Origin of the sequence: Brevibacterium atlanticum (assembly GCF_011617245.1) — a bacterium.
GTDB classification, from domain to species: domain Bacteria; phylum Actinomycetota; class Actinomycetes; order Actinomycetales; family Brevibacteriaceae; genus Brevibacterium; species Brevibacterium atlanticum.
The window spans coordinates 4,026,187-4,083,857 of sequence record NZ_CP050152.1 but is presented as its reverse complement, the minus strand read 5'-3'; the positions used below and the strand labels follow the sequence as shown (position 1 = coordinate 4,083,857).

The 57,671-nt window shown below is 66.4% G+C and carries 43 protein-coding genes and 1 tRNA gene (2 of these 44 only partly in view); 20 read left to right on the top strand and 24 right to left on the bottom strand.

Going from position 1 to position 57,671, the window contains the following annotated elements; all coding sequences use genetic code 11:
* Positions 1-143 carry the 3' end of a maleylpyruvate isomerase family mycothiol-dependent enzyme gene (locus tag GUY23_RS18130; RefSeq protein WP_166975205.1) on the top strand. It extends 589 nt beyond the left edge of the window, so the window shows 143 of its 732 coding nt (coding positions 590-732); its start codon lies beyond the left edge, outside the window; its stop codon occupies positions 141-143.
* 63 nt (positions 144-206) lie between these two features.
* On the opposite strand, the gene GUY23_RS18125 is transcribed toward GUY23_RS18130, so the two are convergent.
* Positions 207-1,007 (bottom strand): alpha/beta fold hydrolase, encoded by an 801-nt coding sequence (locus GUY23_RS18125; protein WP_166975202.1) that lies wholly within the window; start codon positions 1,005-1,007, stop codon positions 207-209.
* Between the two features lie 614 nt (positions 1,008-1,621).
* On the opposite strand from GUY23_RS18125, the gene GUY23_RS18120 reads away from it, so the two are divergent.
* Positions 1,622-2,698, top strand: coding sequence for an IS110 family RNA-guided transposase (locus tag GUY23_RS18120; protein WP_166975200.1), 1,077 nt, complete (start codon positions 1,622-1,624; stop codon positions 2,696-2,698).
* A gap of 64 nt (positions 2,699-2,762) precedes the next feature.
* On the opposite strand, the gene selD is transcribed toward GUY23_RS18120, so the two are convergent.
* From selD to GUY23_RS18100, 4 genes are all read right to left on the bottom strand, one after another.
* Positions 2,763-3,749, bottom strand: coding sequence for a selenide, water dikinase SelD (gene selD / locus GUY23_RS18115; RefSeq protein WP_166975197.1), 987 nt, complete (start codon positions 3,747-3,749; stop codon positions 2,763-2,765).
* A gap of 122 nt (positions 3,750-3,871) precedes the next feature.
* Entirely contained in the window at positions 3,872-7,756 is a 3,885-nt protein-coding gene (locus GUY23_RS18110) for a phosphodiester glycosidase family protein (protein ID WP_166975194.1), read from the bottom strand.
* A gap of 201 nt (positions 7,757-7,957) precedes the next feature.
* A complete protein-coding gene (locus GUY23_RS18105) occupies positions 7,958-8,851 on the bottom strand; it encodes a siderophore-interacting protein (protein WP_166975191.1) in 894 nt (297 codons plus the stop codon).
* A 31-nt stretch (positions 8,852-8,882) separates the two neighbouring features.
* The gene (locus tag GUY23_RS18100; protein ID WP_166975188.1) at positions 8,883-10,076 is read right to left on the bottom strand and encodes a GDSL-type esterase/lipase family protein; all 1,194 of its coding nucleotides are present in this window, start codon (positions 10,074-10,076) and stop codon (positions 8,883-8,885) included.
* Between the two features lie 125 nt (positions 10,077-10,201).
* Here GUY23_RS18100 and GUY23_RS18095 point away from each other — a divergent pair.
* The 4 genes from GUY23_RS18095 (at position 10,202) to GUY23_RS18080 (ending at position 15,253) form a co-directional block, all read left to right on the top strand.
* Positions 10,202-10,296 (top strand) — tRNA-Sec (locus tag GUY23_RS18095).
* Positions 10,297-10,373: 77 nt separating this feature from the next.
* The gene (gene selA, locus GUY23_RS18090) at positions 10,374-11,762 is read left to right on the top strand and encodes an L-seryl-tRNA(Sec) selenium transferase (protein ID WP_166975185.1); all 1,389 of its coding nucleotides are present in this window, start codon (positions 10,374-10,376) and stop codon (positions 11,760-11,762) included.
* Positions 11,755-13,653, top strand: coding sequence for a selenocysteine-specific translation elongation factor (selB, locus tag GUY23_RS18085; protein ID WP_166975182.1), 1,899 nt, complete (start codon positions 11,755-11,757; stop codon positions 13,651-13,653). The genes selA and selB overlap by 8 nt, the downstream gene beginning before the upstream one ends.
* Before the next feature lie 223 nt (positions 13,654-13,876).
* Positions 13,877-15,253, top strand: a complete 1,377-nt coding sequence (locus GUY23_RS18080; protein WP_166975180.1) for an NAD-dependent succinate-semialdehyde dehydrogenase — start codon at positions 13,877-13,879, stop codon at positions 15,251-15,253.
* Between the two features lie 9 nt (positions 15,254-15,262).
* Here GUY23_RS18080 and GUY23_RS18075 read toward each other — a convergent pair whose 3' ends face one another.
* The gene (locus GUY23_RS18075) at positions 15,263-16,171 is read right to left on the bottom strand and encodes a nucleotidyltransferase domain-containing protein (protein ID WP_166975177.1); all 909 of its coding nucleotides are present in this window, start codon (positions 16,169-16,171) and stop codon (positions 15,263-15,265) included.
* A gap of 277 nt (positions 16,172-16,448) precedes the next feature.
* Between GUY23_RS18075 and GUY23_RS18070 the strand changes: the two genes are divergently transcribed.
* The 3 genes from GUY23_RS18070 to GUY23_RS18060 all read left to right on the top strand — a co-directional run bounded on the left by GUY23_RS18070 (position 16,449) and on the right by GUY23_RS18060 (position 18,732).
* Positions 16,449-17,039, top strand: a complete 591-nt coding sequence (locus GUY23_RS18070; protein ID WP_166975174.1) for a hypothetical protein — start codon at positions 16,449-16,451, stop codon at positions 17,037-17,039.
* Between the two features lie 61 nt (positions 17,040-17,100).
* Positions 17,101-17,694, top strand: a complete 594-nt coding sequence (locus GUY23_RS18065) for a C40 family peptidase (protein WP_228282559.1) — start codon at positions 17,101-17,103, stop codon at positions 17,692-17,694.
* A gap of 426 nt (positions 17,695-18,120) precedes the next feature.
* Positions 18,121-18,732 (top strand): hypothetical protein, encoded by a 612-nt coding sequence (locus GUY23_RS18060; RefSeq protein WP_166975171.1) that lies wholly within the window; start codon positions 18,121-18,123, stop codon positions 18,730-18,732.
* A 57-nt stretch (positions 18,733-18,789) separates the two neighbouring features.
* Here the strand turns inward: GUY23_RS18060 and GUY23_RS18055 are convergent, their stop codons facing one another.
* The 4 genes from GUY23_RS18055 to GUY23_RS18035 form a co-directional block, all read right to left on the bottom strand.
* Positions 18,790-19,419, bottom strand: coding sequence for a GyrI-like domain-containing protein (locus tag GUY23_RS18055; protein WP_166975168.1), 630 nt, complete (start codon positions 19,417-19,419; stop codon positions 18,790-18,792).
* 81 nt (positions 19,420-19,500) lie between these two features.
* The gene (locus GUY23_RS18045) at positions 19,501-20,766 is read right to left on the bottom strand and encodes a M20 family metallo-hydrolase (RefSeq protein WP_166975165.1); all 1,266 of its coding nucleotides are present in this window, start codon (positions 20,764-20,766) and stop codon (positions 19,501-19,503) included.
* A 113-nt stretch (positions 20,767-20,879) separates the two neighbouring features.
* Positions 20,880-22,655: a thiamine pyrophosphate-dependent enzyme gene (locus GUY23_RS18040; RefSeq protein WP_166975162.1), complete on the bottom strand. Its 1,776-nt coding sequence runs from the start codon at positions 22,653-22,655 to the stop codon at positions 20,880-20,882.
* Between the two features lie 121 nt (positions 22,656-22,776).
* On the bottom strand, positions 22,777-24,108 hold the full coding sequence (locus GUY23_RS18035) for an MFS transporter (protein WP_166975159.1): 1,332 nt from the start codon (positions 24,106-24,108) through the stop codon (positions 22,777-22,779).
* 225 nt (positions 24,109-24,333) lie between these two features.
* Here GUY23_RS18035 and GUY23_RS18030 point away from each other — a divergent pair, with 225 nt between their 5' ends.
* Entirely contained in the window at positions 24,334-25,536 is a 1,203-nt protein-coding gene (locus tag GUY23_RS18030) for a PucR family transcriptional regulator (protein WP_228282551.1), read from the top strand.
* A 107-nt stretch (positions 25,537-25,643) separates the two neighbouring features.
* The gene (locus GUY23_RS18025; RefSeq protein ID WP_166975153.1) at positions 25,644-26,672 is read left to right on the top strand and encodes an LLM class flavin-dependent oxidoreductase; all 1,029 of its coding nucleotides are present in this window, start codon (positions 25,644-25,646) and stop codon (positions 26,670-26,672) included.
* Between the two features lie 132 nt (positions 26,673-26,804).
* Here GUY23_RS18025 and GUY23_RS18020 read toward each other — a convergent pair whose 3' ends face one another.
* Complete coding sequence (locus GUY23_RS18020; protein WP_228282544.1) at positions 26,805-27,860, bottom strand: DUF2332 domain-containing protein; 1,056 nt, start codon at positions 27,858-27,860, stop codon at positions 26,805-26,807.
* Positions 27,861-28,207: 347 nt separating this feature from the next.
* Between GUY23_RS18020 and GUY23_RS18015 the strand changes: the two genes are divergently transcribed.
* Entirely contained in the window at positions 28,208-29,575 is a 1,368-nt protein-coding gene (locus tag GUY23_RS18015; RefSeq protein WP_166975147.1) for an MFS transporter, read from the top strand.
* Between the two features lie 32 nt (positions 29,576-29,607).
* Positions 29,608-31,059, top strand: coding sequence for an FAD-binding oxidoreductase (locus GUY23_RS18010; protein WP_228282542.1), 1,452 nt, complete (start codon positions 29,608-29,610; stop codon positions 31,057-31,059).
* Positions 31,060-31,071: 12 nt separating this feature from the next.
* On the opposite strand, the gene GUY23_RS18005 is transcribed toward GUY23_RS18010, so the two are convergent.
* Positions 31,072-31,974 carry a LysR family transcriptional regulator gene (locus tag GUY23_RS18005; RefSeq protein WP_166975144.1) on the bottom strand — a complete coding sequence of 301 codons (903 nt, stop codon included), beginning with the start codon at positions 31,972-31,974 and terminating at the stop codon, positions 31,072-31,074.
* 82 nt (positions 31,975-32,056) lie between these two features.
* On the opposite strand from GUY23_RS18005, the gene GUY23_RS18000 reads away from it, so the two are divergent.
* Complete coding sequence (locus tag GUY23_RS18000; protein WP_228282541.1) at positions 32,057-33,001, top strand: DMT family transporter; 945 nt, start codon at positions 32,057-32,059, stop codon at positions 32,999-33,001.
* 22 nt (positions 33,002-33,023) lie between these two features.
* On the opposite strand, the gene GUY23_RS17995 is transcribed toward GUY23_RS18000, so the two are convergent.
* Positions 33,024-34,052, bottom strand: a complete 1,029-nt coding sequence (locus GUY23_RS17995; RefSeq protein WP_166975141.1) for a siderophore-interacting protein — start codon at positions 34,050-34,052, stop codon at positions 33,024-33,026.
* 239 nt (positions 34,053-34,291) lie between these two features.
* On the opposite strand from GUY23_RS17995, the gene GUY23_RS17990 reads away from it, so the two are divergent.
* A complete protein-coding gene (locus GUY23_RS17990; protein WP_166975138.1) occupies positions 34,292-35,257 on the top strand; it encodes an ABC transporter substrate-binding protein in 966 nt (321 codons plus the stop codon).
* Positions 35,258-35,285: 28 nt separating this feature from the next.
* Positions 35,286-36,647: a D-serine ammonia-lyase gene (locus tag GUY23_RS17985; RefSeq protein WP_166975135.1), complete on the top strand. Its 1,362-nt coding sequence runs from the start codon at positions 35,286-35,288 to the stop codon at positions 36,645-36,647.
* Between the two features lie 53 nt (positions 36,648-36,700).
* Here GUY23_RS17985 and GUY23_RS17980 read toward each other — a convergent pair whose 3' ends face one another.
* A complete protein-coding gene (locus tag GUY23_RS17980) occupies positions 36,701-40,036 on the bottom strand; it encodes a hypothetical protein (protein WP_228282533.1) in 3,336 nt (1,111 codons plus the stop codon).
* 180 nt (positions 40,037-40,216) lie between these two features.
* Here GUY23_RS17980 and GUY23_RS18715 point away from each other — a divergent pair, with 180 nt between their 5' ends.
* Entirely contained in the window at positions 40,217-41,101 is an 885-nt protein-coding gene (locus GUY23_RS18715; RefSeq protein WP_228282531.1) for a flagellar basal body-associated FliL family protein, read from the top strand.
* A gap of 21 nt (positions 41,102-41,122) precedes the next feature.
* Here GUY23_RS18715 and GUY23_RS17970 read toward each other — a convergent pair whose 3' ends face one another.
* Together GUY23_RS17970 and GUY23_RS17965 are read right to left on the bottom strand one after the other, a co-directional pair.
* Positions 41,123-42,457 (bottom strand): APC family permease, encoded by a 1,335-nt coding sequence (locus GUY23_RS17970; RefSeq protein ID WP_166975132.1) that lies wholly within the window; start codon positions 42,455-42,457, stop codon positions 41,123-41,125.
* A 35-nt stretch (positions 42,458-42,492) separates the two neighbouring features.
* A complete protein-coding gene (locus GUY23_RS17965) occupies positions 42,493-43,416 on the bottom strand; it encodes a LysR family transcriptional regulator (protein ID WP_166975129.1) in 924 nt (307 codons plus the stop codon).
* A gap of 168 nt (positions 43,417-43,584) precedes the next feature.
* Between GUY23_RS17965 and GUY23_RS17960 the strand changes: the two genes are divergently transcribed.
* Together GUY23_RS17960 and GUY23_RS17955 are read left to right on the top strand one after the other, a co-directional pair.
* Positions 43,585-44,925 (top strand): aromatic ring-hydroxylating oxygenase subunit alpha, encoded by a 1,341-nt coding sequence (locus GUY23_RS17960; RefSeq protein WP_323127140.1) that lies wholly within the window; start codon positions 43,585-43,587, stop codon positions 44,923-44,925.
* Complete coding sequence (locus tag GUY23_RS17955; protein ID WP_166975126.1) at positions 44,922-46,199, top strand: hybrid-cluster NAD(P)-dependent oxidoreductase; 1,278 nt, start codon at positions 44,922-44,924, stop codon at positions 46,197-46,199. The genes GUY23_RS17960 and GUY23_RS17955 overlap by 4 nt, the downstream gene beginning before the upstream one ends.
* Before the next feature lie 13 nt (positions 46,200-46,212).
* Here GUY23_RS17955 and GUY23_RS17950 read toward each other — a convergent pair whose 3' ends face one another.
* The 6 genes from GUY23_RS17950 to GUY23_RS17925 are packed head-to-tail and all read right to left on the bottom strand — an operon-like array spanning position 46,213 to position 53,690.
* Positions 46,213-47,757: an ABC transporter substrate-binding protein gene (locus GUY23_RS17950; RefSeq protein WP_166975124.1), complete on the bottom strand. Its 1,545-nt coding sequence runs from the start codon at positions 47,755-47,757 to the stop codon at positions 46,213-46,215.
* Complete coding sequence (locus GUY23_RS17945; RefSeq protein ID WP_166975121.1) at positions 47,757-48,752, bottom strand: ABC transporter ATP-binding protein; 996 nt, start codon at positions 48,750-48,752, stop codon at positions 47,757-47,759. The genes GUY23_RS17950 and GUY23_RS17945 overlap by 1 nt, the downstream gene beginning before the upstream one ends.
* The gene (locus GUY23_RS17940; protein ID WP_166975118.1) at positions 48,749-49,591 is read right to left on the bottom strand and encodes an ABC transporter ATP-binding protein; all 843 of its coding nucleotides are present in this window, start codon (positions 49,589-49,591) and stop codon (positions 48,749-48,751) included. Before GUY23_RS17940 ends, GUY23_RS17945 begins: the two co-directional genes overlap by 4 nt.
* A gap of 2 nt (positions 49,592-49,593) precedes the next feature.
* A complete protein-coding gene (locus tag GUY23_RS17935; RefSeq protein ID WP_166975115.1) occupies positions 49,594-50,526 on the bottom strand; it encodes an ABC transporter permease in 933 nt (310 codons plus the stop codon).
* 11 nt (positions 50,527-50,537) lie between these two features.
* Positions 50,538-51,476 (bottom strand): ABC transporter permease, encoded by a 939-nt coding sequence (locus tag GUY23_RS17930; protein WP_166975112.1) that lies wholly within the window; start codon positions 51,474-51,476, stop codon positions 50,538-50,540.
* A 36-nt stretch (positions 51,477-51,512) separates the two neighbouring features.
* Positions 51,513-53,690 carry an oxidoreductase gene (locus GUY23_RS17925; protein ID WP_166975110.1) on the bottom strand — a complete coding sequence of 726 codons (2,178 nt, stop codon included), beginning with the start codon at positions 53,688-53,690 and terminating at the stop codon, positions 51,513-51,515.
* A gap of 213 nt (positions 53,691-53,903) precedes the next feature.
* Here GUY23_RS17925 and GUY23_RS17920 point away from each other — a divergent pair, with 213 nt between their 5' ends.
* Complete coding sequence (locus GUY23_RS17920; RefSeq protein WP_228282529.1) at positions 53,904-54,578, top strand: GntR family transcriptional regulator; 675 nt, start codon at positions 53,904-53,906, stop codon at positions 54,576-54,578.
* Between the two features lie 173 nt (positions 54,579-54,751).
* On the opposite strand, the gene GUY23_RS17915 is transcribed toward GUY23_RS17920, so the two are convergent.
* Complete coding sequence (locus tag GUY23_RS17915) at positions 54,752-56,278, bottom strand: MFS transporter (protein WP_208085407.1); 1,527 nt, start codon at positions 56,276-56,278, stop codon at positions 54,752-54,754.
* A 302-nt stretch (positions 56,279-56,580) separates the two neighbouring features.
* On the bottom strand, positions 56,581-57,671 hold the 3' portion of the coding sequence (locus tag GUY23_RS17910; protein WP_166975107.1) for an aminotransferase class I/II-fold pyridoxal phosphate-dependent enzyme. The gene runs 475 nt beyond the window's last position; only the last 1,091 of its 1,566 coding nucleotides appear in the window; the start codon falls outside the window, past its right edge; the stop codon is at positions 56,581-56,583.

Genomic DNA, 57,671 nt, shown 5'->3' with positions numbered 1-57,671 from the left:
CGCCCGAGGTTTCTTCCGGACCGTGGAGGGCCGACGTTCCCGAGGTGCGGGGTGATCTCGCGTCTGTCCTCGGGTGGGCGTCTGGTCGGAGTCCCTCTGGTCTGGATGTCGGCGCTGATGTGCTGGCTCCACGATGGCTGTGACGTGAATGCAAAGAGTGGGGGTGCCGACCGGCACCCCCACTCTTCTGTGCTGAACGCCCTACCTCAGCCCTTGTGACCCTGACGCACAGCTTGGGCGAAGGCTTGTGGATCGACGATATGTGCGAAGTGGTCGAGGCCGGGTAGCTCGGTGATGGTCGAATCAACGATCACGCGGTTGAGCAGGTGGGCAGATTCCAGGAGAAATCCGGTTGTGCTGGTTCCGGCGATGACGTGAGTCGGCCGGCCGGAGAGAGCGGAGAATCGATCGGTATTCGCGCCGAGCGCGTCGATCTGCTCGAGCTCACGCGTCCAGGTCGGAGCCAAGGGGACGATTGACTCCCACAACGGAGTCGAACGAACATGAGGGATCGCCTCTGCAGGCAACTCGACGAAGTTGACGAGTGCGATTTCGATGGCTTTTTCGTTGTCACCAGCAGCGATGGCATCGCGGTAGTCCTCGAGACGCGGACCAGCCACTGGTCCGTGCATGGGCAATGGGGGCTCGAAGAGGAAAAGCGTGCCCGGAATCGTATGGCGCTGAGCGTATTCGAGCACGCAGAGCCCGCCGTAGGAATGCCCGAGGAGACTGGCTCCAGGCCCGGCGATGTTCATCAGTGCGGCGATATCGGCGATTTCCGACTCCATCGAATAGCTGTTTCCGTCTCCACTGTGAGCCCGGCCGCGCCGATCGTAGACGTAGCAGGTGAAATCATTCTCCAGTGCAGCGGTCGTACCTCTCCAGTCTTCGGCCGTGCCGACCGATCCATGAGTGATGACCAGAGCTGGACCTTGTCCTTGCACGTAATAGCCGATCTCTGTTCCATCGGCGGACTGGGTCGTCAGATACTGCGATTCTGTGGGCATGCTCAACTCCTTTGTCGTGGGTGATCGCGGCTGGCGAGTCATTTAAACGGGAAGCACTCGCTGGCCGTGATTTTAATGTAACAGAAACAATACTACCGGCACAGATCTGTTACTTGAATAGTTTCCGGCATGCTTGTTTGACCGCAATCGCGGATGGGTACGAAACGATTTGCCGGTCTTCCGGAAGGACAGCGGGTGAATCAGCGTTCGTCGGGACACAGGAGTTCTCAGAGCGGCGAAAGCTCAACGGTCAGGCTCGCCCCACAATTGCTACCTGACGGCGGCCCAGCAACCTCGCGCTGTGAGTATTGACAGTGGCTGGTCTGGGACTGGCTGGCAGAGTAGGTGTTGGCCTCTCCATCCAGTGATCGTGACTCCACCTCGCGCTGACCCACACAGTGGTGTCTTGACGTCGATTTGTCCGATCACATGGATGGTGCGGCCGGCACCAGCTCGGCCCACATCGGTAACTTGATCAGAAGGCTGTCCACCCCCTAGTAACCAAGGAGGTGTGACTCATCACAGTGTTGTTCCGAAGTGACCTTCAACCCGGACCGGTACCGGCCGCAAGCGGCCGCACAACCTATCGGTCAAACAGGGAGCTTCGAACCGCTATGTCCATTGTCGCGCACTTATACAGTTTCTTCATCGGCGTCGATACACACGCCAGAAACCACGTCTACACGATCATCGCCAACACCGGTGCCCTCATCGACACCGGCACCTTCCCGACCACGCAGGCGGGCATCAAACGAGCACTGAGCTGGGTCGGTCGACGCACCGACGGTGACCTCGACACACTCTTCGTCGTCGAAGGTGCCGCCTCCTACGGGGCAGTACTCACCGGGCACATCACCATGGCCGGATACCCCGTCGTCGAAGCCGGGCGCATGGACGCCAAAGCCCGCCACGGAGTGGGCAAGAGCGACGAACTCGATTCCCACCGAATCGCTGAATCCGTACTGCGGTTGGAAGCCGATCAACTGCGGTGGCCGCGCCAGGGCGAAGGCGTGCGTCAGGCACTTCGCGTGCTGTTGGCAGCCCGGGACGCGATGTCCAAGGAACGTACCCGTGAGATCAATGCTCTGACCGCGCTGGTGCGCACCAACGACCTGGGCATTGATGCCCGCACGTCACTGACAGCTGACCAGGTTGCTGAGATCTCGAGGTGGCGAGACAGGAAGGAAGACATCGGGTTAGCCACTGCCCGGGAGGAAGCGATTCGCCTGGCTAAACGTGTTCTCGCCCTTGATGAGGAGCTGGCAGGCAACCTCGCGAAACTCGCCGAACTCGTCAAGGCCAGCCCGGCGGCTGCCTTGCTGGATGAGCCCGGGTTCGGGCCCTTCAGTGCCGCGGTGTGCTTCACCGCGTGGTCCCATCCCGGCCGGGTCCGCAACGCAGCAGCATTCGCCGCTCTGGCGGGAGTGAATCCGATTCCTGCCTCGTCGGGCAACACGCATCGTCACCGGTTGAATCGGGGCGGGGACCGGCAATTAAACCGGGCCCTGCACACGGTGATCATGAACCGGATGATCCATGATGAACGGACCCGAGACTATGTCGCCAAGCACTACGGTGAGGACCCGACGAAGAAGTCGAAGAAGGAAATCCGACGCAAACTCAAATGGTATCTAGCGCGTCGGGTCTACAAGATCCTCAACGCGCTAGATACCGTTCCTCAACCCGCTTGACAAGACATAGAAGGATCGAGGTTGCTGGGCCGCCGTCAGGTAGTACGCCGAACTGGTCTGCGGGTCACCGCACGTGCACGCCGGATCCGACGACGATCTCGCCGATGACTGGGTGACCGGGCAGTTCGCCGACGACGAGCAGCCCGCCTGAGGTCTGCGCATCGGCCAGGAGCAGCAGATCGTCTTCGGTCACCGAGTCGTCCGCGGTCAGGTGCGGACGTACCCAATCAAGATTGCGCCGCGTTCCACCGGAGACATAACCGGCGGCGATCGACTCATCCACGCCGCCGAGGCGGGGCACTGCAGCCGCGTCGATGACAGCTCCGACCCCGGAGGCGCGTGCCATCTTGAACAGGTGTCCGAGCAGACCGAACCCGGTGACGTCCGTGGCCGCGCGGATTCCGGCTGCCACGGCCGCGCGGGAGGCCTCGGCGTTGAGCGCGGTCATCGTGGCGACAGCCTCTTCGGACACTTCGCCGGTCTGTTTGTGCCGGTTGTTGAGGATCCCCACGCCGATCGGCTTGGTCAATGTCAGGGGAAGCCCCGCCTCGGCGGCGTCATTGCGCATGAGCTCATCGGGGTGGGCCACACCGGTCACGGCCATGCCGTACTTCGGTTCGGGATCGTCGATCGAATGCCCGCCGGCGACGGGGCAGTTCGCCTGCGCCGCGACGTCGAGTCCGCCGCGCAGCACCTCGGACAGCAGCTCCATCGGCAGGACCTCGCGAGGCCAACCGACGAGGTTGATCGCCGTGACCGGTGTCCCGCCCATCGCGTAGATGTCCGAAAGCGCATTGGCTGCGGCGATTTGCCCCCAGTCGTAGGCATCGTCGACGACGGGGGTGAAGAAATCTGCAGTCGAGAGCACCGCAAGGTCGTCACGGACCCGCACCGCCGAGGCGTCATCGCCGTCATCGAGTCCGACGAGGACATCGGGGCCCGGCTGACCGACCAGTCCGCGCACCGCATCTTCGAGCTCACCCGGCGGGATCTTGCAGGCGCATCCTCCGCCGTGGGCGAACGAGGTCAGACGTTCCTGTGTGGCAGTCATACGGCGAGACTAACACCGGTGGTGAAGGCCGTCACTCGGTGCCGAAAGGCGGGCGATGGAATCTCGCCGAGGTGGCACTGCTGCTGAGGCGGCAGCGGCCATCGGATGTGCGCTCGCCTGGGTCAGTGCCGCCCTGATAGGCGGCCGGTTCGACGTGCGCGCGTCCCCCTGACGGCGATGATTCCGCCGACGAGGAGGAGTGCACCGAGCAGCGCGGTGAACAGAACCGGTCCGCCGGTGCGCGGCAGATCCCCGCCGCCGTCAGGCGACTTGCCGGCGTTCGCGCTGCTGCCGGCTGCTGCCGTCGATGCGCCGTCCTCTGACCCAGCGGTGGAGGACCCTGAAGCACTCGTGCTCGCGTCGCGGTTGGGCGAGCTGTTCGAGGATCCTCCACCCGACGATCCGGAGCCGGATCCGTCGGAATCGCCGTCGGTCCCATCCGCGACATCATCGGCCCTAGCGGCCTCCGACCCGCCGTCCTGGCCCGGCCCGCCGTCCTCGTCGCCACCGGTGTCCTCCGATCCGTCGTCGTCACCGGGACCCGGGGGAGGCTCCTCACCGGCGACCTCGATGGTGGCCTCTGCAGTCTTGCCGTTGACGGTGACCTCGAGCGTCGCTGTGCCCGGGTTCTCCGCAGTGATCTGACCCGTCGCCGGGTTGACGCGGACGACGTCGGACGCCGCCTCGGGGGCACTGGATGCCAATGCCTGGGCACTGACCTCCGCGCCCATCGCCTTCTGCATGGCAGCCTCGGCGCCGGTATCGACGATGACGCCCTGACCACCCCACTGAGCCGTGGCCGGCCACCCGACGGGAACGGTGCGCTCGCCCTGCGTGAACGCGGCCGACACGTCGGCGGACTGACCCGGTGCCAGCGAACCGGGCGCCTGAAGAGAGATCGAATCCACGCGCGGCTTCGTCTCTGCGGCCAACCAGCTCATCCGATCGGACGTGGTGGGATTCTCCCCGACATCACCGACCCCGGGATCGATGCCGAGCATCGTCCACCCGGTGAATCCGCCGGTCGCCGGAGTTCCCGCCGGATCCTTCCCGGAGTTGCCGTTGATCAGGTAGCTCACGCCCTCGACCGCAGACCCGTGGAACGCCCCCACATGCCCGTTGATCACGGCCGCGGACTTGCCGCTGTCCTTGCGGAACTCACCGAGCTCCCTCTCCAACTCCTCGGCCTCCCGACGGTCGGTCAGCTGACTCGTCTTCGACGGCAGCGGGTCCTGCGGGGGATGATGGAAGAACACGGTGATGCCGGTGAGCTCGTGACTGTCGGCCACCTCGTCGAGGGCATCTTCGAGCGTGTTCAGCTGTGAGTCATCGCTGCCACCGAGCGTCCCGTCCGAGGAATTCATGGTCACCACCTTCGTGCGACCGATGGTGCGCTCGCCGGAGGACGTGCCGAATGCGGCTTCGAAGTTCTCGATCTTCCCGCCCATGACCTCGTGGTTGCCGGGAACGTAGACGTACGGGATCGACGGGTCCCACTCTTCATCGAGGATCGTCTTCGCCAGCTCGAAATCGGCCGGGGACGCCTCGTCGACGAGGTCGCCGTTGATGACGAGCAGGTCCGGTTTCGCCGCCCGGATCTCCTGCAGGCTCCGTCTGGCACCGTCGACGGCCTGAGAATCGGGATCCGTGGCGACGAACTGGGCGTCGCTCATCACTGCGATGTGCTGCGGGCGGTCGTCGACGGATCCGTTCGTCAGCAGTGCGGGATCATGCCGTGCCGAAGGCGCTGGATCGTCGGTCTCGGGCGTGGAGATCGCCTGCAGATCGGAGATCGAGATGTCGCCCTTGTACTTCTCGGCCGAGCGGGTCTCCATCATCCGGATCCGTTCGAGGGTGAGCGGCTGCGACAGTCCCTCGGGGACGGTGAAGCGAACTTTCTGCCACCCGTCGAAGGCGATGTGATCGCCGTCGATGTTCGTCACCATGCCATCCGGTGTGCTCACCTGCAGCCTCGGCCAGGTTCCGGAACCGTCACCTCGGACCATCATCTCGAACGCCACGGTCCTGCCTTCCAGCTTCACCGGATCCTTCGGGATGAGGTAGTAGCCGCGTGTCGCCGAGGAGGTGGTGAAGTCGTAGTTGAGATCGATGCTCGGGTTGCCGTCCGGGTCGGGCTTCCCGACAGTGAATGACCCGGTCGCCCGGTCTGCGCCGTCGGTGAACGCCGAGGTGTCGGAGAAGTCGAGGACCTCCTTCGAATCGGTGCCGACGGTGACCGGAATCGTCGTCGTCACGTCCCCGACGCCGAGCGTGACGTTCCCGGAGGTCGGCTGGTTGTCACCGGCCTTCTTCGTCGCTTCCGGACCGGCGGAGATGATGAGTTCGCCGAGGCTGTCGGTGTCGACTCTGAGCCCTTCATCGGCGTCGACCTCGATGTCGCCGGTTTCGATGAGCGAGCGTCTGCCCTCGGAGTCGTAGCCGGTCAGGGACACCGATTGCGCGTCCTCGGCATCTTCGAGGCTGATCGTCCGCGCGCTCGGCCACAGTCCGACCGGTTCGCCGAGAACATCGATGTCGGTCCGCGCGGTGTGCCCGTCGACCACGTAGCTCACGCGCCCCTTGCCGGTCGTCTCACCGGTCACGCGTGCGCTCGTCTCATCGGATTCGTCGAGTCTCACTCCGCCGTCGGCAGAGAACACCCCCGCGGCGGCCACGGGTTCGAGGTTCGCCCCGAGCCCCGTTCCCGCCATTGTGCGGCTCATCCCCTTGAGTACCGCGGTCTGTCCGTCGAGTTCGGGCTCGATCTGCGCATCGCTCAGCTGCTCGGCAGGGGCATCGGAGTAGAAGACGAGAGCGTTGGCGACAGTGCGCTGCTCACCGTCGGAGGGGTCGTTCTGCACGACGGGTGCGTCCGTGCCGGCAGTGCGGGCGAGCATCGTCGTCGACCCGCCGCCGTCGAGGTTGATTGCGTTGTAGGCACCGATGTCGGCGAGGAGCTCACCCATGTCCTCGAGGCTCATGCCTCCCGAGGATTCGCTGCGTCCGTCGATGGTGGTGACGAATAGTTCCGAACCGTCCTTGCTCATCCCCACAGCAGTGCGAGGGTGTGCGGTGTCCTCGAGGTCGCCGGCGGGCAAGTCGGGGACCGCGCCGCCGGTCAGGATCTGGTGGCTGCCCGCGATGCCCAGGTCGATGTCCTCACCGGGTCCGATCTCGACGTCGACCTCATCGCCGACCTCGAGTTCCGACAGCGTCTTCGCCCCGGCATCGCGGCCGAGCAGGACCTGACCGTCGGTCGGGATCTCGGGATCTCCGGCTTCATCGACCATCCCCGAGGCGGCGGTGACGGTGCCGTCGACGACGGTGACGCGGGCGATTTCGGCGGCGAGGTCGTCGGGACCGCCGACGGGACGGTCGAGCGTGTGCTCACCCCACGCTTCGTTGTACACACCGATCGAATCGGGCGAGAGCTCCGGGTTATTCAATCCGCCGAGGTCCGTCTCTTCGCCGCCATGGGTCAGCGTTCCCGCGGCCGAGAGCATCGACACGGCGGCCTTCTTGTCATCGAGGGTGAGCGCAGGCTTCGGCTCTTTCGAACCGACGCGCATTCCCTCCTTCGACACCGAGGTGTAGATGGGCGCCCACGACTGGTTGATGTCGAAGAACGTGCCGTTGACGGCGGCGACGGCCTTCTTCCCGTCCGGGCCGCCTGCCATGATCTCGCTGGTGGTACCGGCTGCAGCGACCTTCCCAGGGTCCCGGATATCCATCGACAGGGAATCCGTGGTCAGGTCCGCGGTGAGCACATTGCCGTTGTTCCAGCCGCCGTCCTCGAGGCGGGAGAAGTTCGTCAGTTCGAGACCCGGCGCCACCCGCTTTGTCTCCGCCGAGCGCAGCGACGATCCGTCCTTGCCGAGGTCGTCATCGCTCGGCGGTGAGGCAAAGGCCGGCGCCGAGGTGGGGCCGTGGTGCCAAGGGATCGCCGCAGTGGGGGTGACGAGAGTCGCGAGCACCGCGAGCACCGCGAGAATGGCGGGAGTGAACACAGGCGAGCGTTGCGCGCCCTTACGGGTGAATCGTGAGTGTGACCAGGCAGGATGAAGCGAAGAGGGCATGGCGACCTTCGAGCTGTGGCGGCTGGGAACCTTGCCACCTTAAGTCGCCCTTGGAAAAGGCTGGGCGAATGATCAGTGAACTCGGAAGTAAGTTCTCACGCTTGAGTCGATGCCCCTCTGCGGGCGCGGACGTCAGTCGAAAGCGAGGCTCTGCAGCACACCGGGGTCGCCGACATCGGAGCCGGCTTTCGCGGCGGCGAGGAATCGATCCATCGACTCCTCGAACGTCTGCTCCCAGTTGAGGCCGGCTTTCCAATAGGCGCTCGCGTGCATGGCATCTCGGCTCAGCGGTCCGCGCCCGAGCACATCGCGCCGGATCTCTTTGACGACCGCGGCCTCGGCACCGATCCAGACCTGCGTGCGGGCATCGGTCTTTGCGAATCCGGATACCGTACTGACCAACCCGACCGCATCATCGACGAATGTGATCTCGGCTGAGTCGGGAAGCCCGAGGGCCGCGGCATCGGCTTCGGTGCCGAGGGCAATGACCACAGTCCGCTTCGTGTCCGGCAGGGATTCGGCGATCGCCGCAATCGCCGGCAGCGCACTCCGATCGCCGATGAGCAGGTGGGTCTGTGCCTCGGCGGTGTCGACGAACTCCGTCCGCATCCCGGTGAATCCGATGCGATCGCCGACAGCCGCCTCGGCGAGCCACTGCGCAGTGGCACCCTCCTCGTGGAGGAGGACGTCGAAGGTGAGATTCGACGATTCGGCATCACTGCTGCGGACGGTGAAACACCGGACCAGCGGACGGCCCCCGTCGAGGTCGTCCGGCCACTGCAGATGCCCCTGCTCGTCATAGCTCGGCGCCGGAACAGGGCGGCCGGGCCGGGACGGCAGGTAGATCTTGAAGGCATCGCCGGGGCGGGGGTCCGTGTACGCACGCAGGCCATCGCCGGTCACAGTCAGGCGCATGTATCCGGCGGAGAGCACCTCCGTGCCGACCAGACTGACCTGGCAGTTGACGACGCGATTGCGGCGCTCGGCCATGACCTCGCGCAAGGCACGGCGGGCGTTGACGGGCATCGATCCTGTCTCCTCTGGGCAACGACGACGCTCAATGCTCGGCTGGTTGCACGGACGGTCCGCCAGCGGATCCGAACGCGCCGTTCGGCCCGAAGACGAGATCGGTGAAACGGTCGCCGATCAGTCGATGGGCTTCGGTGACAGGGTGGAGTCCGTCGGGCAGCGGCAGCCGGGCCTCATCCTCGGCACCGAACAGGTCGAGCCCATCGAGGAAATGCAGGTTCGGGTCGTCTGACCGGGCATCGACCACCTCGGCGAGGGCCTCGCGAACGACCTGAAGGGTGAGTCGACCGAGTTCGGTGTCGCCCTTCGTGCCGGTGGCGATGAACCTCATCGCCCCTTCGGTGATGCTCTCCGGGTCGACTCCTCCCGGTCCGGGGGTGTCCTCATGGATGCGGCAGTGAGTCGGTGAGGTGACGAGCACCGGCGTCTCGGGGTGCCCATCGCGGATGGTGTCGAGGAATCCGTGCACGGCTGGGACGAAGATGCGCCGCCTCATCCCGTCGAGGTTGACGACGTTGATCCCCAACTTCACGCTGATGAGGTCGGCCGGAGTATCCCGCATCAGTCGCGCCATGAACGGGTCGACCATCGCACTGCCGCCGAAGCCGAGGTTGTGCAGGCTCACCCCTGCCCGACGGGCGGCGACGGCCGGCCAGATCCCGGTCGGGTGGGCGGCGTTGGAACCCTGGCTGATCGAACTTCCGTAATGCAGCCAGACCGGCTCGGCTGCTCGTTCGGATCGGCTGAGGGGGCGCACCTCGGCGTCGGTGTGCAGGGCGATGAGTTCGATCTGCTCATTGTGAGGCAACCAGAACTCGACCCTCTTCTCGCCGCCGGGCAGGTCGTCGGCGTACACGATGTCGGCGTCACCGGGAAGGAGGGAGCGCGTTCCGGTGGCCATGTCCAGCTCGATGGCGTCACCCTCACACAGAACCGTCGAGGAGTGGAAGCGGCCGTCGACGACGATATCGACCGCACCGCGAGCCCGTTCCATGCCGCGGTAGGCGACACGAGTGGTGTGGAGTTCGATACCGACCCGGTTGGATTTGGTGACGAACTCGATCCGAACGCCGGAGGGATGAGATTCCATGAGTGCCAGCTGCGCATCGGCATCGCGCGACCGAACGTGGGCAGGGAGCCGATGGGGTCGCAGCCCGCGATCTGAGGGCTCGGAGTAGGGAGTTCCGCGAAGGAAATCCTCAGTGATCGGCGTCGTCATCATCGACTCCAGGGTAATACGACTTGTGAAGCGGTGACCAGGGTTCATGCGGCTGCCGGGCTGCGGAGCACAGAGTCATCGTGATGCCGGGCGGGGTTCGCCGTGCGGGGCACGATAGGATTTCGAGTGGAGGCGTCCGTGTCCTGGTGGGCGCCCCGGTCTTCAAAACCGGTGAGACCGAGCATCTCGGTCTGGCGGGTTCGATTCCCGTCCGCCTCCGCCAATCGCCACGACCCGTTGCTCGCATCCTGCAAGCACCACGCAGGATGGCGGCGAACCCGCACCGAGGAGGAGGCCCCGATGGTCGAGTCCGACCCGCGCCGATCCATTCCGCGCACGGATAGCCTCCTCTCCCTGCCGGAGGTCATCGCCGCAGGTGAGAACCTCAGTTATGCGACGATCAAGTCGATCATCGCCGAGGCTCAGTCCGCTGCGCGTGCCGGTGAGATCACCGTCGCCGAGGTGGCCCCCACCATCATCTCCAGGCTCGGTTCGTCTTCGGCCTCCTCCCTGACTCCGGTGCTCAACGCCACGGGCATCCTCGTCCATACGAACCTCGGACGGGCACCGCTCTCACCGGCCGCCCAGCAGGCCGTTCTCGATGCGAGCGGTTATGTCGACGTCGAGATGGACCTCGTCACCGGCAAACGCAGCAAACGGGGGACCGGCGCCAAGGCCGCCCTGCTGCGCGCCTGCCCGGCCGCTGGAGATGCCCTCGTCGTCAACAACGGAGCCGCCGCCCTGCTGCTCGCGGTCACGGCGCTGCGCGGGCGGGGGTCCGCTGCCGGCTCGACGGTCGGAACCGACCTGGCCGCCGCCTCGGACCCGGCTGTCGTGAGCTCTGCCGTGAGTCCGACAGAGATCATCGTCAGCCGCGGTGAACTCATCGAGATCGGCGCGGGCTTCCGCCTCACCGACCTCATGACCACCACCGGGGCGCGCCTGCACGAAGTGGGAACGACGAACCGCACCCACCTGACCGACTATGCGAACGCCGTCGGCCCGCGAACCGCGAGCCTGCTCAAGGTGCACACGAGCAACTTCCGAGTCGAAGGCTTCACGTCGTCTGTCCAGGTCAGCGAACTGCGTGGCCTGGCCGATGACCACAGCCTGCCGCTCATCGTCGATCTCGGCTCGGGACTGTTCACCCACGATGAGGCACTGCCCGACGAACCCGACATCGATGCGGCCCTGCGCGCCGGCGCCGATGTCGTCATCGTCTCCGGGGACAAGCTCCTCGGCGGACCTCAGGCCGGCCTCATCCTCGGCCGGCGTGAGGCCGTCCAGCGCATCGCGACCCACCCGCTCGCGCGAGCGATGCGCACGGACAAGCTCACCCTCGCCGCCCTCGAGGCGACCATCACGCACACCGGCAACCCCGTCCACGACGCCCTCCACATCGACCTCGACGAGCTGCGCCGACGCACCGAGACCCTCGCCGAGGCGGTCGGTGCCACCGTCGTGCCCCACGACGGTCGGGTCGGCGGCGGTGGCGCCCCCGGAGTCCCCCTGCCCGGCTGGGCGGTCGAATTGCCCGAGGACTGCGCGGCCGCGCTGCGCACCGGTGACCCGACGATCGTCACCCGCGTCCACCAGGGCCGATGCCTCGTCGACCTCCGCTGCGTGCCGGCCTCGGAGGACGACCGCATCGCCGCCGCCATCGCTCGGGTCCTCGCCGCCAATGGCTGAAACCTTCGTCATCGCCACCGCGGGACACGTCGACCACGGGAAGTCGACGCTGGTCAACGCCCTGACCGGGATGGAGCCCGACCGGTGGGCCGAGGAGAAGAAGCGCGGACTGACCATCGACCTCGGCTTCGCCTGGACCACCCTGCCCTCGGGCCGCGAGATCGCCTTCGTCGACGTGCCCGGACACGAGAAGTTTCTCGCGAACATGCTCGCCGGCGTCGGCCCCGCCCCCATCGCCTGTTTCGTCATCGCCGCCGACAAGGGCTGGCAGGCCCAATCGAGTGACCACCGCGATGCGATCGCGGCCCTCGGCATCACGCGCGGCCTCGTCGTCATCACCCGCGCCGACATCAACCCCGACGCGGTCGAGACCACGAAAGCCCAGGTCAGCACCCAACTGCGCGGCACGCCACTCGAGGATGCTCCCATTGTCACGGTCTCCGCGACGACTGGGGACGGCCTGCCCGAACTCATCGACGTCCTCGATGAGGTCACGGCCGCGACCGAGCCCCCGGCCACCTCGGCGCGGGTGCGCCTGTGGATCGACCGCGCGTTCACGATCAAGGGTGCGGGCACCGTCGTCACCGGGACACTCACCGCCGGCACCCTGCGCACCGGCGACACGCTCCACCTCCACGGCGAAGCCGTCGACCGCACGGCGTCCGTGCGTGGACTGCAGTCGCGCAATTCCTCCGTCACCGAGGTGGCCCCGCAGGCCCGCGTGGCCGTGAACCTGCGCGACACCCCCGCCGAGGACCTCCACCGCGGCGACGCCCTGCTCATCCCCGACGCCTGGCCGATCGTCGAGGCCCTCGACGTCCGCCGCACGATGGGCGAGCCGCTCGATGCTGGGGTTCGCGAACTCATGGCCCACATCGGCACCGCCGCCGTGCCCGTGCACCTGCGCGCCTTCGACGCCGACCACGCCCGGATCACCCTCGAGCGGCCCCTGCCCCTGCAGGTCGGCGACCGGATCGTGCTCCGCGCACCCGGCAGCCGCAACGTCTACGCCGGCCTCCTCGTCCTCGACGTCGACCCGCCCGAGCTGAGCCGTCGCGGTGCTGGTGCCCGTCGCGGTCGGGAGCTCGCCGGGCGTCCGGTCGAGGGCGACATCCTCGCCGAGGTGGCTCGCCGCGGAGCCGTCGAACGCTCAGTTCTCGTCCGGTTCGGACTGGCCCTGCCGGGGGAGGGTGCGCAGTCTGGGAGCGCGCAATCTGAGGCTGTGCAGTCCGGAACCGTGCCATCAGGGGAGTCGCTGCCACCGGCGGTCGAGATCGTGGGCGGGTGGCTTGTGCATGAACCTGCGCTTGCGGCGTGGGTGGAGGCGGCGACGTCCCTGGTCACCCGGGAACTCAAGGCTCGTCCGCTGTCCGAGGGAGTCCCCATCAAGGCCATCGCCGAAGCACTTCGGCGCGCCAGCCTGCCCCTGCCGGAGTCGTCCTCTGCCGCCGCGACTCGTACGCTGCTTGCCGACATCATCGCCCGCGCCGGACTCGAGACCGCCGACGGTATGGTTCGTCCACCCGGCCACACAGCCGACCTCGGAGCCGCTGAGGCCGGCATTGCGGAGATCGAGAAGCGCCTGGCCGCCGACCCGTTCTCCGCCCCGGAGGCCGATGACCTGCGTGAACTCGGATTGGGGGCGCGGGAGCTCGCGGTCGCAGAGAAGGCGGGCCGGGTGCTCCGCCTCGGCGATGGTGTCGTCGTCTCACCACGCACTCCCGCGCAGGCGATGCGGGTCCTCGCCGGACTCGAGCAGCCGTTCACGACGAGTCAGGCCCGGCAGGCGCTGAACACGACGAGGCGGACGGTCATCCCGCTGCTCGAACACCTCGACTCACGGGGGTGGACTCGGCGACTCGACACCACGCACCGCGAAGTCGTGCGGTAAATCCGCGAATATTGTATTACAATCATTCGTGGAATGACTGTTCGTGCCTACTCTGGGCACTCCAGCCGATGGTACGGGTGATAACCGACTGCGATGATTCCTCGACCTGACAGGTGAGGATCGGCGACGCTGCCGCGCATCGATCACGCGACGCCCGGCATCGCCCCTCACTGACCCGACCGCAATAGCGAACACCCCTATTCATCACCTGCAAGGAGCACTGATGTCGAACTATCGTGTCCAGAACCCCGCCACCGGCGAAACGATCGAAACTTTCACCGAGGCCACCGACGCCGAGATCGAAATCACGGTGACCGCGGCGCACAACACCTACCTGACCTGGAAGGACACAGATATCCAGGAACGCGCCGGGATCGTCCGCCGCGCCGCTGAGATCTTCCACGAACGCAAGGACGAACTCGCGAAGACGATCTCCCTGGAAATGGGCAAGTCCTACGAGGAGTCCGTCGACGAGGTCGAATTCGCCGCCGACATCATCGAGTACTACGGCGTCCACGGCCCGACCCTGGCCACCGACTACCAGATCCCGTCGACGATCCCCGGCGTCGCCCGCATTGAGGCGCTGCCGATCGGTGCACTGCTCGGCGTCATGCCGTGGAACTTCCCCTACTACCAGGTCGCCCGGTTCGCCGCCCCCAACCTCGTGCTCGGCAACACGATCATGCTCAAACACGCCGACATCTGCGGTCGATCCGCCCTGCTCATCGAGGAGATCTTCCTGGCTGCCGGAGTCCCCGTCGGCGGCTACTCCCACCTGTTCGCCGACCACGACCAGATCGCCTCGATCATCGCCGACCCCCGCGTCCAGGGAGTGTCCCTGACCGGATCCGAACGGGCCGGAGCGATCATCGGTGCCCAGGCCGGACAGAACCTCAAGAAGGCCGTGCTCGAACTCGGCGGCATCGACCCGATGGTCGTCCTCGACGCCTCGGACGTGGCAGCAGTCGCCCGTGAGGCCTGGGAGTTCCGCGTCTACAACGCCGGCCAGGTGTGCAACTCGAACAAGCGCCTCATCGTCATGGACGACATCTACGACGACTTCGTCGCCGAACTCGTGCGGCTCGGCACTGGGCTCAAGCCCGGCGATCAGGCGAAGCTCGGCGAGGGCGAATATGTGCCGCTGTCCTCACGTGCCGCGGCCGAGACCGTCGACGCCCAAGTGAAGAAGGCCGTGTCCGAAGGCGCTCGGGTGCTCGTCGGCGGTGAACTCTCCGAAGGCCCGGCCGCATACTACTCGCCGACGGTCCTCGTCGACGTGCCGCGGGACTCCGAATCCTACGGTGAGGAGATCTTCGGACCTGTGGCCACCGTGTACAAGGTCAGCAGCGACGAGGAGGCCCTTGAGCTGGCGAACGACTGCGCGCTCGGGCTCGGCGGTTCGGTGTTCTCCACCGACGAGGCGCGCGCCGACCGTGTGGCCTCCCGCCTCGAGGTCGGGATGACGCACGTGAACACGATCGCCGCCGAGGCCGCCGAGATCCCCTTCGGCGGAGTCAAGCGCTCGGGCTTCGGCCGCGAGATGGGCCCGATCGGCATGGGCGAATTCGTCAACAAGCGCCTCCACTTCGTCGCGAAGTAAGGGGCGAACTCAACTCTCGGGACCGGTCCGCAGCGCCTCGGCGATGATGTCCTCCATCGCCGAGGCGGTCAGCTCCCTCCACTGCCGACGTGGCGGTGCGGACGGGATCCGCGCTGCGCGGACCGTGGCCAGGGCCACCTCGGTGATGGGGGAATGCTGAGGGAAGGTGTCGAGGACTCGACGTCCTGCCTCCTCCTTGCCGATGATCTCGCCGGTCATCAGCGTGTGGTGCATGCGGGCAGGGCCGAGCAGGCACCATTCGACGGTGGCAGCGGAGAGCAGTCGCGGGCGACCGGTGAGTCGAGCAGGAAGTCGGTTGACCACCCCGTCGAGGAGTCGATTCTGGAATCGATGGGACGACGACGCAGCGGTGCGGAGCTGAGCCGCCAGAGGCGACCAATACTCACGCAGATTCTCCTTGACCCACGGGCGCAGTCGATCCGGTTCGGCGTCGAGTTCCCAGTCGGCGATCGGGCGGCCACGGACGGTGATGCCACCGTCCTTGAGCTCTTTCCACACGACGGGATTGACGTCGAATGCGCCGCCGGCCTCGAAGATCTCCCCTGTGTGGGAGGCGATCGGGGCGACGGTGGTGACCGGTTCCGAGACGTCGGATTCCCAGACGAACGCGGTGTTGCAGCACGCGCTCACCCCTTTGCCCGAGGCGACTCGGGCAGCCAGGCGGGGCAGCTGCGAGAGGTGGAGAAGACGCAGCCGACGGATGAGGTCCGGGCGCGTCCGCCACTCGTCGGAGATGACTGCGACGAGATCGATATCGCTGCGGCCCGGCCGGTAAGCACCGAGCGCGATCGACCCGGTCACGGCGCACGCAATGATGCCGTCAGGGAGCAGACGGTCGGCGACGCGCAGGTACGACCGAATGGCGTGTGCAGCCTCGGTGGGCAGGCGCTGGGGCATGGCTGCAACGTTACAGGGATCTCGATCGCGGGGTGCTGGGGCAGCCGCGCTGTCGAGTCCGTGGTGTTCACGCCCCGTTGAAGTCAGGTTGAGAAACCTGTGACGTGATGTTGAGACCGAATTTGTTGAGGACGCTCATCAGGTTCGCGAGGCTGATGGACGTGAGCGAAAAGGCAGGACTACTTGCGTGATCGATGCTTGTCTGCGATCTCTTTCCCACGCAGTCGGTCTCGCGTCTTCGACCACAGCACCTGTCCTTCGACTGAAGAGGAAACAGATGAAATTCGCACGCAAGATCGCAGTGACGGCTCTGTCCGTGGCTGTCGCGGCCTGCAGCATCTTGATGGCGACCGCAGCCTCTGCGGAGCCGGCCGCAGTGTCCGGCGATGCCGCTCCGTTCACGAGCACGGCACTGGACGGGGGCAAGGTTCCCAGCTCTCAGGACGCCACCCAGCTCACGCAGGAGCAGATCGACAATGCTCGCACGATCATCGCCGTCGGCAAGGGAGCAGACCTGTCGACTCAGGCGCAGAAGATCGCCGTGATGACCGCTTTGCAGGAGTCGAGTCTCTACAATCTCGACGGGGGCGACAGGGACTCCGCGGGCCTGTTCCAGCAGCGGCCTTCCATGGGGTGGGGGACCCTCGCCCAGGTGACCGATCCCGTCTATGCCTCGAAGTCGTTCTACGGCGTCAACCCCGAGGGCTCGAACCTCGGTCTCATCCAGATAGAGGGATGGGAAACCATGGTGCCGGGTGCCGCGGCCCAAGCGGTGCAGGGCTCCGACTACCCGGAGGCGTATGACAAGTGGGAGCCGCTTGCAGCCGAGCTCGTCAACGGAAACCAGGACGCTGCGCCTATCAGCTGAGCCGCTGGTTGCAGAACCGCGCCCGAAGTCACAAGTGCACACTCGAGAATGATCAGGAGAGATGATGACGATATCGCGCACACTCACCACCGCCGTCCTCACCGCAGGCATCCTCGCCGGCGGTACTGCGATCACCGCCGCACCAGCACAGGCCGACGAAGCGCCCAGCACACAGGCGCCCGCTGCGCAGGCAACCAGCACACAGACCGATCCGTCCGCGACCGCCTCGACGCAGGCCGACACCCGTCGGGACGAGATCATCAGTCGAGCTCAGACATGGGTCGACCAGGGTGTTCCCTATAACTGGGATGCCACGCACCCGGATCCGCAGGGCAAGCAGTACCGCATGGACTGCTCCGGTTTCGTGTCGATGGCGTGGGGTCTCGACGACAGCCTCAGTACCGTGACCCTGCCCGATGTCGCCCATGAGATCGACAAGGACGAACTCAAGCCCGGAGACGTCTTGATGAAGGGCGGACCTGGCACCGAGGGCGCGAACGGCCACGTCGCGATCTTCAACGGCTGGGCCAATGAGGAGCACACCGCCTACCACGGGCTCGAAGAGGCCGGCTCCACCGGAACGGTCGCGCGCGAGATCTCCTATCCCTATGACCAGGACGAGAACTTCGTGCCCTATCGCCTGAACGGTCTCTGAACCGCTGCTGATCCGTGCGGTTGTGCAGTCAGCCTCACGACCCGACCGGTCGTCGCCGCGTCCCATCGAGGGGCGCGGCGATGTTCGTGCTGCGCCACCGACGGCTGGGGAGCCGCTGGCTCGCGCCTGCGAGCGGCCCGAAGAGCCGACGAGACGCCGGTCACGGGGCTGTGCGGGCGGTGCAGGTGAGTGCGGTGCGTTGAACGGATTCTAAGAGTATGCCCACCTGCCCTTGACGATTCGTTGCGGCGAGATCAAGCCACCTCTGAGTCTCTGTTCATTGAACAGCGCCCACACGTCCGCCAGTGTTGTGTGGGGCGAAAACCGAGCCACCTCCTGTGCCGACCTCAGGAGACACACGTGCGCCGAACTCCGCCGGGACCATGTCCCGGCGCTCGCCACCACCGACAGCGAAAGTGAGAACAGATGAAGAGCGTGCGCACTCTAGCGGTGACTGCACTGTCCACGGCCGTCATCGCAGGAGGTCTCTCCCTCGGGGCGGCCACCTCGGCGTCGGCCGATCCGATCTCCGGCGGCGTCTCCCAGGACGGTGAGGACTCCGCAGACACCTCCGCCCAGGCGGACGACGCCGGCTCGACCGGCGGAATCGACGACCCGGACGATCTCACGTCCGAACAGATCGACAATGCCAAGACGATCATCGCCGTGGGGAAGGGCGCTGATCTGTCGAAGAAGGCACAGAAGATCGCCGTGATGACCGCACTGCAGGAATCGAGCCTGCGCAACCTCGACGGCGGCGACAAGGATTCCGTCGGTCTCTTCCAGCAGCGGCCGTCGATGGACTGGGGATCGGCGAAGGACCTCACCGATCCCGTCTACGCCGCGAAGGCGTTCTACGGAGTCGACTCGGAGACCGCCAACCCTGGCCTCACCGAGGTCGACGAGGATATGTCGATGAAGCCCGGCGACGCGGCTCAGAAGGTTCAGTCATCCGCCTACCCCGATGCGTATGCGAAGTGGGAATCACTCGCCGGTGACCTCGTCGACGACCACCAGAAGGTCGACTCGATCGACTGAGAGGTTGTCTACCGGGCCTGCTCGATGAGCAGGTGGTGAGTGGCCATACCGACAGGTCTAGGTTGCGGGTAAGTCGCCGACGGGCTGGCGCAGCACGGTGCGCAGCTTGTCGGGGGTCACCTTGCGGAAGTCGCTGAAGTAGATCTCGTGGTGCTTGCCGGTCTCGCGCAGGTCGTGCTCGGGTATGAACTCTCGGTGCATTCTCTCCAGCACGGGTCCCTCGTCATCGAACGAGCCGAGGTGGAGCGTCTGTACGCAACGCCCCTCCGACAGCGTTTCGAGACGGACATCGTCCAGTCGGACGGGTGGGTTCTTCGCTCCAGCCTGGTCGACCGCGTTGCGAAATGCGGCGGGGTCGAGCCAGTCGGGAACCATGAGCATCATTGTCCAATCCCACTGGGATTTGTCGCGCGAGACGCTGAAGGCATCCATATCGTCTGCCCACCACAGGCCCTCGAGCGGGGGAACAACGTAATCGCGCTCGAGCTCTCGTCTGCTGATGAACTTGAGTCTGTAGGCGACGGGATACAGCGAGGCGAGGGCGTCCGTGTAGGCCGACGAAGTGTTCGGGTCGCCGTGACCGTCGATCATGAGGTACTGCAACTCGGGAACGTCGACGATGCGGAACGTGTCACGCGGAGCACGGTAGCTGTCGAGTGTCTTCTTGAAGTCGACCTTGTCAGTCATGGGGACCCCGGACTCGGTTCGCGAGCCACGCCCTTTCTGCCTCCAGGAGGCTCAGTGAGTACGAGAATACCTCGCGCGCCCTCAGTTCAGTGCACCGGCTGCCAGGCGTCGGACCACCTCGGTGAGGTGATGGAGGCCGGAGACGAGGTCTTCGTCCTTCGTGAACTCAGCGAGGCTGTGCGAGATCCCGTCGACGCTGGGGATGAAGAGCATGACGGTGGGCACCTGATCCTTCATGTTCGTCGAGTCATGGCCGGCCACGGTCATCACCCGCGCCGAGGTGAGCCCCAGGTCATCCGCGGCTGATCGTGCCAGCTCGACCCCGTCCTCGGAGTACGGGTTCTGATCCCAGCTGTGCTCGGCAACGATCTCGATTTCAACCCGATCGTCCTCGCTCACCTGGGCGATCGTGGCCATGAGCGAATCATGGGCGGCGGCGATCACCTCGGCGCTGGGCGACCGCAGATCGAGGAGCAGGCTGACCTCGCTGGCGACGACGACCGGTGAGTTCGGGTACACGGTGAGCTGACCGCACGCGGTGTGCAGCGCACCGGGCTCGAAGTCATCGACGAGTTCACGCGCAGCGACGACGAGACGGGCCGCCCCGAGGAGGGCGTCCTGCCGGTCGGACATGAGGGTCGACCCGCTGTGGGCCTGCGCCCCGGTGACTCTGAACTCGTACTTATGCGCCGCCCATGTGGCGTTGACCAGGCCGATCGTCACCCCGTCTTCTTCCATGCTGCGCCCCTGTTGGACGTGGATCTCCGCATAGGAGGCGATGTCCGGGGCGGTGAAATCCCCGCGCTCGCCCAACGCATCGAGGGCTTCGGCGACGGTGGTCCCGGCCGCATCGCGGGTGGTCAGAGCCGCCTCGAGTTCGGCCTTGCCGGTGAAGACGTTGCTGCCCATCATCGATGGCTTGAACCGCGAACCCTCCTCGTTGAACCAGTTGACCACGGCGAGGTTGAACCGCGCCTTCGTCGGGTCCGCGCGCAGTTCGTCGGCCACAGCGAAGCACGCGTGGGCCGACGCCATGACCCCATAGGCGCCGTCGAAGCGCCCGGCCGTCGGCTGCGAATCCATGTGCGAGCCGGTGAGCACGTAGGGGGCGCCGGGGACGAGTTCGAGGAGCCCGAACTGGTTGCCGATGGCATCCCGGTGGACGCTGAAACCATGCTGCTCGAGCAGGTCGGCGAACCATTTCCGCTGCTGACCGTCGGCCTCGCTCGCTGCCTGCCGATCGACGCCGTTCGTGCCCTCGACGGCACCGAAACGCGAGTGCACGGCCCAGTCAGCGAGGAAATCGGCTTTGTGGTCGGCGCTGATGAGAGAGGCTGCAGTGGTCATGGTGGGTCCTTTCGCGGTGCTGTCGCGGAGGGGGAGTCCGCGGCTGTGGGGAGGGGTGCGGCGCCGGCATAGCCGGTGTCGTGTGGGGCCGCCCGGAGGGGCGGGGTGGGGTGTCAGGAGGTTTCGTCGCCGGCCGGGGGCATCGTCTCCGGGTCGACGAGGACGTGGATGAGCGCCGGCCCGTCGTGGGCCAGAGCGCGCTCGAGTGCGGGCTCGAAATCCGCGGTGGTCTCAACGCGTTCGCCGTGGCCGGTCATGCCTGTGGCCCTTGAGGACGAAGCGGCGTCGTCCGCCGTCGACCTCGCCGAGGCGGCTCCGGACCGGGCATCGAACGCTGACATCCAGGTCGCGAAGTCCGGGTTGACCATCCGTGTGCCCGAGGGCCGGCCCGGATAGTGGTTCTCCTGGTGGGACACGATCGTGCCGTACACGCCGTTGTCGATGACGATGATGAGCGGCTTCCCGCCGTGGGCGAAGGCCGTGGCGATCTCCTGACCGTTCATGAGGAAGTCCCCGTCGCCGCAGATCGCGACTGCCCGGCGATTCGGGAACGCCAGGGAGGCGGCCACCGCGGCCGGGACCGCGAGGCCCATCGCCCCATTGCGAGCACCGACGAGGCTGGCCGGCTCGTTGTGGCGGATGAACCGGTGACCCCAGATCGTCGCATTGCCTGCCCCATAGGTGAGGATCGCGTCCCCGCCGAGGCGGTCATCGAGGATCCCGAAAGCCACCCCGAGGTCGACGCCGGGATGTGTCGAGCCCGGTTCCGCAGGTACGTCCGTACCTGCCTCGCTGGCGGCCACTGAGCCCGCACCCGCCTCGGCGTCGGGGCGATGGGCGGCGAACCGGGACTGGATCGCGGCACGTTCCCGCATCCATTCGTCTGTCCGCGCACCCCGCGCGGAACCGGCATCGATGCTGGTCAGCGCCTCGGTGAAGGTGAGCGGTGAGGCGAGGATCTGCTGATCGATGCGGCCGGCATGCTGCTTGGCCTCGGGATCGCCGGTGACGATCACGGTCTCGGCGTCGAAGCCGATCGTGTACCCGTCGCTGGCCACATCGGATCGGGTGCAGCCGACGAAGACCAGCAGGTCCGCCTCGGCGAAACCGGCTGCCACGACATCGGCACGGCCGTAGCCGAGCCACCCGGCCCACGCGGGCGAGGAATGCGGCAGCGCATCGTAGGCCCGCCAGTCGCAGAAGATCGGGATCCCCGCCGAGGCGGCCCACTCACCCAGCGAACGCCCGCATCCGGACTGCCAGCCGTCGCCGCCGAGGACGAACGCGGGACGCTCGGCTGCGGCGATGCGGGCGGTCAGCGATTCGATCTCAGTGGTGGCCGGGGTCGGCGGGGCCACCTCGGCGCGGGTAGGCACCGGTGCCTCGGTGAGGCGGACGAGGACGTCCTCGGGCAGACCGACGACGACGGGGCCGGGGCGACCCGATGCTGCGATGCGCAGTGCTTCAGCGGTGAGCTCGCCGGCGCGGTGCTCGTCATCGATCGTGAACACGCGCTTCGTCGTCGAGGAGAACCATCCGGACAGGCTGAACTCCTGGAAGGATTCGCGAGATCGGTCGGAGATCGGGACGAGGCCGACGAAGAGGACGAGCGCGGTCGCATCCTGCCACGCGGTGTGGAGGGAGATCATCGCGTTCGCCGCACCCGGGCCGCGGGTGACCATGGCGATGCCGGGCCGTCCGGTCAGGCGGGATTCGGACAGGGCCATGAACCCGGCGCCGCCCTCCTGCCGGCACACGACGGTCTCGACGGACGAGTCATAGAGGCCGTCGAGGACGTCGAGGTAGGACTCGCCGGGGACCGCGTAGACGCGTTCGACCCCCGCGGCCTCGAGGGTGTCGACGATGAGGTGACCGGCGGAACGCGGCATGGCAGATGTCCTTTCGGTGGTCATGGACGGGGTGGGGTGCGGCGCGGATACCGGCACGCGGAGTTGCCGATATGCGGGGAAGCGGCCGCCTCGGAGCGGGAGAACTGAGTGCGGCGCGATCTCAGTGCTTGAAGCCGGGGAGGTCGACGCTCAGCCTCGGCGCGATGAGTCCGGCGAAGGCGGTGAACAGGGAGAGGAAGACGAGCATCGCGGCGGCCGGCCACCAGTGATCGCCGGCCGAGGCGACGAAGCCCGTGGCCAGCAGCGGGATGAACCCGGAGAGCATGCCGGCCGCGTTCTGCGCCATGCCCACGCCGGTGTAGCGGGTGGTCGCCGGGAACAGGCCGGTGAGCACGGTGCCCGAGGCGGCGTAGGGCAGGGACAGGGTGGACACGGCCAGGGTCATGGCGATGACGATGAGGACCGGCTGACCGGACTCGAACATGAAGAAGGCCGGAACGGCCACCACCGCCGAGGCGACTCCTCCCCAGAGGATGACCTTGCTCGCTCCGTACTTCGTACCCAGAGCACCGCCCCAGATGAGAGCGAAGATCTCGACGGCGGCGGCGACCATGCTGCCGAGCAGGAGGAGGGAGTCATCGTAGCCGAGGACGTTGACGCCGTACCAGACGCAGAACGCGGTGACGAGGTAGAAGCCGCCGACGCCGAGCAGGGCCGCGGCCATGCCGATGATGATCTGCTTCCAGGAATCGCGGAAGGTCGTGCGGATCGGGCTCTTCTCGACCTCGCCGGACTCCTCGAGCTGACGGAAGACGGGTGACTCCTCGAGGCGGGCACGCAGGTAGATGGCGACGACTAGCAGCGGGAGGGCGACGAGGAACGGGATCCTCCAACCGAAGGAGTCGAAGTTCTCCTGCGAGAAGACCAGCGTCATGACGAAGAAGCCGCCGGAGGACAGGATCGTGCCGATCGGTGAGCCGATCTGCGGGATCGCGGCGTAACGGGCACGCAGATGGAGCGGGGCGTTCTCGACGACCAGAGTCATCGCGCCGGACCATTCGCCGCCGACGAAGAGTCCCTGCAGGATGCGCAGGAGCACGAGCAGCGCGGGGGCGGCGAAGCCGATCGCAGCGTAGGTCGGCAGCAGACCGATGAGGCCGGTGACGACGCCGATGCCGATGATCGTGATGAGCAGGACCTTCCGGCGCCCGATCTTGTCGCCCATCCGACCGAAGATGAGGCCGCCGATGGGGCGAGCCACGAGGCCCACGCCGAAGGTGGCGAAGGAGGCCATGGCGGCTGCCGTGGCGTTCTCGCTGGTGAAGTACTGGACGTTGAATACCAGTGCCGCCGCGGCCGAGAAGAGGAAGAAGTCGTACCACTCGAGAGCGGTGCCGATCAGGGCGCCTGCGGCGACCTTGTTCGCGTCCTTGATGCTCAGTTCTGTGGTGGCGTTGAACTCGGCGGCTGCCGTGGTGTCCTGTTCGCTCATGTTCTTCTCCGTCGAGTCCGGGGGTTTCGGTCTGGTCGACCGGTTGGATTCGACCTTACCGAGTGTCACATGTCCTGATCTAGGCGCATTTGCCGCTGAATCCGCGGGCGTTCTTGTGCAGATGCACATATTCTGGAGGGTGTGATGAACGAACGGAGTGGAGACGCAGGTCAGCGGGAGGGGAGGGGTCGGCCGGAGCAGGAGCGGCAATCGCAGGATCGCCAGTTGCCAGACCGTCAGCTGCAGGATCGACCCGTGCCCGGGGACGAGCGACGCTGGCTCGAGCTTCTCGACGCCCTCGACATCGACGAGCTGACCGAGAGGTTCATGACCCGAGTCGTCCGCGTTCCCGGCTACGATCCCGCGCCGATCCCGGTCTCCGAGCTGCGTCGCACCGGGCGGTCGTCGTTCCGCACTCTCATCGACGGGCTGCGGGCCGGCGGCTTCGATGGTCCGGTGGCAGTCTCCACCGAGGTCGGGGTCTCCCGAGCCCGGGCGGGCATTCCACTGGAGGCGCTGATGACGGCGATCCGGCACGATTTCAACGTGCTGTGGGAGGTGCTCACCCGGGTGGCGAGCCAGGACGACGCGGAACTCGTCATCCGCCACACGGGCATCGTGCTGTCCACCGTCGACGAATACGTCTCGCAGGTGCAGCAGGCCTATACGGCCGAGCTCGCGCGGATGCGCGCGGAGGTGTCCTCGGTGCGGCAGGGCTATATCGCGGGACTGTTCCAGGACCTCGACCCGAGCGAGGAACGGCTGGCCACGATCGCCTCGGCGCTGGGGATCGACCCTACGGCAACCCTGCTCGTCGCCGCCGCCGGCGGGGACGACATCTCCGCACTGCGGGTGCTCGTCTCCGACGTCGAACGCTCGGGCGGCGAGGTCTTCACGCACCACCTCGGCGATGTGCTCATCGCATTCACCGCGGCCACGGACGGATTCGGCCCTGCCGGGCCACGTACCGCGGGTTCGTCGGGGGCGGCAGGGACGCGAGCGCAGGGCAGCGAGCAGCGGATCGCCGAGGCGCGGGTCGGCTTGGCGACCGCGCCCGGGATCGCTCATCTGCGCCGGTCGGCGCTGACCGCCCGTGACCTCGCCGAGGTGCTCCGGCCCTGGGAGGACGGGGCGATGACGTGGCGGCGCGGGTGGGCCAGGTTGGCGACGCGTGCGCTCGGTGAGGCGGGCAGCTCCGTCATCTCCGATGTCGACGAGGCGCTCGCCGGGTGCGGGGCGGCCGAGCGGGAGCGGCTGGTCGAGGCCGTGCGCGCGTACCTGCACTCGGGGAGCATCGGGGCGTCCGCCGCCGAACTCTTCTGTCATCGCAACACCGTGGCCAATCGTCTGCGCCGATTCGCCGAGCTCACCGGACTCGACCCGACGATCCCCGCCGAGGCGGCCCGTCTGGTCGTCGGGTGGGCGTGATTGCGCGAGTGTGACGATCTGACGGTGAGTGTTCAGCTCGTCCTGATATAAGTTGAGAGTTCAACCATCGTCGGACGATGTCTCGCTGGCATCGGAGGAGAGGCACTGTGAGCACGTCGACAATCGGCCGAGTCGGCCACCTCGGATTCATCCACCTCGTTCCCTTCGACCGCGACGATCCTGCCCGCGGTCTGGTCGAGGGCATCGAGCTGTTCCGTTTCGCCGAGGAACTCGGTCTCGACAGCGGATGGGTCCGCACGCGGCACATGCAGTACGGGTTGCCGTCCCCGGCGGCGTATTTCGCCGCACTGGCTCAGCACACGGAGCGGATCGGCCTCGGCAGCGCGGTCATTCCCGTCGGGCATGAGAACCCCTACCGGCTGGCCGAGGACCTCGCCGTTGCCGACGTGCTCTCCGGAGGCCGGGTTCTGCCCGGGCTGAGCGTGCATCCACCCGCCTTCGTTGAGGAGGTCAACGACATCGTCCATGGTGAGGGGTGGCGCGGTGAGGACTACAGCTACGCGCGAATCGATCGTCTGCGCGATCTCCTGGCGGGCGCCTCGGTGCGGGAGAAGCCGGAGTACAAGGGCTTCGGTGGGGACATCGACTCCGAACGGGTGGAACCGCACGCGCCCGGGCTGAGCGATCGCCTCTGGTACGGGGGAGGGTCGCTGCGCTCGGCCGCATGGGCAGGTGGGGCCGGCCTGAACTGGCTGATGAGCAACATCACCTCGGCCGAGGACGGCATCGAGGACTTCTCCCTCAACCAGGTCAACCAGATCGAGACGTACCGCGGGGCGCTCGGGGAGGGGGGCGGACGGGTCAGCCTGGCCCGCGTCATCGTCCCCACCGATGAAGCGAGTCCGACGCAGGCGGCGAAGTACCGGAAGTACGCGGAGGAGCGAACCCCGCGGACGAAGCAGATCCACGGGAAGAACACGATCATCGCCTTGGACCTGCTCGGCTCGACCGAGGAGATCGTCGACTACCTCCTGTCCAACCCGGCCTTCCAAGCCTCGGATGACTACCTCTTCGAGTTGCCCTTCGAGTTCGAGCTCGAGGACTGGAAGCACATCCTCCACCAACTGGCCACGGAGATCGGCCCGAAGCTCGGGTGGACGCCGGCTGACTCTTAGGCACATCCGTCGATCAAGGCGGAGCGCATCTATCGAAAGGTGCACCTATCGACAGATGCGCTCCGCCTTGAACGAGCCTCTTGGCGCCGATGAATCCTGGGCCGCACCCATGAAGTCGGGTCAGTCAGCGCCTCAATTGAGTGGTGTCAGCCCTTCATAGGTCTGACCGTGCGGGCCGGTCAGAGCGATCGCTTTGCCGTCGACGGCGAGGACGAAACGCCCGTCGGCGGCGTGCCCGCCCGAGACGCCGGCCTCAACCTGCGCCCCAATGTTCGGCAGCACCTGAGCTCCCTCGTTGCTGATCCACACCACGTCTTCGCGCGATCGCATGAGGGACGCGAACTCGGCCCGAGCCTCGGCATCGACATACGCGAGCACCGCACTGTGGAACACGACCGGCTGGGTGCCCGCGGGCACCTCGGCGAGCAGGGACTCGATCGTCTCGAGCAGATCCCCGCGGACCAACCTCGGCGGATCCTTCGCAACGAGCGCGGCCGCTGCTATCAGGCGTTCGCGCCGAACATCGTGCTCGGGCCAGACGAGCGAACGCAGCCACTCGCGCTCGCAGGCATCGGTGACGTCGATCGGATTGAGATCGATACCGGCGCGCCACGCGACATCGGGCAGACCACGAGGCGCCGAAGCATTGGCCAGTTCGCAGTCGATGAGCACGGAGCTCGGCCCGTCCGGCGGATCGAGCTGGATCGTTCGGGCAGGATCGGGGCCGGTCGTGCGCGCGGATGTGGAGGGATCGGCCGCCTCGGCGATGGTGTATCGGTAGCTGTACCGATCCGGGTAGAGGCACAGCCCGGCCGAAGCTCCGACCTCGATGAGCGCAAGCGGCCCATCGATCCTGGCCAGCACCGGCAGGAGGGTGGCGCACCTGCCTGCCTCATTCGTCTGCGTTGAGCGAGCGAGCATGAGCTCCCGTGCCTCCTCCCAATGCTCGAGCAGCCACGTCCGCAGGTCCGCATAGGACCCCTCACCCGCACCGAGGTGGCGCGCCGCCGCGAAAAGGAGGTTGGCCTGGCGTTTGGGCCGGGGCAGATCGAGGAGCCGGCCGATGACTTCGTCATCGGCCGCGACGCCCTCCGCCCAAGTAGTGTAGATCGGGGACGTGTCGGTGGCCTCGACGCGGGCGAACGTCCGGTAGTAGTCGCGCACGGTCTCGGCGTCGAGCTCAGTCATCGGCTGCATGCTGCTCCTTCGGTCTGCGTGGACTCAGCTTAACGAGGCACCGTGCCGCCGGTCACCGACGCCTCGTTCAAGGCAGAGCGCGTTGAGCGAAAGGCGCACCTATCGACAGATGCGCTGCGGCTTGAACGAGTCCATTGCGCCGTGGCACTGCGCCCGACCTGCGCCGCGGCCCTGCCGAGTCCGCCTACCGCCCCACGTCCACCCCACCGCCCACCGTCCGTCCCGGTATTCGGTACTCCGGCCCTGAACGCTAGGCGGGAGGGGTCGGCTGACGTAATGTGTTGCCGTAGCGTCGTCAGTGGCCATCACCATGGCCCGGCCAGATCGAGGGAGATCACATGTCATCCGAGGTGAACCCGTCAGTGAGCGGAGCGATTCCAGTCGATTCGGCGCTGGAGAAACGGACGATGCGCAAGGTCATCGTCCGGCTCATCCCGTTCATCATCGCGATGTACTTCATCAACTACCTCGACCGCACGAACCTCGGCATCGCCGGCCCGGGCGGAATGAACGAAGACCTCGCGATGAACGCGACCCAGTTCGGGTTCGCCGCCGGCATCTTCTTCTTCGGCTACCTCATCCTCGAGGTGCCTTCGAACCTCGCGCTGCACAAGTTCGGCGCCCGCATCTGGCTCGCCCGCATCCTCATCAGCTGGGGCGTCGTCGCCGCGGCGATGGCCTTCGTGCCCAATCACTACTGGCTCTACGTCCTGCGCTTCCTCCTCGGAGTCGCCGAGGCGGGATTCTTCCCCGGCATCATCCTCTACCTCACCTACTGGTTCCCCACCTCGATGCGAGCCCGCGCCACCGCCCTGTTCATGCTTGCGATCCCGCTCTCGAGCGTGGTCGGTTCCCCGTTGTCCTCATGGCTGATCTCCAGCGGCAACTCGATCTTCGACTCCTTCGCCGGCTGGCGTTTCATGTTCATCATCGAGGGTGTGCCGGCGGTCCTGCTCGGTCTCGTGTGCATCTTCTACCTCACCGACCGTCCACGTGATGCGAAGTGGCTGGCACCCGAGGAGCGTGAATGGCTGCAGGCGACGATGGACGCCGAGGACAAGGACAAGTCCGAGACCTTCCACTACCCGGTCCGTCGCTCCCTGCTCCAGCCGCGGGTGTGGGCGCTGTCCTTCGTCTACTTCGGCATGGTCTACGGCCTCTACGCGATGAGCTTCTTCCTGCCGACGATCATCGCCGGCTTCCAAGAGACCTTCGGCACCGAATACTCGATCGTCGAGATCGGTGTCATCACCGCCATCCCCTACATCTTCGGCGCGCTCGCGATGTACCTCTGGTCCCGTCACGGCGACCGGACCAACGAACGCGTCTGGCATGTGGCGATCCCCCTGTTCGTCGGCGGTGTGGCGATCCCGATCGCGCTCTACCTGTCCTCGCCGTTCACCACGATGATCGCCGTGACCATCACCTGCATGGCCATCTGCGCGGCACTGCCGACCTTCTGGCCCCTACCGCAGACCTTCCTCGCCGGTGCCGGTGCCGCCGCAGGTCTCGCACTCATCAACTCATTGGGCAATTCGGCCGGATTCTTCGCCCCCTACATCACCGGCTGGCTCGCCGACCTCACAGGAACGCAGAACGCAGGCATGTGGGTCGTCGGCGCCGCGATGGTCGCCGCCGGCATCGTGACCCTCATCCTCAAGGCCGCGCCAGCGCCCGATAACCTGGAGCCGACGCTGCGGAAGTGAGTCGGCGTCGACCCGGATTCGAGGAGGTCAACATGAGCAGTGAGCAGATGACAGTCGACGGCCAGGCAGGTACGGGAGGCCCGACCGTGGACTCGGCCGCACTCGAGAACCTCGCATCCCGGCTGAGCCCCGGTGCGCTGACCACGGACCCGGACGTCATCGATGCCCACGCCAGCGACGAAGCCCTCTTCTGCCCTCGCGAGGGTGCGATCGCCCTGGTCAGAGCCACCTCGGCGAAGGATGTGCAGGAGGTCATGCGGTTCGCCACTGAGCATTCCGTCCCCGTGGTCCCGCAGGGCGCACGGTCAGGGATCTCGGGAGGCGCGAACGCGGTGCCGGGGGCGATCCTGCTCAACGTGTCGAAGATGAAGGACGTCGTGGCCGTCAACCCGGCCGAACGCCTCGTCACCGTCCAACCCGGCATCATCAACCAGGACCTCAAGGACCACCTCGCCCCGTACGGACTGTCGTACCCACCCGATCCCGGATCAGTGGCACTGTCATCGATCGGCGGCAACATCGCCACGAACGCTGGCGGACTGTGCTGCGTGAAATACGGTGTGACCAGGGACTACGTCCGCTCACTGAAGGTCGTCCTCGCCGACGGGACCATCACCACGCTCGGCCCGCAGACGGCCAAAGGCGTGGCCGGACTCGACATGCGCCACCTGTTCATCGGCTCCGAGGGCACGCTGGGCATCGTCGTCGAGGCGACCCTGCGCCTCATCCCGAAACTGCCCGACCCGTTCACCGCGATCGCGACGTTCCCCGATGAGCGCAGCGGACTGCAGACCGTGGCCGACTTCATGGCCGCCGGCGGGGTGCCGAGCCTGCTCGAATTCCTCGACGGATCATCCCTGCGGATGCTCAACGACTACGGCGACTTCGGCCTCGACGCTGAGGCCGGCGCGATGCTCATCATGCAGGTCGATGAGAATCCGAGCGATTCGGAGACCGCGATGGAGTCCTTCGCCGAGGTGGCCCGAGCCTGCGGTGCCCTCGACGTCGCGTACTCCGACGACCCGACCGACTCCGCGGCGCTCATCACCGCCCGGCGGATGATCCAACCGGCGTATGAGAAGTTCGCGAACGCCCACGGCGGTGGGCAGCTGCTCGACGACGTGTGCCTGCCGCGCACGGCCGTCCCCGAATTCTGCGACCGACTGGCCGCACTGCGGGAGAACTCCGGACTCGAGATCGCGCTCGTCGCGCACGCCGGAGACGGGAACATGCATCCGTCGGTGTTCTTCGACGCCGGCGACCAGGCGGAGACGGCGAAGGCCGAGGAGGTCTTCGCGGAGATCATGCGAGTCGGCCTCGACCTCGGCGGGACGATCACCGGTGAGCACGGGGTCGGCTATCTCAAACGTGCCTGGCTGCCGAACGAACTCGACGAGGGTTCCCGGCGCATCCAGTTGGCTGTGAAGAACGCCCTCGACCCGCTGGGGATCCTCAACCCGGGAAAGATGCTCGCAGAGATCTGAGCAGGCGTGGGCTCACGCGACCCGTGCGGCATCGTCGACGGCGAGCTCGCGCAGGGCCGCGATCGCATCGGCGATGAGTGCCTGCTGAGGATGGCCGGGGTCGCTGATCGCGTGGACGAATCGGATCGGTGTCGGCGAGGCGATCGGCACGATCGCCACCCCTGCCGGCAGCGGGTCGATTCCCAGGCGCGGCATAATCGTCACGCCGAGGCCGCGGCTGACCATGTGGAGAGCCGTGGTGAAGCTGTGGGCCTCGTGCTTGAAGCTCACCTGCACTCCCGCACGCGCGCAGGCGTCGAAGAGAATCGTCCGGCAGGGTCCGTCACCCGTGTCGTTGTCGATCCACCGATGGTCCGCGAGCTCACCGAGACTGACCGACGAGCGCTGCGCGAGCGGATGATCGTCGGGCACGGCCACGACGTAGGGATCCTCGACGAGGAAGGACGCGTCCACCTCGGCGGGGAATTCGAGCTCGGGGGAGGAGGAGATGACGAGCTGGATGTCCGATGACAGCTCCGTCCACGGTCCTTCGCTCAGGTTGAGCTGAACCGAAGTGTGTGGGTAGCGGTTCTCCAGGTAGGCGACGAGTTCGGGCAGCCATCTCGTGCCCGCTGAGGCGAAGTATCCGATCGAGAGTCGATCGCTTCGGCTCTCCTGCAGTTCGGAGATCCGCTGGTGGAGCCGACTCGAGGCGTCGAGCACCGCATCGACCTCGCCGAGGACGGTGGCACCGGTGTCGGTCAGGCACAGTCCTCGTCCGCGTCGGGCGAAGAGGGTCAGTCCGGTCTCCCGCTCGAGCTGTTTGATGTGGTGGCTCACGGCCGACGGCGAGAGTCCGAGGTGCTGTGCGGCCGAGCGCACGGAGCCGGTCGTCGCCACCGACTTGAACGACTGGAGATGTGTGACGGTGTCCATCACCCGACTGTACGGACTTCACGCACATGTGTGCAATAGCGTGCGCTTTTCTTCAACGGTTGTGCGCACAATAATCACTGTTATGAGAACGAACCCCGACCCGGAATCCTCCCCGATGGAACAGACAGGTGCCGGCCGCAGCCGCATCTCCGCGCTCCCGTGGGCGGCGGCACTGCTGACCATGGTCTTCTGGGCCTCATCCTTCGTCGTCATCCGTGACGCCGGGCCCCACTTCGGTCCGGGGGCGATGGCGCTTCTGCGCAGCCTCTCCGCGGCCGTGGTCCTCTCGCTCTGGATGCTCGTCCGTCGTCCTCGTTTCCCGCGGTCGAAGCGGGTCTGGCTGATCGTCATCCTCTGGGGTGTGGCCTGGTTCGCCGCCTATGTCGTCGTGCTCAACGCCGCCGAGCATTCGATGGACGCCGGCACCGCCTCGATGATCGTCAATATCGCTCCGCTCATCGTCGCGGTGTTCGCGGGTCTCGTCCTCGGCGAGGGACTGCCGAAGCGACTGATCATCGGCGTTCTCATCTCGCTGGCCGGCATCGGGATGATCACCGCCGCGAGCTTCACCGGGGTCTTCACGGTCGTCGGCCTGGTGCTCAGCGTTGCGGCCGCCCTGCTCTACGCCGGGTGCGTGCTCATCCAGAAGCACTTCCTCTCGCGCGAGGATTCCGTGACGGTGACGTGGGCGGGAATCCTCGCCGGAGCCCTCGCCTGCCTGATCTTCACTCCGAACCTCATCGGCGACATCACGGCCGCACCCCTGTCGATCACCCTGCAGGTGATCTATCTGGGCGTGGTGCCGACGGCAATCGCCTTCAACCTGTGGGGCTACGCCATCCGCGTGCTGCCGGCCGGTCTGCTCAGTTCGTCGAGCCTGCTGGTGCCCGCGATCGTCGTCGTTCTCGCGTGGCTTCTCCTCGCCGAGGTGCCGCCGCCGTTGGCAGCGGCCGGTGGAGTCCTCTGCCTCGCCGGTGCAAGTTGCGCGATCGGACCGCAGATCATCGGGTCACTGCGCCGGCGCTGAGCGACGCAGGCTGGGACGGACCTCAGCCCTCGGCCTTGCCCTGTCGCCAGTAGCCCATGAACGCGATCTGCTTGCGATCGACTCCGACCTCCTGGACGAGGTAGCGGCGCAGACGTTTGACCGGTCCGGCCTCGCCGGCGATCCAGGCGTAGAACGGGCGGGCATCCTTCTCGGTCTTACTCGAACTGCCCTGAGCGGCCTGGGTCAGCGCTGCCGGAACATCCCAGAGGATCTCCTCGTCGATGTTGACGTCCTCGAGTTCACGGGCGGCGGACTCGGCGGTACCGGAAGCCTCGTCTGACGCACCGGACCCGGCCCCCACCTCGGTGAGGACCTTCGATTCGGCCCGAACGACCTCACGCACGGCGGGTTCGAGCATCGCCCCGAACTCGGCGTCGCCACGCGGCAGCCACTCGATTTCGAAACCGGCCGGAGCGGGGAGATCGATGATGTCTTCGGCGCGGGGGATTTCGAGGACGGCCTTGCCCCGCACGTCGCTGTCCTTGATCGAATCGAGGATCGAGGCGATCGCGGGTACCGCGGTCTCGTCGCCGGCGAGGAGGATCTGGTGGGCGTCGCCGGGTGCGAATTCGATGCCGCCGTAGGGGCCGTCGAAGTCCCGGGCGGGACCGATGATGTGGAGTGCGTGGCCGACCTCGGCGGTCTCGGCCCACTGGGCGGCGGGACCCGAATGGCCGTTCTCGTCGGTGTGGAGCACCATGTCGACGACGAGTTCGCGTTCGTCATCGCGCCATTCCCGCACGGTGTAGGTGCGCATCGCGCCGCGGATGGCGGGGTCGACCTGCAGCCAGGCCTGGTACCAGGAGACGCCGGCCTCCTCCTGTTCGGCGAGGAAGCCGAGGAGGTCGAACTCGGGTGCGGTGGCACCGGCCGGAGGGATGATGAGTTTGATCCGCAGGTCGCGCGGATGCGTCTTGGGTCCGAAGCCGCTCAGTCCGGGACCGCCGAACGTGATGCGGCGGAACGAGGGGCTGAGGTCCTCGACGGCGATGACCGTGGCTTCGAAGCCGCCGATGGGTGCTCGTGACACAGTTTCTCCTTCACTTCCCGAGATCCTCGGGTTCGTCCCACGATCGGCTCGGGATCGCAGGTGCAGCAGTCGGGGACGCCTGAACGTCCACCCCCACTCTACGCCAAAGTAGTAAGGCAAGCCTTTCCAAATAGTGTTAATGTGATCGCGGACTTGTTGAGATCGATCACACCCGAACCCTGATCTCTCCGATCGATACCCCTGTCACCAGCGACTTCACCGTCTCCGAAAGGCTCCCGATGCATCGCCGTCAGCTCCTCGCCCTGTCCGTTCTGGCCCCGTTCGCCCTCGTCGCCTGCACCGACAAGGAGGGCGGGGACGGCGCAGCCACGGGCTCGACACGGAACTTCAGCTATTCGCCCGAGGGGTATGACGGGCTGACGATCGAACTCGACAAACCCGCCGAGCGCATCGCCGCAGACTTCTACTCGGCGGCCGGTCTCGCCCAGTATGGAGTCACACCGGTCGCGGTATTCGGATTCGGGCAGAACGAATCACCGGGCAAGTCCTTCGACTCCGAAGGCGTCGAGGTGGTCGGCACCGATATGGAGCTCGACCTCGAGAAGCTCGCCGTCGCCGAACCGGACATCTTGGTCGCCTACGGCAATGAGAAAGGCGACGGGTGGACCTGGTGGGACGACAAGGTGAAGAACCAGGTCACCGACCTCGTCGAATTCGTCCCGGTCAGACTCGCCCAACAGACGCCCGACCAGATGTTCGCCCAATACGCGGCCATCGCGAAGGCACTCGGCAAGGAGACCGAGACCGGCGAGATCGCCGAGAAGCGCCAGTCCTACGACGACGCCCGCAAACGTGTACGCGAGGTCGCGAAGTCGAAGGGTTCGCTGACCGTGCTCCTGGCGAACTTCAGCTCGGAGCTCAACTACACCTCGAAGAGCTCCGGGATCGCGGACATGCTCGCCGAGGACGGCATCACCCTCGTCGGCCCCGAGTCCAGCGATGACTCCAGCTGGGCGGAGGTGTCCTGGGAGAAGATGTCCGACTACCCCGCCGACGTCCTCCTCGTCCACGACGCCTCCGCCGACTACGAAGACAACCCGGTGTACAAGCGTCTGCCCGCCGTCAGGGCCGGACAGCTGGGGACCTGGGACGATAAGCGCGCCTACACCTACGACGGCTACGCCGAATGGCTCGGCGAACTCGCCGATGTCATCGAGGGCGCGAAGGAGATCGTGAAGAAGTGAGAGCGGGGCCGGCAGGTACGATCGCTCCATGAGCGCACTCCCACCCGATCTGTCCGACGATGCCGTCATCCGATCGCTGGCGACGGGTGCCCCGACCACGTGGATCCGCAATGCCCTCGCCGAGGCGGCCCTGCCCGAACTCGGCGACGTGATGGATGGTGCGGCGGCTCGGTTCGACCGTTTCGCCCCGTGGTTCGCTGCGACGTTTCCCGAGACCGCGACACCCCCGCCCGGGATCGCCGCAGCCTTCCCCGAGGCGGCCCGCTCCGGGGGTTTCATCGAATCACCGCTGACTCCGGCCCCGGCAGCGCAGGAGTGTCTTGGCGATCTGTTAGGCGCCCGGCTGTCAGGTCAGCTGTGGCTCAAACGCGATGATGCTCTGCCGGTGAGCGGGTCGATCAAGGCCCGTGGCGGGTTCCACGAGGTTCTCGAATTCGCCGAGGCGGTCGCCGCCGACCACGGCCTCGACGTTGCCGATCCCGCCACCTATGCGAGTGCCGAGTTCCGCGAGATCGCCGCCGAGCACCGGATCGTCGTCGGTTCGACGGGCAACCTCGGGCTGTCGATCGGAATCCTCGGCGCTCGCCTCGGATTCGCCGCCTCGGTGCACATGTCCGCCGACGCCCGCGCATGGAAGAAGACGATGCTGCGCGACCACGGCGTCGAGGTCATCGAGCACACCGGGGACTTCGTCGAGGCCGTGGAGGCGGGGCGTGCCTCCGCCGCGGCGGATGGTCAGGCACATTTCGTCGACGACGAGGACTCGGTCAGCCTCTTCGCGGGCTACTCGGTCGCGGCACTGCGGTTGGCCCGCCAGCTCGAGGCTGCGGGGATCACGGTCGATGGCGACCACCGCCTCGTCGTCTATCTGCCGTGTGGAATCGGGGGAGGGCCTGGCGGAGTGACCTTCGGACTCAAACGGGTCTTCGGCGACAACGTCCGATGCGTCTTCGTCGAACCGAGCCAGGCCCCGGCGATGTTCCTCGGAGTGCGGTCGGGTCGCCACAGTGACATCGCCGTCCAGGACATCGGACTGACCGGTGCAACCGCCGCCGACGGCCTGGCCGTGGCCAGGCCCTCACGCTTCATCGGACCGACGATCGGCCCACTGATCTCGGGCTTCGCCTCGGTGCCCGACGACGTCATCCGGGCAGGCGTCGGAGTCCTCCATGAGACCGAGGGCATTGATGTCGAACCCTCGGCGACCGCGGGACTGAGCATTCCGTGGCGACTCGGGGCACCTGCACCATGGCCGAACGTGAGCACACACCTCGTGTGGCTCACCGGCGGGGCGATGGTCCCCGACGACGAACGGTCGCACTACGTCGTCGAAGGAATCGGGCTGATGGATCGGATCGCCGGCCCCGCCTCGGCGATCTTCATCGACTGAGCCCGGCCCATTCGCGACGATCCAGCGGATGAGCCCGACTCACGAATGACCGATCACCAGTCCCAGGGATCATCGCTGACGGTGATGACGACCTTGCCGTCGACGATCTCGGCTGTGCCGTTGAGGTCGAAGGTCACGGTGTCGTCGAAGGGCTCATCATCGTCGAAACCGTCGTAGCTGCCGGTCACGAGCGCCTCACCCGAGGAGTCCGAGGAGATCAGCCATGCCGGCCCGCCGTTCGGGCCGGTCGCATCCGCCGGATCCGAATAGCCGTCGGAGCCGGCCGTGTCATCGGCGACGGTCACCGTCGGATACGACGAGATCGACCAGGTGAGGCCGGTGGCATCGTAGCTGTCGGCCAGTGAGGAGCCGAACGGGCACCCGTCGGGCTGTGCGACCGTCTTCTTCGCGCAGCTGTCGATGAGGGTCTTGACCTGTTTGTCGACCTCGGTGCGGAAGGCATCCGACGGCTGGGCGGCGAGCCGCGGAACGTCCTCGCCCTCAGCCTCCGAGTCGGCGTCATCACCGAGGAATGCGCGCACCTCGACGGGGTCGGCGGTGACGAGGTCGGACTTCTCGGCCAGACCGATCGTGTAGAGGCCGGGGAAGGCCGGCAGCGCCAGAGCCGAGCCGTCGGTGTCGACGTCGATCCCGTTGACCTTGACCTTCTGCAGACCGGGGGTATCGACGGCGAGGGTGAGCAGTTCGGGGCTTTCGAGCGCCCAGTCGTCGAAGAACAGCGCCTTCTTGCCCGCCTTGTGCAGGGTCAGCGTGCTGTTGCCCTTGGAGCCTCCCACATCGTAGGTGACATCGACCGTGGCCGTGTCGCCGGAGATGTCGGCATCGCCGACGGTGACATCGTCGGGCAGAGCCTTGGCCCCGCCGAGGATGTCGTTCGACAGCAGGGTCCGTGACTCCTGCGGGACATCGACGTCGGCGACCTTGAGCGCGCCCTCGGCGTCGCCGTCGGAGAGCTCCGAGAAGTACTTCTCCGCCGTCGCCTCGGGGCCGAACATGTGACCGTTGACCTGGGTGACGACGATGAGCGCAGCCACGAGGAGGAGGACCGCACCCCCGGCGACGACGGAGACGAGCGTCGCCTTCTTCCTGTCGAAGGGCTTCGCCGGGGCCGCGCCGTAAGGCTGGGTGCCGTCGGCGGAGCCGAACGTTCCCGGTGTCGAACCGAACGCTCCCGGCGACGCAGCGTATGCCTGCTGGCCGGCAGGTGTTGCGTGCGGCTGCTGGCCGGGCTGTGACGGATACTGCTGCTGGACCGCCGCCGACTCGTAGGGGTGTCCGCCCGCGGGAGCCCCATGGTGCGACGGACCCACGGGAGTCCCGTAGGGCGGCTGACTCGCCGGAGTCCCTTGGGGCGGTTCACCCGCCGGAGACCCCTGAGGCGGCTGACCGGGCGGTGCCGGATAGGACTGCTGGCCCCCACCCGGCTGGGAGCCATAGGCAGGAGTCGACCCGGGAGGCGGGGCCATCGGCGGTGCTGTGGGGGCGGCCCCGGCGAGGTCGGGATGGACGAACGCGAAACGCGGCTCGCTCATGCCCAGGTGGGGACCCCAGTGCGGGTGCACGGCACGGCCGGCGGCGATCCGTGCGAGCGCCGGGAAGGTGAGCACGAGTCGGGGGCCGAGCGTGCGCGAAAGGACCTCGATGACTCCACCCCACACGGCGAAGATGAGGAACGTCCACGCGAGCGGACCGATGCCCGCACGGGCCGCACCGGAACCGCCGAAGAACATGGCCGCCTCGGCGGATCTGGACATCGACATCCGCATCGGAATCGCCAGCAGCGACAGCAGCCCCCACGCGAGGCAGAACGCCAGGGGCAGCTTCCATGCGCTCGCCCACTGCTGCTTGTCCGCTTCGACGACGGTCCACGACGGACGTCGGACGACGGTGGCGACGAAGGTCGAGATGAGCAGCGCCACGACCACGACGAGCAGACCCAGCCAGAGCTGGCCGGGAGCATCGTGGCTGAAGATCGTGAAGTTCTCCGAGAAGCTGTCCGAATAGAAGCCGAGGTCACCCTGCGCCGTGGCACTGATCCCGCCGAGGTGGGTGAGGGACGTGAGGATGAGTCCCATGTTGACGAAGGTCAGCGGCACCAGCTGTCCCGGCATGTCGACCGAGAACGGGAGTACGAAGAGCGCGACGATAGAGAACAGGCCGACGGTGACGACGAGGTGGACCCAGGTGACCAACAGCGGCGGCACGGCCCAGCGCAGGAAAGGAGCGCCGATGGCTTCGGTGCCTTTGAAATGGCCGGCGACGCGGCCGGCGATGCTCGTGATGAGAATGGCGAGCAGGGGCAGGAAGAAGGACCTGGCGGTGATCGCTGAGAACGAGAAAGTCAGGGTGCCGTCGCTTTCGAAGCTCGAGAAGCGGGCGGCGAAGATCAGCTGCAGGAGGAAGAGGACGAGGGTCATCGCCAGCGTCGAGACCGCGATGCGGACCCACGTGGCGACCCGGTTCGGTGACGGCGTCCTCCGTTCGCTGAGCTTCGTCATCCACCACAACAGGCCGATGACGAGGATCGTGAGCACCAGCGGTGCCCCGGACATGAAGATGTTGAGCTTCGCGTCGAAGGTGTCAGGAGCATGGATGTCCAACCGCAGCACCGCCGACCCGAAGAGGGACAGCGCGAGGAGGATGAACGGCATGGCATAGCTGAGCCCGTCGAGATCGAACCCGACGTCCTCCGACATGGACGAGAAGTCCTCCATCGACGCGAGGATCACCGTGAGGATGATCGCGGTGACGATCCCGCCGAGGAGGGCGATCCCCGGTGGGACGAGCGCAGTGCGCCAGGTGGTACCCTTCGCCAGCGCCGAGGTGAACCGTGACGTCGCCGAATTCCCCGGCTGTCCCGGCCCGGTCGGGTAGGGCACCGGACCCGAGGTCTGAGGTGGGCCAGCCATTCCGGGAGCGAAGGGCCCCGAGCCCTGCGGGTACGTGTTCTGTCCGTAGGGAGCAGCGCCGTATGCATAACCGGCCTGGCCCTGAACGTAAGGGTCGGTGCTGGGAGAATAGGCGCCCGCTCCCGACGGATTCGGAGCCGCCTGTGGAGGAGGCGGTGTGGAATGGTCGGGCGAATCCGCGTGGGAGGGGCCGTCCTGATCGGGGTCGTGCTGCAGGTAGTCGGCCGAGCTGCGATCCGATTGCTCCGATGCGGAACCGACTGCTTGGCCCTCGGCCGGTGGCGCCCAGCGGGCAGTCTCCTCGGTCGGATCGGTGTCCGGCTTGTCGTCTGCTTTCGCCGAACCGTCCGTCTCGGTCGCGTCCTGAGGCTCGGTCGTCGAGTCATCCGGTCGCTTCTCATCTCGGCTTTTCGGGCTCGACGGTGCTTCGGGGGTGGTCTCGTCGGATGGGTCGTTCATGCTCAGTCCTCAAGTGCCATTGCCAGAAGTTTCCGAATAGTAATTAAAATTCGCCAACTATCGGAACGCTGCAGGTCATATGTAGTACACAACTTATATTAAGGTGTAAAAGCAGGGGAAGTTCTTTTCGAGACTTACTCTGAGACAAAGCGTGAGCGACTGAACTATCTGGAGTTGCCGATGAGTGCGAACCCTCCCGGACGCGGAGATGAGAACGAGTGGGACGTCAACGACCGGTCGGGCAGCCAATGGTCGTCGCAACCCACCCCGCAGTCGAACAGCGGATGGGGCACGCCGCAGCCGGGTCAACAGCCGCCACACCAGCAGAGCGGACCCGCCCAACCGCAGTCGCGTCCTTACGTCCAGGCACCCCAAGCGCAGGGTCAGCCGCCTTATTCGCAGACCGGGCCGCAGTTTCAACAGGGGCCGCCGCCCTACCAGCAGCAGGCAAGTCCCGCGCCGAAGAAGCGCGGTGGTCTGATCGCGCTGTTCGCCGTCATCGTCATCGTCCTCGGTGTCGGCATCGGATGGGGCGCGGCACAGATGTTCCCCCGGGACTCCGATGACAAGGCCGCCGTGAAATCCACCGACGACCCGACGAATGAGCAGACCGACGCCGGCGACGAATCGGCCGCGGCCAGCGAGGACCCCGAACCGACCGAGACGGAGTCGAAGCTCCCCGATGATCCGAAGAAGGCGCTCAAGCAGCTCGCCGCGACCGACGGCAAGGCTGTCACCGACGACCTCGACGGCAAATGGGTGCCGCAGCTGAGTTCGAAGAAGGTCGGCCTCGAGGCCGAGGGGAAGACGTGGAAAGAGCAGGACATCCTCGACGAGCACGAAGAGCTGCGCGAGGAATACCCGCGGGTCAGGCTCGTCTGGTCCGGTGACTTCAGCAGCTTCAGAGAGAGCAACTTCTGGGTCACCGTCGTCGGCATCGGCTACAGCGATCCCGAGGACGCCCTGTCCTGGTGCTCATCGCACGGCCTCGGCCCCGACAGCTGCTACGCCAAACAGCTCAACACCTCGGGCGGCGACGAGGGCACAACCCGCCTGCAGGACTGAGAATCACCGTCGCCGAGAGGCTCACGCCCGGACTCGGCGCCGGTTCTCCAGCAGGTACACCCCGATGCCGATGACGAACCAGATCGCTCCGATGATGAGCGCCAGCGGATTCGCGCTGACGAGGACCGCGATGAGGAGGCCGGCACCGACGACGGGGACCACCCCGTGGTTGAACCAGCTCGGAGACTCGCTTCCCTGCTTCTTGATGAGGAAATAACCGACGACCGAGGCCTGAAGGAACACGAACGCCGTGAGCGCCCCGACGTTGACGATCGAGGTCAGCTGGTCGAGGCCATCGGCCCGGGTCGCCGCCCACCCGGCGACGATGACATTCCCGCCCGCGGCCACGAGGATGCCTTTCCAGGGCACACCGGTCTTGGGAGCCACCTCGGCGAGGAAGGACGGGACCTGCCGGGACCGCCCCATGTCCATGAGGATGCGGGAGCCCGCGGCCTGCCCGATCATCGCGGAGAACGCCGCTCCGACGGCCTTGGCCAGGGCCAGCAGCCAGTGCAGCCACGAGCCCAGTGTCGAATCGACGGCGCTGTAGTAGGCGGCGCCCTCAAGCGAGGGATCGGCCTGGAGCTCCGCCGGCGTCAGCGGTGAGAGCAGGCTGCCGACCCAGGTCTGGGCGACGAAGAACAGGCCGGCGAGGACGAGGCAGATCAGGGTCGCCCGCCCGACGATGCGCGGCCCGCCCTTGGCTTCCTCGGAGAATGTGGCGAGCGAATCGAAGCCGAGATACGACAGCACAGCCACGGAGACGGCCGCGAGCACCGCGGTCACGGAGAACGCATCGACCCCGGTCAGCGGGGTCAGCCAATCGCGGGTCGGCCCGTGCTGGGAGAGGTAGACGATGCCGAGGATGAGGACCAGGGCGAGGACAGCCACCTCGGCGAGGACGACCCCGGTGATCACCCGGGAGGCGACCTTGACCCCGGCGAGATTGAGCCCGGTGGTGAGGATGACGGCCACGGCCACGAACACCCACACCGGGATGGTCGGGAAGATCGAATTGAGTGCGATTCCGGTGAACAGATACGCGACGGAGGGGATGAAGAGGTAGTCGAGCAGGATCATCCATCCGGCCACGAACCCTGCCGGCTTCCCGATGCCCGCCGAGGCGTAGGCGAAGACGGTGCCGGCGCGCGGGACCTCCCGTGACATGCGCATATAGCTGACCGCGGTGAAGGCCATGACGATCGTGGCGACGATGTAGACGAGCGCCACAGCGCCGCCGGACCGGGCGTCGAGGGTGCCGAAGACACCGACGGCGGCCGCCGGTCCGATGAAGACGAGTCCGAAGAAGACGAGCTCGGTGAGCCCGATCGTCCGCCGCAGTGTCCCTGTTTCCATGTTTCTCCTCGTCTCCGGTCCGCTTGGACAGTATGTCACTCCGGTTGGGCGAGTTCGACGGAGACCGATTCGAGGATCTCCAGCGCCGAGGCGATGATCGGCTGCGATCCCGAGCCGCTGCGGATGCCGGTGAGGATCTTCCGCGAGGGCACCGGATCCCCGCGCAGCGGCACCCGGACGACGTCGAAGCCGTCGGGCAGCCGGGCCAGGCGGGGGATGAGCGCGACGCCGAGCCCCGCCGAGACCAGCGCAGCTCCCGTCTCCCATTCCCGCGACTGGTGGGCCTGCTCGGGTTGGAATCCGGCGGCCGCGCAGGCCGTGCGCACGAGCCGGTGATACGGCGAGCCGGCTCGGTCGAGGATCCACGACTCCTCGGCGGCTTCGCTCAGCGTCACCGCCGATCGACCGGCCAGCCGATGACCGGCAGGCACGAGCAGATCGAGCCGGTCGGAGAAGAGCGCGGTCTGTTCGAAGCGGGTGTCGCCGCGTGGCGGCAGCGGATCGGTGGCCACGACGACGGCGACATCGGCATGCTCGGCCACGAGCAGATCGAAGCACTCCTCGGGTTCGGCCTCGATGATCGTGACTTCGGCACCGGGGAAGAGCTCCATCACGGCGCGCGCCGTCGGCGGCAACAGTGTGGCGGCAGCGGTGGAGAATCCGCACAGGCGCAGTCGACGGCTGCGGACGTCGGACCCCGAATCGAGGCCGTCGAGCTCTCCGCGGATCTCCTCCCACCGAGTGAACAGCTCCTGCGAACGCTCAAGGAGCACTTCGCCTGCCCGAGTGAGGACGAGGCCTCTGCCGCGAGGTTCGACGATGCGCACGCCGAGGTCCTTCGACAGGGATTTCAGCTGGTGCGATACGGCCGACGGCGTGTACCCGAGGCGGTGTGCCGCCGCGGTCAGGGTGCCGACCTCGGCGAGGACGCGGAGGACATGGAGACGCGGATCGATCATGCAACAGTATTGCACGATTCGGATGAAGAATATTCGCTTTTCCTCAGCAGCCGTCTCGCGGACACTGGGGGCAAGGAGCACAGACTCCGTGGTCGCCGCCGGCACAGGGGCCGGCGGGGAAGCCGGGCACAGAATCCCGGTCACGACCGCGACGATCACGATGAGGTGGTGGACGAATTGACTCTGGCACCAGAGCAGAAGCGGACCGAATCCGGCGCAGGCAGCCGCGACGTGCTCGCCGGATCCGGTGGGCACGGACCGGCCGACATCGACAGACTCATCGACGAACGCGTGCCGGGATACTCGCTGCCGGCGCCGTTCTACATCAGCCCGGAACTCTTCGCCCGCGACCTCGAAGCGATCTTCGCCTCGACGTGGATCTTCGTCGCCTCGACCGCCGAAGTGCCCGAAGCCGGTGACTACCTCACGATCGACATCGGCACCTATTCGGTCATCGTCATCCGCGACGACGATGACGAGATCCGCGCCCACCACAACGTCTGCCGCCACCGGGGCACCCGGCTGCTCAATGACCTGTCGGGATCGGTGGGCAACATCGTCTGCGGATACCACCAATGGACCTACACCCCCGCCGGCGACCTCATCTCCGCGGGCGTCCAAGCACCGGGCTTCGACCGGAGCTGCTTCTCCCTGCGCTCGGTCAACGTCCGCGTTATCGGTGGACTCATCTTCATCTGCCTCAGCCCCACCCCGCCTGACGACATCGACGAGGTGGCCGCCGTGATCGAGCCCTACCTGACCGGGCACGACATCGCCGGAACAAAAGTCGCAGCGCAGGTCGACCTCATCGAGGACTCGAACTGGAAGCTCGTCATGGAGAACAACCGCGAGTGCTACCACTGCGAAGCCGGGCACCCGGAGCTGACCTGCACGTTCTTCCCCACCTATGGGTACGCACCCGAGGAGATCCCGAAACGGCTGCAGCCGGCCTACCAGCGGTACCTCGACGCCGAGGCGCAGCTGCACGCCGACTGCGATCGCAACGGACTGCCCTATGCCCTCGTCGAAGAACTCAGCGGACGGCCGACGGGATTCCGCATCGAACGGGCGGCCCTCGATGGAAAAGGCGAGTCGTACACGATGGACGGATCCGCCGCCTCGGCGAAACTGCTCGGTGATCTCGACACGTTCGTCCTGGGCCGGGCCTCGCTGCACGTGCAGCCGAACATGTGGTTCCACGCGATGGGCGACCACATCGTGACGTTCAGCCTGCTGCCGCTGGCCGAGGACAAGACGCTTGTGCGCACCACCTGGCTCGTCCGGGTCGATGCGGAAGAGGGCGTCGACTACGACCTCGAGAACCTCACGACGGTGTGGATCAAGACGAACGAGCAGGACGCAGCCTTCTGCGAACGCGGTCATCTGGGAATTTCGTCGCCGGCATACGAGCCTGGCCCCTATGCGCCGACCGAATCACAGGTCGATGACTTCGTCACCTGGTACATCGAACGGCTCAGGGCGCACAAGGAGAAGGGAGTAAGGCGATGAGATACCGTCACTCGACCTTCGGCGCCGCGGCGGAATGTCAGGCGCCGGCTCCGACAGTGCTGTCGCCGATCGCGGCGGGCAAGGGGATCTTCCGGGTGCCGACACGCAATCGTCGGCCGGTGGCTGCATCGGCGCAGTCCGTCGCAACGGCCGCCCAGCTGTTCGCCACGACTCAGCCGGCGGCCCCGGGGTCGACTGCCGTCGAGCCGCAGCTCGATCCCGAACTGCTCACCGGTTTCGTCGACGTCGTCGGCATCACCGACGTCACCCACGATGTGAAGACCTTCGAACTGCGAGCCGCATGGATGCCCTCCGTCGACTTCGCACCCGGACAGTACGTGACGATGCGCATCCCCGAGCTCGGACTCGAGCGCTGCTATTCGATCTCCTCGGCGCCGTTCGGAACGAACACTTTCACGATCACCGTCAAACGAGTGGCAGGCGGAGCCGTGTCGACCTATCTGCACGACACGGTCCGCGTCGGCGATCGCATCCACGTCGACGGTCCCTACGGACTGTTCAGCACGAGCTTCCACCCGGCGCAGCGCCACCTGTTCCTCTCCGCCGGATCGGGCATCACCCCGATCATGTCGATGGTCCGCAGCCTGCTGGCCAGGCAGGGCGGTTCCGTCACGGACATCGCGTTCGTCCACAGCGCGGCCACCCCCGTGGACATCATCTTCCGCGCCGAACTCGAGCAGCTCGCCGAGCTCGCCGGGGTCAGCGTCACCATCCTCTGCTCACGCGACAGCGATTCCGAAACCTGGACTGGGCGGCGTGGTCGGCTCGATGCGAGAACCCTCGCCGAGGTGGTCCCCGATGCGGCCGAACGTGAGACCTTCGTGTGTGGGCCGAGCGGATACATGGACGCCGTTCGTCCCCTCCTCGCCGAGGCGGGGGTGGCGCAGGTGCACGAGGAATCCTTCGTCTTCGCGACCGCTCCTGCCGACCGTGTGGCGAGGGCCCGGTCAGGTGGCAGGGCAGGACTGAGCGGTGCCGCACCGGCCGGCGCGTGTCACACGATCGATTTCGTGGGCAGCGCGCGCAGGATCGACTGCGACTCTGACACGACGGTGCTCGACGCCGCTTTGGATGCGGGCCTCTCCATGCCCTCGTCGTGTTCGGAAGGCGCGTGCGGAACCTGTAAGTCCACGCTGGTCAGCGGTGAAGTCGAGATGAACCATGCCGGCGGCATCCGTCCCAAGGAGATCGCCGCCGGGAAGTTCCTGCCCTGCTGCTCGACTCCGCTGAGCGACCTCGTCGTCGAGAGGTGAGCGACTCTGTCGCTCAGTGCTTGAGCTTCGTCTCCTTCAGGCCGTAGGTGCCGAGCACATAGGGTCGGAAGCCGACGACGTCCTTGCTCACCCCGTACAGGGCCTTCTGGTAGGCGACGGGGACGATGGGGGCGTCGTCGGCGACCTGCTGCTGGATCTTCGCGTACAGCTCGTTCTGCTTATCGGGGTCCTCCTCGGCCACGGCCTGCTTCGCCCACTTCTCGACCTTCGGGTTCGCATAGCCCGAACGGATGCCCGAGTCATCGGTGACGGAGAGGAAGTTGATCATCTGCGAGGTGTCGGAGACGTCCGAAGTCGCATAGCTGACCTGGACCTGGAAGTCGCCCTTGGTTCGGTTCGTCGTCAGCGTCGCATCGTCGAGCTTCTGCACATGGACGCTCAGTCCGATGTCTTCCCACGCCTGCTGCGCGATCTGGGCGAGGAGTTCGCGGTCCGCGACGCCCGAGGGGATCTGGATCGTGATGTCCACGCCGTCGGGATGGTCGGACTCCTTGACCAGCTTCTTCGCCTTGTCCATATCGAATTCGCTGCCGTCGACCTCATCGGAGTGCCCGCTCAGTCCCGGGGAGATGAACGAGGTCGCGGGTTCGGCATAGCCGGCATAGACGACCTTGACCACGGACTCGCGGTCGATGGCATACGACATGGCGCGGCGCAGCTTCGGGTCGTCGAGTTCCTTCTTTGTGTTGTTGAGATTGAAGTAGAGGATCTTCGTCGAGTCGAACGCCGAGGCGTTGATGTCCTGTGATCGGGACAGCTGGCTCATGCTCAGCGGGGCAGGCTCCTGATTGATGTCGGCCTGTCCGCCGAGCAGCTGCAGTCGGCGGGTGTTGTCCTCGGTGACGACGTTGAAGGTCGCCGAGTCGAGCGACGGCACCCCTTTCTGCCAGTAGTCGGGATTCTTCTTCAGTTTGAGGCTCTGCCCCTGCTTCCACGAGTCCACGGAGAAGGGCCCGGTGCCGTCGGCGTGGGTGGCCATGTATTCGGCATCGTGTCCGCCGAAGTCATCGGGATAGATCGAGGCCGCGAAGAGCGCCATATAACTGGGCAGCGGGCCCCAGGGCTGCTTCAGATCGATCCGGACGGTGTGGCTGTCGACCTTCTTCACATCCTTGATGGGGTCGAATTCTGAGGCCCAGAGGTTGTCGTCATCGTCCTGGTCTCGGGCATAGTCGAGAGAGAAGACGACATCGTCGGCATCGAGCTTCTTACCGCTGTGGAACTTCACTCCTTCACGGAGGTGGAAGGTCCACGACATCTTGTCCTTCGATTCCTTCCAGTCCGTGGCCAGCCCCGGTTCGACTCCGGTCCCGTCCGGTCTGTTCAGCGTGAGTGTTTCGTAGACCTGTTGTAGGGTCCAGATGTCCTCGTTCTGCGTCGTCGTCGGAGGCAGCAGAGTCGTCGCATCTTCGGCTCGCGCGAGGACGAGATCGCCGCCGGGGCGGACCGATTCCGCCTCTCCAGTTCCGCAGCCGGCGAGGACCAGCAGGCACGCGCAGACGCCTGCGATGACGGTGCCGAAACGGGATCGTCTCATCACTGTCGCCCACCTTTCGTCGGTCGCGGTCGCAGCCGGTACGTCTCGGTGTTGGGACTTGCGTCCACAGCTGACCTGGCGTTCTCCGCTGACCCTGTGCTCTCCCGTCGGGGCGGTTGCCCGTCCCCTCGCCGGGGTGGTGCTGAACCCTCGCTGACGGCAGTGCCGCCAGCCGGGACCCTGTCGACATCCGCACCGTCGAGTGACGCACTGTCGAGGAACTTGCTGTCGAACCGCGGAATCGCGGCCAGCAGCGTGCGTGTGTACTCGTCCTGTGGGGCGGAGAAGATCTCCGCGGTCGTGTTCTCCTCGACGATGACGCCGTTGTGGATGACGTAGACCCGCTCGCACAGGTTCCTGACCACGGCGAGATCGTGGGAGATGAAGAGGATCGACAGACCCAACTCCTCACGCAGGCGGGCGAAGAGTGCGACGATCTTCGCCTGGACGCTGACATCGAGGGCGGAGACCGCCTCGTCAGCGACGATGACCTTCGGCTCCACAGCCAAGGCGCGGGCGATCGCCACCCGCTGTCGCTGCCCGCCGGACATGGCGGTAGGAGTGCGGTCGAGGAACTCGACGGGCAGGCGCACCATCTCCATGAGCTCTTCGCACCTGGCCCGCAGAGCACGGCCGGTAGCCAGACGATGGTGGCGGATCACCTCGGTGAGGGTGGCGCGGACGGTGTAGCGCGGGTCCAAGGATGCGAAGGGATCCTGGAAGACCATCTGCACGACCCGCCACTGAGCTGCGGTGCGTTTGGGACTGAGCTCGCCGCCGGCGAAGGACACCCGGCCCGAGTATTCGCGTTGGAGCCCGCAGATGACGCGGGAGACGGTCGACTTTCCGGAGCCGGACTCACCGACGAGCCCGACGATCTCGCCGGGAGCCACGACCACGGTGGCATCGTCGACGGCGGTGAAGGCACGATCGCCGCGGCCGAAGGTCACCGTGATGTTCTCGGCCCGCAGTCCGGTCTCTGGTGTCTCGCTCACTTCGCCTCCTCCCGGCTGGTGTCCGAATGGGACGCCGAACCGTCGATGCGCGGCGTGGCACTCAGCAACGTGCGCGTATAGTCCTCGGCCGGGTCGTCGAAGACTTCCTGCAGCACGCCGTGTTCGATGATCCGACCGTCCTTCATCACGCTGATGGACTGACACAGCTGTGCGACGACCGCGAGATCATGGGTGACGTAGAGGAGGCCGAGGTCGTTCTCCTGCTGCATGCTGCGAAACAGGTCGAGCACCTGAGCCTGGATCGTCACGTCCAATGCGGTGGTCGGTTCGTCGCACAGCAGGACCTGCGGTTCCTGGGCCAAGGCGGCCGCGATCATCACCCGCTGGCGCATGCCGCCGGAGAGCTGGAACGGATAGTTCGCGGCTCGGCGTTCGGCATCGGCGATGCCGACGCGATCCATGAGGTCGACGGCGAGGTCGTGCGCGGCCCGCTTCGACAGGCCCCTGTGCTCGGCGACGGCGTCAGTGATCTGACGGCCCACCTTCATCACCGGGTTGAGCGCGATCGCCGGCTCCTGGAACACCATCGAGATGCCCGTGCCGCGGATGCGCTGATCGAATCTCCCACCCGGCCCGGAGGTGAGGATGTTGCGTCCCTGGAAGCGGATCTCCCCGTCGACGATCGTGGCCGCCGGCGGCAGCATGCCGAGGATGCTGCGCAGGGTCATCGACTTGCCCGAGCCGGACTCTCCGACCAGTCCCATCGGCTCTCCGGCTTCGAGCCGGATCGAGACGTCGTCGAGGATGCGGCGGCTACCGGCCAGCCCGTCGACGTCGACGGTCAACGAGTCCACTTCGAGGATCGGTTCGCGGCTCATGCTCACCTCTTCGGTTTGAGGATGTTCGTCAGGCCGTCACCGATGAGTGCCAGCGCGAAGGACACGAGGACCACGGCGAAGCCCGGCCACAGGATGAGGCCGTAGTTGCCACTGCCCATGTACTGCTGACCGTCGTTCATCATCTGCCCCCAGTCGGCGGTCGGCGGGACGATGCCCAGGCCGAAGAAGCTGAGGGTGACGACGACGCCGATGTTGAGCACGATGTCGCTCATGGCGTAGATGATGCCCTGGCTGGCGGTATTGGGGATGACGTGTCGGGCAAGGATGCGCAGAGTCGTCAGGCCCGAGGCCCGGCAGGCGGAGATGAACTCCTCTTCACGCAGGACGAGGACCTCGCCGCGGACGATCCGGGCATAGGCGACCCAGGACACGGCGCTGATGGCCACGAAGATGCTGGCCATGCCGTTGCCCATGACGAAGACAAGGACGATGACGAGGACGTAGAAAGGGAACGCGGAGACGATGTCGGCCAAGCGCATGATGACCACATCGACCCAGCGACCGAAGTAACCGGCCAGCGAACCCAGAACTGTGCCGAGGAGGAACGGCACGATCACGGCGACCACGGCGACGATGAGGTCGACGCGTCCGCCGTGGAGGAAGCGGGAGAGGATGTCCCGCCCGAGCTGATCGGTGCCCATGGGATGCGCCGCCGACGACGGCCCGAAGGCGTTGAGCAGATCCTGCCGGTTGGGGTCCTCCGTGACGAAGAGGGGACCGACGGCCAGCACCAGGACCATCGCTGCGAGGATGACGACGCCGGTCCACAGCTGGAGATTGTGACGCCGGAGAAAGCCTGGCAGAGGCAGCGTGAATCGTGCACTCGGGGTGGCGCGCGCGGCAGTCCCGCCCCGGGTCCGCGGCGGCTTCCCGGACGGGCCGGGCGCCCCGGCCGAACCGGGACCAGACGTCATCGGAGCACTCATCACGCCCCCAATCGCACGCGCGGGTCGACGATGCTGTAGACGATGTCGGTGAGCAGGTAGACGGCGACGACGAGCACGCCGAAGATCACCGTGAGCGCCTGGACGACGTTGTAGTCACGGGCGAGGACGGCTTCCATGAGGAGCGAACCCACACCGGGGATCGCGAACACGTTCTCGACGACGAGGGCACCCCCGACGAGGTGGCCGACCTGGATGCCGAGGATCGAGATCCCCGTGATCCCGGCGTTGCGGAACGCATAGTTGCGCACGATCTTTGACCTGCTCAACCCCTTCGAAGCGGCGAAGTTCGTGTACTCGGCCGACATCGAATCGCTCAACGCGGCCGTGAGGCTGCGGATGAGCACCGGGCAGATGGTCAGGGCCACGGAGATCCCGGGCAGGACGAGGGAGTAGAGATGCTCGCCGAGGCTGCTGCCGTATCCGCCGACCGGGAACAATCCCGTATTCACTCCCAGGACGAGGATGAGGAGGGTGCCGACGAAGAACGCCGGCATGCCCTGGACCGTGGCCGTGAAGACCCGGGACACGATCGCCGAGGCGGATGACTTCGTGGCGGCGACCCACAGCGACAGCGGCACCGAGATGATCACGGCGAAGATCAGCGAGACGAGCATGAGCATCAGCGTCGCGGGCATCCGCAGCTTGAGCAGTTCGAGGACCGTGGTCTGGAAGAGGAAGGAGCGGCCGAAGTCACCGACGACCAGTCCGCCGAGGAACTGGAAGTACTGGATGATCATCGGCTGGTCGAGACCCCAGGCGCGATGCAGGCGAGCGACGGTCTCCGGAGTGGCTTTGTCGCCGAGGTAGGCGGCCGCCGGATCACCCGGTGCGAGCTTCATGAGAATGAATGAGAGAGTCGCGACCCCGAGGACGATGGGGATCATCAGCAGCACGCGTCTGAGGATGTACTTTCCCACGCGCGCTCCCTCGAAGTGTGACTCGGATTACACCGGTCAGTCTATTCGCAACATGAGTTGCCTCCGGGACGCACCCGGCTGCGTGTCGGACTCACAGTGTCGGCCCCACAGGCCCATCCCCACCCGCAGCCCCTCGAGCACGGCCGCATGGACATTGCGGGAGGCGACCGCGTCCCCGATCCGATAGAGCGCGAACGATGCGTCCGCCTCGGTGACGGGGGAAGTCGTCGTCGGCTCCGCACCCGCTGCGGCACCTGCCTGAGTGCCAATGGACGCTGGGAGGTCCGGCTGCGGTCGGCCGTGCACCCATGCGTCGAGATCGGTCGCCCCATGATTGGACGAGAACGGCTTGAGCGCGAAGTAGACCTCATCGTTCGGCGTCGTCCCGAAGTCGACGACCACCGCATCGGTGACGATCTCGGTCTCCCGATCCGAATAATCGTTGCGCAGATCCGCGACGATCTCGTGTCCCTGGATCCGCGGCTTCGCGCTCAGACGTTCGCCGAGGCGGACCTCGACTCCGAATTCGGAGAACACCTGGAGATAGGCCGGGGAATTCATCGACCCCACATCGACGCCGATCGTGCGTTCTGGGCTGACATAGGTGACCTGCCCGCCGCCCCGAGCCAGGCGTTCGACGGCGTCGAGGGCGGGGTAGAAACCGTGATCGTCGAAGACGAGAACCCGCTGCTTCGACTTCAGCCGGTCGTCCATGACGTCCCAGACGTCGAAGCTCGGCCCCTGCTCGCGGAACGGATACCCGGCGTCGGGAACTCCTCCGGTGGCGACGATGACGACGTCGGGGTCGAGTGCGAGGATGTCGGCCGCCTCTGCGAAGGTATTCAGTCTCAGGTCGACGCCGTGCTTGGCGCACTGCTGGACGCGCCAGTCGATGATGCCGATGAGGTCACGCCTGCGCTGGGATCGGGCGGCGATGCGGACCTGACCGCCGGGGGCGTCATCGGCCTCGAGCAGGGTCACGCGGTGTCCGCGGACGGCGGCGACGCGGGCGGCTTCGAGCCCGGCGGGGCCGGCGCCGACGATGACGATGTGCTTGGGGTCGGAGGCGACGTCGTGGGGGATCTCCTGCGGGAGGTCGGCTTCGCGGCCGCTGGCGGGATTGTGGATGCAGGTGGCTGAGCCGGAGGTGTAGATCGAGTCGAGGCACATGTTCGCGCCCACGCAGGGGCGGATGTCCTCTTCACGGTGCTCGCTGATCTTGCGTACGAGGTGCGGGTCGGCCAGCTGTGCGCGGGTCATCCCGACGAGGTCGAGGCACTGATCCTCGATCGCGTATCGGGCGGTGGGCACATCGGCGATGCGGGCGGCGTGGAGGACGGGGATGTCGATGGCCTTGCGGATGCGACGGCAGGTCTCGAGCCAGGGCGCCGAGGGGGTGCCCATGCCGGGGATCGCCGCGGCGAGTTCGCGGTCGGAGTTGATCATGCCGACGTTGAGGTTGAGGAAGTCGATGCCGTGGGCGGTGTAGGTCTCGAGGATGTCGACGGCACGGTCCTCGCGCATGCCGTCCTCGCGACGTTCGTCGACGGCCATGCGGATGCCCACGAGGAAGTCGGCCGGCGCCGCCGCTTTCACGGCGTCGATGATGCGCAGGGGGAAGCGGATGAGGTTCTCCAGCTCTCCGGAGTACTCATCGTCGCGGTCATTGAGCCAGGGAGCGAGGAAGGAGTCGATAAGGTGGCCGGCATGCATGATCTCGAGCCCGTCGAGGCCGGCCTCGGCGACCCTGGAGGCAGCGGCTGCGAAGTCGGCGACGATGCGGTCCATGTCGAAGTCCTCGAGCGCCTTCGTAAACGATCGGTGGGCGGCCTCCCGGGTCCGTGAGGCCGAGACCAGCGGCAGCCAGTCCCCGGCGAAGTTCGAGGACCGGTGACCCAGGTGGGTCGCCTGGATCATCACGGCCGCGCCTTCGTCATGGCAGTCCTGCGCGAGTGTTGCCAACCAGGGCACGACCTCGTCGGTGGACAGGTCGATGTTGCCGAAGGCCGCGGGCGAATCCCGCGACACGATGCCCGAACCGCCGATCATCGTCAGGCCGACCCCGCCGCGAGCCTTCTCCCGGTGATAGAGCCGGTAGCGGTCCTTGGGCATGCCGAGCTCGGTGTACGCGGGTTCGTGCGAGGTCGAGACGATGCGATTGCGCAGCGTGAGGCTGCCGAGTTCGAAGGGCTGGAGCAGCGGGTCGTCTGACATGGGTTCCTCCTCCATTGCAGGAACGTCGTCGGTCGGCTCCGCGGAGCTGTGCAGATTCGCCGCGCAGTGACGCTGCGGCACCTACCTGCGCCGCCGCACCGACCGATTCATTGTGAGGTAATCGATTACCGATTACCTGGTTCCATCGTGCGTCTGCGCGGTTATGCTGTCAATAGGTTTCAGACAGTTCTTCGATGTGGAGGGGGAGTCGACGTGGACCGTGCACGGCCCCAGGCACAGTCGCTGCGCGAGCACGCGCTGGCGATCATCCGCGACGCCATCACCGCCGGCGACCTCGCCGAGGACCGGATCTACTCCGCAGCGGGCCTGGCCAAGGAACTCGGCATGTCGCTCAGCCCGGTGCGTGAGGCGATGATGTCGCTCGTCACCGAGGGGACGGTCGAAGCAGTCCCGAACCGCGGCTTCCGACTCGTCCCGATCACCGAGGACGACCTCGAGGAGATCATCCGCATCCGTGTGCTCCTCGCCGTCCCCGCCGTGCGGAATCTGTGCGAGCTGGCTGCCGCGGGGAGCGCCGAGGTGGCTCCCGGAGTCACCATCACTGAGGCGCTCTCTCGGCTGCGCGAGCATGCTGAGGCCACGATCGTCGCGGCTGAGTCCGGCGATGTGCCCGAGTTCTACACACGCGACCGCAGGTTCCACGAGGCGCTGCTCGAGTACGGCCTCGGCCGCAGGGCAGCCGAGATCAGTTTGCGACTGCGCGACCAGTCGCGACTGTTCAATGTCCGGAAGCAGATCGATGACATCGCCGTCGATTCGGCCCGAGAGCTGCCGCGCATCATCGACCTCATCGAGTCAGAGGAGGCCGACGCTGCCGCCGAGCTCGTCACCGGCAACCTCTACTTCTTCAGACGCGGCAGCTCCTGAGCTCAGCGTCTCCTGAGCTCGCCGGCGTCCGGCAGCGAAGACGGCCAAGCGCAGCCGGACCAGACGACAAGGGCCGGCGTCCCTGCAGGGACGCCGGCCGATGAACTTCCGCTCAGCTGCCGGAGCGGTTCAGCCGACTGGCGATCTGTCGGTCGAACCGCCTCGGCGCCGGATCACTTCGCGACTTCGTGGATGACCGGGATGGGCATCGTATCGGGGTCGAGGTCGGGATTGTCGTCCTGACCGGCCACGAGCGCGACGGCCTCCTCCTTCGTCTCCACCGTCGGGAAGGACCCGAGCAGCGGGCGACGCGCGGACTCCTTGATGAAGCACACGGCCACGAAGGCGATCACGGAGAAGAACATGATGTAGAACGCCGGCATGTACGAGTTGCCCGTGAGATCGATGAGCGCCTGAGCGAACAGCGGGGTCGTGCCGCCGAACAGAGACACACCGAGGTTGAACGTCAGACCCATCGCACCGTAGCGCGAAGCCGTCGGGAACAGCGCCGGCAGCGTCGAGGCCAGGCAGGCGATATAGAACCCCGCCGGAATCGCGACCATGAACAGCGCGATCGTCACGGTGGTCATCGTGCCGAGCTGCATGACCGCGAAGGCCGGAATGATGAGCACGATCGTGGCACCGGCGGCGATCATGAAGACGAACTTGCGGCCCATCTTGTCCGAGAGCTTGCCGATGAGCGGCAGGCACAGCGACATGATGACGAGCACCGGGATGGTGACGACGGCGGCCTGGATGTTCGAGACCTTGACCGTCTCCTCGAGGTAGGTGGGCATGAAGCTCGTGAGCGCGTAGCCGACCGTCTGCGAACCGGCGACGATCGCGATGCCGAGCAGGATCTCCTTCCAGAAGTGACGGACGACGCCGATGAGCCCGTGACGGGCGTACTGGTCGTCCTTGTCCTTCGTGATGAGACCGGCGTCCTCGTTCGCTTCGAAGCTCGGAGTCTCGGGGATCTTCAGACGGAACCAGATGGCGACGGCACCGAGCGGAATGGCGATGAGGAACGGGATCCTCCAGCCGCCGTCGAGCATCGCGTTCTCTCCTGCGATGCCCGTGCTGATCACGGTGGTGATCGCGACGGTTCCCGCACCGGCTGCGAAGCCGAGATAGGAGCCGACATCGAGCCAGGAGGCCCAGTAGCCGCGCGACTTGTCGGGCGCGAACTCCGAGACGTAGGTGGTGGCACCGGCGTACTCGCCGCCGGTGGAGAAGCCCTGGATCATCTTGAGCAGGTAGAGCGGGACGATGACCCACAGCCCGACCTGGGCTGCGGTCGGCAGAACGCCGATGAGGGCGGTGGCGGTGGCCATCGTGGCCATCGTGAAGAACAGCACCTTCTGGCGGCCGATCTTGTCACCGAGCGGTCCGAGCACCATGCCGCCGAGCGGGCGGACGAGGAACGAGACGGCGAAGCCGAGCAGGGTGACGAGCAGACCCATCTGCCGGTCCATACCCTCGGTGAACACCGAGGTCATGGTCACGGCCAGGTAGCCGTAGACACCGAAATCGAACCACTCCATGAAGTTGCCGACCGTGGTGCCGCCGATGGCGGTGCGGATCGACTTGGTTTCGACGACGATGCAGTGCTCTTCTTTGAGCCGCTTCTTCATCGCCTTCCGCTCTCGGCGCGAGGGCTTCTTCCCCCCGGGGACGGATTCAGCGTGTTCAGTTGTCATGAGTGGGTCCTCATTTCGACATATTCAAGGCCGCCGAGAGGGGCTCGACGGCGAGGCGTTCGGTTTCGAACAACGCGAAACATCCTTACGTGCTCGCATAGGCAAGTCAATAAAGTTCGTGAGGCAGGTCACAATCACGAGTATGGCAGAAACGTGTCGTCGTGGCGTCGTAAATGTGAAATTCGCAGAAACGCGCAAGGCCGCTGTCCCCAGTCGGGACAACGGCCTTCGGCGAATGCTCGCTGAGTGGGACCTGTGCAGATGTGCGGTCAAACCGGCTGCGGATTGCAGGCGTTGCGGACTCAGAATTTAGTCACACGAAAGTAACCTAATTCAGAATCGACGGCTCCGCGGACATGTCCGGACGGGCTCGCGGCCACGGCCTGGAGGAAATCGACGGTCTCTGCGGTGATCTCCTCGCCCGGCAGAACATTCGGGATTCCGGGCGGATACGCGGCCAGCGAGCTCACGCTCACCCGTCCGACCGCCGCGGCGGCGGGGACGAGCTCGGAGTCGGCGAAGAACGCCTCACGGGGCAGCATCGCCAGGCGTCCCGCGCTCGGCAGAGGGGGGAGTGTGGTCGCCGAGGCGGGGATGTCCGTCGCGGCCTGAGTGTCGGTCTCGAGGCGCAGGGTCTCCAGGCGCAGCGTTTCGAGCGCGTCGATGAGACGGGAGATGTCCGGGGACTTCCCGATCCCGATGAGGGCGACGAGCGTCGTGGCCGTCGACATCTCGGCGAAGATGTCGAAGTCCTGGGCCAGGCGCTCGCGCACCGTGTGGCCGTCGAGGCCCGTGGCCGTGATGTCGATGGGCAGGCGGAACGGGTCGATATCGACGACATCCGCATGGCTGAGGAACTCGCCGGAGAGCAGGTGGTAGCGGTCGGTGGCCTCGATCTGGGCGCGCACGTGGCGGATGTTCTCCAGCGACTGGGCGATTGCGGCACCGGAGGTCATGAGTTCGCGGCGGGCCAGGTCGATCGAGGCGAGCAGATGCGCGTTCTCACTCGTCGAGGACGTCATCATGAAGGCGCGGGCCAGCGCGGGTTCGAGGCGGTCGGCGAACTCGGTGTCGCCGAGGTGGAGCAGCGCGGACTGGGTGAGCGAACCGGCGAGCTTGTGCGTGCTCATGATGACGATGTCGGCACCCTGGGTCACCGGCGAGGCCGGCAGGTCGGGGTGGAAGCCGAAGTGCGCACCCCAGGCGGCATCGACGATCAGTGCCGCACCCGCGGAATGGGCCACCTCGGCGAGGGATTCGACGTCGGCGACGGCACCGAAGTAGCTCGGGGTGACGAGGTAGACGGCCGTGACCGGCTCAGGGTGATTCCGGATCGCCCGGCGCAGGGAATCGGGGGTCACGCCGTGGGCGATGCCGTTGACCTCGTCGACGT

Coding starts and splice junctions, on each gene's coding strand:
- GUY23_RS18125 (WP_166975202.1), bottom strand. CDS start 1,007: ATGCCCACAGAATCGCAGTATCTGACGACCCAGTCCGCCGATGGAACA.
- GUY23_RS18100 (WP_166975188.1), bottom strand. CDS start 10,076: ATGATGACGACGCCGATCACTGAGGATTTCCTTCGCGGAACTCCCTAC.
- GUY23_RS18060 (WP_166975171.1), top strand. CDS start 18,121: ATGAAGAGCGTGCGCACTCTAGCGGTGACTGCACTGTCCACGGCCGTC.
- GUY23_RS17970 (WP_166975132.1), bottom strand. CDS start 42,457: ATGGAAACAGGGACACTGCGGCGGACGATCGGGCTCACCGAGCTCGTC.
- GUY23_RS18080 (WP_166975180.1), top strand. CDS start 13,877: ATGTCGAACTATCGTGTCCAGAACCCCGCCACCGGCGAAACGATCGAA.
- GUY23_RS18040 (WP_166975162.1), bottom strand. CDS start 22,655: ATGCCGCGTTCCGCCGGTCACCTCATCGTCGACACCCTCGAGGCCGCG.
- GUY23_RS18035 (WP_166975159.1), bottom strand. CDS start 24,108: ATGAGCGAACAGGACACCACGGCAGCCGCCGAGTTCAACGCCACCACA.
- GUY23_RS18055 (WP_166975168.1), bottom strand. CDS start 19,419: ATGACTGACAAGGTCGACTTCAAGAAGACACTCGACAGCTACCGTGCT.
- GUY23_RS17985 (WP_166975135.1), top strand. CDS start 35,286: ATGAGCGCACTCCCACCCGATCTGTCCGACGATGCCGTCATCCGATCG.
- GUY23_RS18715 (WP_228282531.1), top strand. CDS start 40,217: ATGAGTGCGAACCCTCCCGGACGCGGAGATGAGAACGAGTGGGACGTC.
- GUY23_RS18065 (WP_228282559.1), top strand. CDS start 17,101: ATGATGACGATATCGCGCACACTCACCACCGCCGTCCTCACCGCAGGC.
- GUY23_RS17965 (WP_166975129.1), bottom strand. CDS start 43,416: ATGATCGATCCGCGTCTCCATGTCCTCCGCGTCCTCGCCGAGGTCGGC.
- GUY23_RS18070 (WP_166975174.1), top strand. CDS start 16,449: ATGAAATTCGCACGCAAGATCGCAGTGACGGCTCTGTCCGTGGCTGTC.
- GUY23_RS18010 (WP_228282542.1), top strand. CDS start 29,608: ATGAGCAGTGAGCAGATGACAGTCGACGGCCAGGCAGGTACGGGAGGC.
- GUY23_RS17925 (WP_166975110.1), bottom strand. CDS start 53,690: ATGTCAGACGACCCGCTGCTCCAGCCCTTCGAACTCGGCAGCCTCACG.
- GUY23_RS18120 (WP_166975200.1), top strand. CDS start 1,622: ATGTCCATTGTCGCGCACTTATACAGTTTCTTCATCGGCGTCGATACA.
- GUY23_RS17955 (WP_166975126.1), top strand. CDS start 44,922: ATGAGATACCGTCACTCGACCTTCGGCGCCGCGGCGGAATGTCAGGCG.
- GUY23_RS18020 (WP_228282544.1), bottom strand. CDS start 27,860: ATGACTGAGCTCGACGCCGAGACCGTGCGCGACTACTACCGGACGTTC.
- GUY23_RS18075 (WP_166975177.1), bottom strand. CDS start 16,171: ATGCCCCAGCGCCTGCCCACCGAGGCTGCACACGCCATTCGGTCGTAC.
- GUY23_RS17915 (WP_208085407.1), bottom strand. CDS start 56,278: ATGACAACTGAACACGCTGAATCCGTCCCCGGGGGGAAGAAGCCCTCG.
- GUY23_RS17935 (WP_166975115.1), bottom strand. CDS start 50,526: ATGACGTCTGGTCCCGGTTCGGCCGGGGCGCCCGGCCCGTCCGGGAAG.
- GUY23_RS18045 (WP_166975165.1), bottom strand. CDS start 20,766: ATGACCACTGCAGCCTCTCTCATCAGCGCCGACCACAAAGCCGATTTC.
- GUY23_RS18105 (WP_166975191.1), bottom strand. CDS start 8,851: ATGCCCGTCAACGCCCGCCGTGCCTTGCGCGAGGTCATGGCCGAGCGC.
- GUY23_RS18000 (WP_228282541.1), top strand. CDS start 32,057: ATGAGAACGAACCCCGACCCGGAATCCTCCCCGATGGAACAGACAGGT.
- GUY23_RS17990 (WP_166975138.1), top strand. CDS start 34,292: ATGCATCGCCGTCAGCTCCTCGCCCTGTCCGTTCTGGCCCCGTTCGCC.
- selB (WP_166975182.1), top strand. CDS start 11,755: ATGGCTGAAACCTTCGTCATCGCCACCGCGGGACACGTCGACCACGGG.
- GUY23_RS17950 (WP_166975124.1), bottom strand. CDS start 47,757: ATGAGACGATCCCGTTTCGGCACCGTCATCGCAGGCGTCTGCGCGTGC.
- GUY23_RS18005 (WP_166975144.1), bottom strand. CDS start 31,974: ATGGACACCGTCACACATCTCCAGTCGTTCAAGTCGGTGGCGACGACC.
- selD (WP_166975197.1), bottom strand. CDS start 3,749: ATGACTGCCACACAGGAACGTCTGACCTCGTTCGCCCACGGCGGAGGA.
- GUY23_RS17980 (WP_228282533.1), bottom strand. CDS start 40,036: ATGAACGACCCATCCGACGAGACCACCCCCGAAGCACCGTCGAGCCCG.
- GUY23_RS18015 (WP_166975147.1), top strand. CDS start 28,208: ATGTCATCCGAGGTGAACCCGTCAGTGAGCGGAGCGATTCCAGTCGAT.
- GUY23_RS17940 (WP_166975118.1), bottom strand. CDS start 49,591: ATGAGCCGCGAACCGATCCTCGAAGTGGACTCGTTGACCGTCGACGTC.
- selA (WP_166975185.1), top strand. CDS start 10,374: ATGGTCGAGTCCGACCCGCGCCGATCCATTCCGCGCACGGATAGCCTC.